We start from the raw sequence: 56,399 nt of genomic DNA, 5'->3' as shown, positions 1-56,399 counted from the left end.
GCGGTCCTGCATAACCGTTGGGCCGCAGCGAAGCTGAAGCCTTGGCATAGGGCGCGTGCACCGGATTCGAGGTCCACACGGGATTGCTCTCGAAAGCCCTGAGCGCCTGACAGCAATAGGCGCTTGCGCCTTCCAGCCAGGCATTCATGCGGTCGGCCTGATACATGAAGGCGAGATAGGCCTTGGCCGCCTGCGGGTATTTGCAGTGATTGAAGATCGAAAGGGTCGAGGTCTGGTGCAGTTCGACCGACTTGCCCACCGGGCCAATCGGCAGATTGGTGGTGCGGATGTCCTCGGCGATTTCCTTTAAGGCCTCGTCCTTGGTCGCCGCATAGTAAAGCGAAACACCGTTCGCCGTCAGCGACACCTCGCCGGCAAGGAAGGCGCGGTTGTTGTTGATGTCGAGCCAGCTTTCCGTGCCCGGAATGAACGTTTCATAGAGCGCCTTCGCATAGTCGATGGCCGCTTTCGTCTCGGGGCTGTTGATCGCCACCGCACCGTTCTCGTCCACCGTCATGCCGCCATGGCTCCACAGCAGCCAGTGCGCGTAGTTGTTGCCGTCACCAACCGCCTTGCCGTGCGGGAAGCCCGCCGGCGTGCCATTGGCCTTCATCGCCTTGCACAGTTCAAGGAAGCCGGCCGTGTCCTGCGGGAATTCGCTGAACCCGGCCGCCTTCATGTGGCTGTCGCGATAGCAGACTGCATTGCCGATGGCGCAGAGCGGAATGGCAATGAACTTGTCACCCTGCCGGGCATAGCCCTCCAGGCCCTCATACCAGCCGCCATGCTCCTCGCCGAGTGCGTTGGCCAGGTCCGTCACGTCCACCAGCTTGTCGGGATACTGGAATGGATCGTCGAACCAGCTCATCACCATGTCCGGGCCAGATCCGACATTGGCCGCCACTGCCGCTTTCGGGCGCACATCCTCCCAGCTTTCCTGGTCGATCCGCACCTCCACGCCCGTCGCTTCTGTGAAAGCGGCGGTGTTGGCGTTCCAGGCCTCCTCTTCGCCTGTCACGAAAGGCACCCAGCGCAAAAGGCGCAGCGTGGCGCCTTCTTCAGGGGTGAACATCGATGCCGTTGCCTGCGCCAGCGCATGCCGTGTTCCCAGCGTTCCCGCCAGCAGACCACCGGCGGCAAGACCCGCCGTGCCTGAAAGAAATCTCCTGCGATTGATCGTCATTGCACGTCTCCTCCTCAAATCTGCGGGCATCCTCCCGATGCCGCAAAGCGATTGACTGCCGCATTAACGCCGGGCACCGGGGCGCCCTGTCCTGGCGCCGCCCTCCCCGGCGACACCAATCCGATCATGCCGAGAGCCTCTGCCCTCCCTCCGCATCGAAAAGATGGATTGCCGCCGGATCGATGGAGACCTTCAGTTCATCCCCCGGTCCGGCCTTGATGCGCTCGCGGAAAACGCAGGTCATCTCATTGCCGTCGAGCTCGGCGACGACATGGGTTTCAGACCCCGTCGGCTCCACCACCTTCACACGCAGGGCCACATCGCCGCGCAGGTGGATCGCTTCGGGACGGATACCGCAGATCAGTTTCTGGCCGGGTCTTGCCGCTCCGGCATTGGCCACCGCAATGCGTTGACCCTCTCCTGTGACGAACATGCCGGGTTCACCGTCAGCCAGCGCGCCCGGTGTCATGTTCATGGCCGGCGATCCGATGAAGCCCGCCACGAAAAGATTGGCGGGCCGGTCATAGAGCTCCAGCGGTTCGCCGACCTGCTCGACAATGCCGTCATGCATGACGACAATCTTGTCGGCCATGGTCATCGCCTCGATCTGGTCATGGGTCACATAGACTGTCGTGGTCTTGAGCCGCTGGTGCAGGTTCTTGATTTCAGAGCGCATGGAAACGCGCAGCTTGGCATCCAGATTCGAGAGCGGCTCGTCAAAGAGAAACACCTGCGGATTGCGCACGATCGCCCGCCCCATGGCAACACGCTGGCGCTGACCGCCGGAAAGCTGGCGCGGATAGCGGTCGAGCAGATGTGTCAGCCCGAGAATTTCCGCCGCTGGCCGAACCTTCGCCTCGATATCCGACTTGGACGCGCCCTTGAGCATGAGCGAGAACCCCATGTTCTCGGCCACGGTAATGTGCGGATAAAGCGCATAGTTCTGGAACACCATGGCGATGTCCCGTTCCTTGGGCGGAAGCGCATTCACCACCCGGTCGCCGATCACGATGTCTCCCGATGTGATGTGCTCGAGGCCTGCCAACATGCGCAGCAGGGTCGACTTCCCACAGCCGGACGGCCCGACCAGAACGACGAACTGTCCCTCCTCGATATCCACCGAGACGCCATGGAGAACCTCCACTTGCCCGAACGCCTTGCGGACATCGCGAAACTTCACTGTGGCCATTAAGGCTCCTCCCTCCTTAATGTATTCATTAATGCATAGTGTCTGCAATCCGAATGGAGCGCAACCTGCAAAACAAGGAACATCAGGAAGTTTCTCAAATCCGACATCGCTTCGATAACGTATGCATCGCGAAACGGCAGAACAATCGGATGACGGCGCGGTGCTTCACGCATCGCGCCGTCTCAATGGCATCAGGTCATGAATGGAAAAGAAAATGCCTGCCGCGCCCGGGTGCGGGCACCCGGCAGCGAATTGCTTCAGGCGAGACCGGTGATCATGGATACGATCTCGTTCTTGTCTGTTTTCGCGGTTTCACGCACACCGATCTGGTTGCCGCGCCGCAAGACGCAGATCCTGTCCGAGAGGCGGAAAACCTGGTCAAGGCTGTGGCTGATGATGAGGATCGCCAGGTTGCGGGCCTTGAGTGACTGGACGATTTCCTCGACCTTGGCCGTTTCGGCGACACCGAGCGCAGCGGTAGGCTCGTCGAGAAGGATCAGCTTGGTGGCCCAGTGCGTCGCCCGCGCAATGGCGACACCCTGCCGCTGCCCGCCCGAAAGATCGCGGATCATCGCACTGGCCGAAGGAATCCGGACATCCAGTTCGTCGACAAGCGCCTGTGTTTCCTGCATCATCGCGCGGCGGTCGAGCATGCCGAAAGGCTTTCGCACTTTCTCGCGGCCGAGAAAGAGGTTCATATAGACGGGCTGAAGGTCGGCCAGCGCCAGATCCTGATAGACCACCTCAATGCCGCTGGAGCGCGCCATGCTGGCGTCGGAGAAGCTGACCGCCTCGCCATCGAGCCGGATGGTGCCCGAGGTCGGAGCATGCACGCCGGAGATGATCTTGATCAGCGTCGACTTGCCGGCGCCATTGTCGCCGACCAGCGCAACGATCTCGCCGGCCTTCAGGTCGAGCGAGAAATCCTGAATGGCGACAACCCCGCCAAACGCCTTGTGAATGTTCTTCAGTTCGAGAACGGGACCATTCCCGGCTTCTGATTTCGCTGACATAGCTTACCTCAATTCCGGCCAGTCTTGCGCCACCCCGAACGGATTCTCGATGGTGACCACTTTGGGATCGCCGCTGGAAACACCGGAAACACCCACCGTGAAGGCGCGAGTGACGAAGGCCTGCCCCCGGAAACCGAAGACGACACTGTCACCCGCCTTGGGCTTAACCGCGCCCGTCGTGTCGATCATGCCGTAATAGTCGATCGCCGAGGGTGGCGGGATTTCCACGCTGGCCATCGCCCGCGCCGAAGCCGTCGGCGTGTCGGACACGATTGCCTGAACATCGTAATCCGGAAAGACCGGATCGATATAAAGGCCGCCGCCGAAACAGTAGGCGCGCTGCTGGTGAAGATGCGAAACCTCCGAGAGGTAGAGCACAGCGGGACGCTCCGGCAGGTCCTCGATTGCATGAAGGGGCGTCGTGCCGTGCAGGCCGTTGCCCGGCTCACACTGCGTTGCGCCCGCCTCGGCCAGCGTGTCGAGCACGATTGATGAGGTGGTGCCCGGCGCATTCACTTCCACATCCCCGCGGCCGGCCTTCGCCAGCGCTTCGGCAGCGCGCGCGAGCGTCGAGAGGTTGTGCGTGGGCAGAACCTTCTTCTTTTCCTGATCGTAAAGCAGCGCCGGGAATGTGGTGAGACCCGCGAACCGCGCGCCGTCGAGCGCATCGATCATCGCCGCCACATCGGCAATGTCCTCCGCAGGGAAGCCGCCCTCATGCCCGCGATAGAACGTGTCTTTCTCAGTGTGGATCCGCGCGAGGAGGGACTGGGTGCGCCCGGCAAGCCTTGCCGCATGGGCGGCCTCCTGCGCCTTCTCCCTGCTGAAAACGGTCCAGAAATCGGGCGCCAGACGCGATGCGGCCATCGGCGCTTCATGGCGCGGCACCTGCACCAGATGGCCGAGATGCCCGGTCTTTAAGCCGGCCCGGTCGCAGGCCACCGCACAGGCCATGTCGACGGCCACGGAACGGTCGATACCGCCGCGCATGACCGCCTGGCAGAATCCGCTGTTCCGCCCCACCTGCTTGGTCATGGCGAACACTTTCAGGCCATGTCTCTCGGCTGCAGCGCGGAAATGCCTGGCATTTTCCTCCACCGCATCCAGGTCGAGCAGATAGGCATTGGCTGGCACCCTGCCCTCCTGATGCAGACGGATTGCCGCTTCGATGAATGCGGGATTGCGGCGTCTAAGAACATCGAGAAACATCAGACTTCTCCAGAATTCGGATCAGGCGCGTGTGGTGTCGCGCAGGGAAATGGCAACGGCGAGAAGGATGATGAGCCCGCGCACGATCATCTGATCGGAGACCGAGAGCCCCATCAGGATCAGCCCGTTGTTCAACATGCCCATGAGAAGCGAACCGACGAGCGCGCCGATCACGGAGCCCTTGCCGCCGTTCAGCGCCGTGCCGCCGACGATCACGGCCGCGATCACGGTCATCAGGTCGCTTTCGCCAAGTGTGTATTTTGCCGCCTGCAGCCGCCCGGCATAAAGCAGCCCGGCAAGCCCGGCACAGCCGCCGCTTATCATCAGCACCGCAAGACGGATGCGCGGAACCTTGATGCCGGAAACCTGCGCGGCGCGCGCATTGTCACCGGTCGCGATCACATGCGCGCCGAACCGGCTCTCGCGGTAGACCAGATGGCCGACGATCACGGCGGCGAGCGTCCACAGCACAAGCGAGGGGATGCCGAAAAGCGAGCCCGAACCGAAGAAGCCGGTGAACGTGTCGCTCAGAACCGGAATGGAACGCAAATCCGTCATGGAGCGCGCCACACCGGCAAACAGCCCCATCGTGGCCAGTGTCACAAGAAAGGATGGCAGGCGCAGATAAGCGACCATCATCCCGTTGATCCAGCCAATGGCCAGCCCCGCGCCAAGCCCGGCAAGAATGCCGAACAGCATGGAATGCTCCTGCATCACCACGGCGGCCGCGAGGGCTGCAACGGCAACGATGGAGCCGAAGGAAAGATCGATCTCGCCCGCCGAGAGAACGAAGACGAGGCCGATGGCCATGATCGTCGCCGGCGCGGTCTGGAGCACGATGTTCGAAAGGTTCCTGGTGGTCAGGAAGCCGTCATCCGCGAGCGTGATGGCGAAGAAGAGAAAGATCGCGATGAAGCCCAGATAGATGACGCTGCCCTGCAGATCGAACTTTCTGGCTATCGCGGATGTGCGCTTGAACATGTGACGTCTCTGAAAGAACTGAACGGGTTGGCAGGCCGTAGATTCGGGATCCGGCCACGGCCTGCCGGAGTTGTTACTGGGCCGCGGCCCTGACGCTTTCCGGCGGCTGCCGGTTCATCGACTGCATCCAGCCATCGACAACATTGTCGGAGCCGACACTCAGCGCATCGACGACGAGGAAAGGCTCCACCGGCCTGTCAAGCAGGCCCGCTGCCGCCGCCCGCGCCGCCGTAACGCCGATCTGATAGGCCTCGTCGGCGATGATCGCGGCGATGTTGCCACCCTTGAGCATGTCGAGCGCGGCAGGCTCGTTCAGATCGATCGTCACCACCTTGGTCCGGTCGTTGGACTGCTGACGGAGAACGGAGAGCACGCCCAGAGCCGGCTCGGCCCATGGTGTGTAGATGCCGTCGAGATCGGGATTGCGCGAGAGCATGGCGCTTGCAATGTCCTCGGCATTGGCCGGGTCGGTCATGCCGGATTCGATCACGATCTCGATTTCCGGATACGCGTTCTCGATGGTCCACTTGAACGCACCGTCGCGCTGGTTGGTGACGGGAAAATCGGCATCGTGGAACATATAGCCCACCTTGCCCTTGCCGCCGATGGCCTCGGCCAGCGCCACAGCCGCCTTGTTGCCGATCTGAAAGAGATCGGCCGAAACCACGGTCGTGTAATCCTCGCCATGGGTGAAGCCCTGCACCGCATTGTCGATGAAGACGAGCTCGACGCCCGCATCCCTGGCAACGCCATAGACGGACTTGGCCGTCGGCGGATCGATGGGCAGCGATACGATGATGGAGGGATTGCGTGCCATCACCGTTTCCACATCGGCCTTCTGGCGCGCGGTGTCGAAACCCGCATCGGTTTCCGCGACCACTTCGATGCCAAGGCGGGCGAATTCGTCCTTCGCACCCTGCGCCACGGCGTTCGACCAGTCGTAGAGTTCGTGCCAGACGAGCGCGGCGGTGTGGCCGCCGGACTTTATGGTCTCGATATCCGCATCGCTGAGGGTGAGCGAAGCCGCCGGCGTTGGCGCCTCGCCGTTCGGCCCGACCGTCGCAGGCTGTTCGGCAAAGGCCATCGCGGTTGTCACTGCCAGAAGCGGAACCGCTGCAATAAGAGCTTTGAGTTTCATGTCATTTCCTCCCGTTTCCCCGTTTGGCGGCCGCGCCCGGCGGCCGCCGCGCAGGCATTATTTCCCGGCCTGCATCACGCTTTTCGGCGCATCCACATGCAGCGACTGTTGCCAGGCTTCGCCCACATTGTCGGCGGTGGCGGTCACAGCCGGCGCAACGATGAAAGGCGGCGTCTCTTCACCGATCAGAGCCAGTGCGCCGGTCGCCGCCATGGCGCGGCCAAGCTCGTAGGCTTCATCGGCGACGATGGCGGCCACATTGCCACCACGCACCATGTCAAGCGCCACCGGCTCGCTCAGATCGAGCGTCACCACCTTGGTGGTCTTGTTGCCATTGGCGCGCAGGGCTGCCAGAACACCTTCGGCAGGACCCGCCCAGGTAACGAAGATGCCGCCGATATCCGGGTTCTTCAGAAGCATCGCATTGGCGATCTCTTCCGCCCGCGCGGGATCGCTGATGCCCTGTTCGGCAACGATCTTCATCTCCGGATAATCGTTTTCGATGGTGGTCTTGAAGGCGTTGTCACGCTGGTTGGTCACGTAATAATCGGCATCGTGATAGACCCAGCCCACCGTGCCCTTGCCGCCCATGGCCTTTGCCAGCGCATCGGCGGCCTGCTTACCCATCTGGAACAGATCGTCGGTGACAATCGCCGCATAGTCGGCGCCGTGCTTGTAGTCTTTCGGCAGGTTGGAGAGGAAAACAAGCTTCACACCCTGCGCCTTCGCTTCCTCGAAGGCCGCAGCCGATGTCACCGGGTCGAGCGGCAGCGAAAGAATGATGTCCGGCTTCTTGGCCATGGCCGTTTCGATGTCGCTGCGCTGCTTGGCGGCGTCGAAACCGGCGCTGGTGGTTGCCACAACTTCAATGCCAAGTCGCGCGAACTCGTCGCTTGCGCCGGCCGTCACCGCGTTCACGAAATCCGACTGGTCGTGCCACAAAAGGGCTGCGCGGTGGCCGCCTGCCTTCAGCCCTTCGACCTTGTCGTCGGGAACCGAAATTTCGGCTGTGGGCGTAGCGGTCTCGCCCTGCGGACCAACGGTCTGCGCATAAGCGCCACCCGTGATGAAAAGCGCGGAAAGCGATGCCGCGCGCAACAGATTGACTATCGACATGATTTTCTCCTCTTCCCCTTCTCTTTGCCCCTTGCGGGCGCTTATGCGTTTTCGATGCCGCAATAGCCGGCGATAAAGCTCGCGAAGCCGACAATGCCCGCGAAATATTCCTCCACGCTCACGCGCTCTTCGAATGTGTGGCAGTTGGAGATATCGCCCGGCGCGCAATAGACGGTCGGGCAACCGACCCGGTCGATCAGGAAAGGCGCTTCCGACCAGTAGGGAGCCCCGCTCAACGCGCCCCGGCCCGGCAGCGCTTCATGCATTGCTGCCGCCAGGGCCTGAATGTCCGGGCGTTCGGGATCGACTTCGGCAGGCGATCCGCCATGGCGATGATCGCGCCCCGCCGGATAGTCCATCGATACGGTCGTGCCCGTGCCGGCGACGGCTTCATTGACCACGCCCTCGAGCTCGGCGACCGCATCGTCCAGCGCCTCGCCGGGCAAAAGCTTGCGAATAAGCGAAATCCGGCACTCACCGGGCACGGCTATGTAGCCGCCGCCATCGATGCCGGTCACAAGGGCAAAGGCCCGCCCCACAAGCGGGTGGCTGGCCCTTCCGGCAATCGCGTCCGAATGGCGCCAGATCGCATCGAGAACACCATGCATGGCCCTGAGTGCGTCGACGCCCTCTTCGGGAACACCGAAATAGGCCGACTTTCCGGTCACCGTGACATCCGCAATGAAAAAACCCATCTGGGCCGGAAAAACGGAGAGCTTCGTCGGCTCGACATAAACCGCGAAATCCGGCTTTGCGATCTCGCCGCGTTCGAAGCGCTGCGCCAGGTCCTTGATGCCGGCACTTACACCCGTTCCGGGTTCCCCGCTCTCCTCGTCACCGACGAACGCAAAGGAGACGTCACCCTTGAGTGCCAGTCCCGCTCGATCCAGCAGATCGAGCGCGCAAAGCGAGGCTGAGATGCCGGCCTTGAGATCGCCTGAGCCCCGCCCCCAGATTTCACCGTCTATGACAGCGCCGGAAAACGGGTCTTCGCGTTCGGTGCCCTTCCAGTGCTCGGCCCAGCCGCGCACATGGACCGTATCGGTATGCCCGATGAAGAGGAGCCGCGGACCACCGCCCGCCCCTTTGCGCTCGCCCCAGACATTGGGACGGCCCGGCAGGAATTCGGCACTCTGCGGCGAGAGCCCGAGTTTCCGCATCTGCGTTTCAAGGAAGGAAACGAAGTTGGCCTCGTTGCCTGTCACGCTCTCCCGCGCTATCGCGCCCTTGAGAAGGTCCAGCGCGGAATCGGCATCGAAAGCGCTCTTCAGCCTGTCCTGCACGCTCCTGTCGCCCGTCATTGCACCGCCTCCACCAGCTTGACCACCTTCGCCGGAGGCAGGCTGATCTCGGCTCCCGGCACACCGCCTGCGAAAAGCGTTGAATGAAGATGTGTGAGCCCCACGGCCGCGCCACCGACAATCGCAACGCGCGACCCCAGCTCGGAAACATCGAGCTCCACCGGAGACGGAAAGCAGAGCGGCAGCAGGTCGCGCACACGCTCGACCAGTTCTCTGCGGCTGCCTATGGACCCTCCGAGCACGACCTTGCCGGGATTGGTGATGGCGCAGATCGCGGCGACGGCGCGCGCCACATAGCGCGCCGTTTCGTCAAGAACCTGGCGCGCGTGGACGTCACCCGTCCCAAGCGCATCGAAAATTCCAGGAACGTCGAGTTCACGGCCGGACAGCTCCCGATATCGCCGGCGGATGCCCACGGTTCCCGTCACCCGCTCCAGCGCACCCACCTTCAGCGATTCCGCTTCAAACGGATCGGTACCAAACGGCAGAAAGCCAAGCTCACCTGCCGCGTTGCCGAAGCCGCGCACCAGGTCACCGCCGACCATCAGCCCCGCGCCGATACCGGTACCGATGGCGATGTAGGCCAGATCGTCCACACCGGCGACACTGCCAATCCAGTGCTCCCCGATGGCAGCAAGGTTGACGTCATTCTCCAGAACGATCTCGACCCCGAGTTCGGCGGCGAGCGCCGCACGCACATCGAGCGTCTCGAAACCCGTCACATTGGGTGACATCACAATGCGCCCGCGCTCCTGATCCGGCACGCCAGGCACACCGACAACGGCCATGCGGAGTCTTTCATAGGGGATATTGTTGTGCGCCGCAGCCTCGCGGCAAAGACGGGCAATCTGGCTGATCACATGAACACCGCCCCGCGCATCCGTCGGTTCGGTCACTTCCGCCAGGACCTGACAGGAAAGATCGGCAATCGCCGCGCGCACCTTGGTACCACCAAGATCGACGGTGGCGATGCAGGCTGCGTCCGGGACGATCTCGTAGGTGACGGCGCTTCGCCCCACATGCCCCTGGGTGCGCCCGGTCTCCCGGATCCAACCGTCCTCCTCGAGCTGACGGGCGATCTCGGAGATCGTCTGCTTGGAAAGACCTGTCTGCTTGGCAATGCTTGCGCGGGAGATCGGACCGCAATGAACGATCGCCTCCATGACCATGCAGAGAGAGAATTGACGGGAGATGCGCGGAGCTTCGTTCACAGCCATTTCTTTTAGTTCGTTCTGTTACCGAACTTATTACACCGTTTGGCATCTCAGTCAATCGCTCTCACGTCGGATTGGTGCTCGGCGTGTGGAGTTACGTCACCCGGCCAACAGCGGGCGCACTCGGAGTGCATTCGCAAAAATTATTATATTTCAATAAATTAATGCGAATCTACCAGCGCTCGATGGCGCCTGGAATATCTTCAAGAAGCCGCTCCTTGTTGAGGAGGCCGGCATCCTCCAGCTTCTCGAAATCAGGAAGATCTCGAAGCGTCTCGAACCCGAAATGGGCAAGAAAGGCCGATGTCGTCACATAGGTATAGGGCGCGCCCGGCTGCGGGCTGCGCGGACCGGAGGTGATGAACCCGGAACGGCGCAGCTTGCCGATCACATCGCGCGAGATCTCGCGGGCAAAAAACCTCGACAGCTCGGCGCGCGTGATCGGCTGAAAATAGCCAATGGTCATCAGCACCAGCGCCTCGGCATCGCTCAGACTTTCCCCGGCGTCGACAATGCCGAATGCCGTTCGTATCGCCTCGGCAAGTGACGGACGGGTCCTGTGCTGCCAGCCACCCGCCACACGCACCAGTTCATAAGGCCGGTCTGCAAGTTCTGCGCGAATGTCATCGACGATCAGATCGAGATTGCAGTCGCGTCCCACAACCCGAACCAGTGTCTCGCGGCTGACCGGCTCTGACGCCGCGAAGATCACCGCTTCCACACGCGCCATCCATTCGCGCCAGCGCAGGGCCGGCGGCAGATGCTCCAGTTCCCGATCGAACAGGGGATTGTCCGCGTCCACGTCATTCTTATGCCGGCTGGCTTGCGGGCTCATCTCTCAGATTCCGTATCGGCAGCGACTGTTTCTTGTCGGGCGTCCGATGCCAGACAAAGGAAACATCCTGCGCACATCGCGCTGCCACATGGTGGACCGTTACGCCCTCTGGCTCGTTGTGGCGCAGATCGAATCATGTCTCCACCTTGATGAACCCCGCCCGCTCTTTCAACGAAAGAGCTTCCGCAACACTGCCCCATCGACAGGTTTTCGGTGTGCAGCGCAAATGCGGCAGCGATGGCAGAAAGCGCATGAAGCAGAACCGTCCATTTTCGGATCATCAAATGTTGCCACGCGATGACCAAATTGATTTTGCAGTTCGGCGTGAATGATCCTACACGCCACCGGACCGCATCGCGCCGGCTTCGGTCGGCGGCACAGAATGCACCCCCAAAAGGCGCCCTTGAGGCTCCCGAACTGGCCGGGCTGAACGAAAACCGGAGTCATTTCCGTTCAGGCAAACACGTTTCCTCCAGATAGCAGATTTTGAAATCATGAATCGAACTCGCGAACACTGGACCTCGAGAATGGGGTTCATTCTGGCTGCCGCCGGCTCGGCTGTCGGCCTGGGCAATGTCTGGCGCTTTCCCTATGTCACGGGGGAGAACGGCGGCGGGGCGTTTCTCCTGATCTATCTCGGCATCGTCTTTTCGATTGGCGTCTCGGTTCTTGTCGCGGAGCTGATCATCGGCCGCTCAACGCAGCTCGATCCCGCAGGCGCGTTCAGAAAACTCGCCGGCGGCGCCTGGCCGATTGTCGGGTATATGAGCATTCTCACCGCGTTCGTGATCCTGTCGTTCTACTGCGTGATCGCCGGATGGACCGTCGCCTACATGATCAAGTCGATCACCGGCTCGGTGCTGACGGCAAATCCGGAAGACATCGGCGGCGTGTTCGATGCCTTCATCACCGATCCGCTCGAGCCGGTCTTATACACCGCACTTTTCATCGGGCTCACCGTCTTTGTCGCGCTTGGCGGTGTCGCCAGCGGCATCGAGCGTGCGGCGCGCATCCTCATGCCGGCGCTGTTCGTCATTCTCCTGGTTCTGGTCGCGCGCTCGGTCACCCTGGACGGTGCCGTCGAAGGCATCGCGTTCTTTCTGGAGCCCGATTTCTCGAAAGTGACGTGGGAGACCCTGCTGGCTGCCCTTGGGCAGGCCTTCTTCTCCCTCTCGCTCGGCATGGGCGCGATGATCACCTATGGCTCCTACATGCAGCGCCATGACGACATTGCCGGTTCGGCCCTCGCCGTTACGGTTCTGGACGCACTCGTCGCCGTGCTGTCGGGGCTGGTAATCCTGCCGGCGGTCTTTGCCTTCGGTGCCGCCCCGACCGCCGGGCCGGGCCTCACCTTCATCACCCTGCCCTCGATCTTCGCGCAGATGCCGTTCGGCTTTCTTTTCGCCGCCCTTTTCTTCTTTCTGCTGGCCATCGCCGCGCTGACAAGCGCGGTCGCCCTTTTGGAGGTGGTCATCGCCTATTTCATGGACGAAGGCAGCGCGAACCGGAAGAAAGTGGCCGTCACAGCCGGCATTGCCACCTTTGCACTTGCCGTGCCCGCCTCTCTCAGCCTCGGCGTGATGTCCGGTTTCACCATCGGTGGCAAAGTGCTCTTCGATGCGCTGGACTATCTCACCAACAACATCACGCTGCCGCTCGGCGGGCTGCTGGTCGCCCTGTTCCTGGGGTGGGTTCTGAAGCACAGGGGCGAAGAAGAGTTTGTCGACGGCTCCACTCTGGCCCCCGCTCTGGTCGGAGCGTGGCGGTTCATTATCCGTTATGTCGCGCCCGTGGCGATCCTGCTGATCCTCATCAATGGCCTCGGCTTCATCTGAAGCCGGGGGACGAAGGGCTCCGCCACTCTGCGCGCCGGCATTTTTCGGGTGCGCATTGATATATGTCAATTTTGGATAGATTATTTGAAATCATTCATATAGCATATAAAGGATGGAGACGCGGGACCTTCAGACTTTTCTGGCTGTTGCCGAAACAGGAAGCATCACCAAAGCGGCGGTGCTGCTGGAACGTTCTCAGCCCTCCGTCACCCGCACCATCCAGGAACTTGAGGCAAAACTCGGCTTTTCGCTTCTCCAGCGCGCCGGCAGGCGGGTCATGCTGTCCGATGAGGGCATCGCCTTCGAAGAAGAAGCCCGCCGTGTCCTGAATTCGCTGACGGGACTGGCAGCCCGCGCGCGTGCCATTGCCACCGGCCGGGGCCGCACGCTTCAGGTGGCGGCGACATCCGCCATCGCAACCGGCGTCATCCCCGCCGCGCTTTCCCGGTTCGCCGTCGAAAAACTGCCGCCTGAAATCCAGATCGCACAATATCTGCCCAACCGGGTTGCCCAGGAAGTGGGCTCCGGCGGTGCAGAGCTTGGCTTTTCCAGCATGCCGCTGGATGTGCCCGGTCTGGAGGTCGTGCGCCTTTATTGCGCCAACGACGTTGCCGCCCTGCCCGAAGGCGACCCGCTAGCCGACCATGACGTGGTGCCGCTTTCGGCCTTTGCTGGTCGCAGGTTCGTGACCATGCTCGATCCGGGCCGCTTCCAGCGACAGGTTTCGCAGACGATGGAAGCCCGCGGCGTCACACCGGGTCCGCTGATCCGCACCAATGTGTCCTATTCCGCACTCCGTCTTGTGCAGAAAACCGGCGTCGTTTCCATCATCGACCCGGTCAGCGCATACGGTGTCCAACTGCCCGGCGTGGTGATACGGCCGATCGATGTTGCCGTCCCGTTTTACTGGGGCGCCGTCACCGCGTCATCACGCCCCCTTCGCCCTCTCGTCACCCAGATGATCGAAGCCGTCGAAGCCGAAGCGCTCCGTCTCATTCCCGACCTGCAGATACTCGACCCCGCACGCAGTGCGCAGACCATAGACCGGCATGCTTCAGACAGTCCGGTCCCCCACCGAGGATCAGAATGACCAGTCAGCCCCACACCACGCCCGGAGCCGCGAACAGTCTGGATGCCCTGGCAAAGCGCATCCGCTTCGATCTCGATTGCCTCAACCTTCCATCGCCCAACTGGGTGCCCGAGAAGCAGAGCGGCAGGGGCGAAAAGATTCACGATGTGGTGGTCATCGGCGGCGGCATGTGCGGCCTCGTTGCAAGCTTCGCGCTTCGCACCAGCGGCATCCGCAACATGCGCATTTTCGACCGAAACCCTGAAGGGCTCGAAGGTCCGTGGCTGACCTATGCCCGCATGGAAACCCTTCGCTCGCCCAAGACACTGCCCGGCCCGGCCTATGGCATGGGGGCGCTGACCTTCCGCGCGTGGTACGAGGCGCAGCATGGCGCCGCGGCCTGGGAACGGCTCGACAAGATCCCCCGCCCCATGTGGATGGAGTATCTCATCTGGTACCGCAACGTTCTCGATCTCCCCGTCGAGAACGAGGTGGAGGTGACCAGTGTCACGCCGGAGGGTGAATTCCTGCGGCTGGAGCTGCGCGGCGCGGGCGCAAAGGAAAGCTCCGTCCTCACCCGCAAATTCGTCATGGCAACGGGCCGCGACGGCACCGGCCACCCCAACATTCCCGATTTCGTTTCCGGTCTGCCGAAACATCTCTGGGCCCACTCCTCCGAAGACATCGATTTCCCTTCGCTCAAGGGCAAGCGCGTCGTCGTAATCGGCGTCGGTGCCTCGGCGGTCGACAATTCGGCCGAAGCGCTGGAAGCCGGCGCAAGGGAAGTGCGCCACCTCATCCGCCGCCGCGAAATGCCCACAATCAACAAGATGATGGGCATCGGCTCCTTTGGCTTCACATCGGGCTATGCGGCACTGCCGGACGAATGGCGCTGGCGCTTCATGCAGTACTCCTTCGCCACGCAGACGCCTTCGCCGCGCGGTTCGACCATGCGCGTCAGCCGGCATGAGAATGCCTTCTTCCATTTCGGGCAGGGCATAGCCCGCGTCTGGAACGACGGCGACGAGGTGGTCATCGAAACCACCGCCGGCAAGACCGTTCGCACCGACTACCTCATCCTCGGCACCGGTTTCACCGTCGATCCCCTGGCCCGCGCCGAGCTCGGAGACGCCGCTGGCGAGATCCTGCTTTGGCGCGACCGCTACACGCCGCCGGCCGGCGAGGAAAGCCGCGAACTGGCCAACTTCCCCTACCTGAACGCCGACTTCTCTTTCCGCGAGCGCACGCCCGGTGCCGCCCCGTGGCTCTCCAGCATCTACTGTTTCAACTACGGTGCTTCCGCGAGCCTCGGTAAGGTTTCCGGCGACATTCCCGGCATCAGCGACGGTGCCCGCTGGCTCGCCTATTCCATCGCCGCAACGCTTTACGGCGAAGACGTCGAGACCCACTGGCGGGCGATGCTCGACTACGAAAAGCCCGAACTGCTCGGCGACGAATGGACCGAAACCGAGCTTGAAGACTGCGCAGCCAGGGGCGAGCGCGAACCGACCTATCAGACTGGAGGCTGAACACCGTCATGAGCGAACTTTCGCCCAACGACATCGTCATCACACAGGCCGGGATCGGCGCAAGCGGCTCCGTCCGCGAAGCGCTCGAAGGCCGCGCCGACATCATGGCCATGACGCAGGCAACCCATGATGCCGCCCTGAAACCCGGTGACCCAGGCGGCCTCTCCCATGGAGAACGCGCAGCGCTGGCCGCGCGCGTCGCCCGGCTCAATGAAGATGATGCCCTTGCTGCACACTACATGGCATTGCTCGAAGAAGCTGGTGCTGACGAAGCGGTCGCGGCCATGGCCGATCCGGCCCATGACGGCGAAGGGGATGCCCGCCGGGCCGCCCTTCTCGCCTACACCGATCTCGTTTCCACGCATCCGCGCGACACGACACCGGAAGACATCGAAGCACTGAAGAGCGCCGGCATTTCCGACGCCGACATCGTCCGGCTTTCCGAACTGAACGCATTCCTGGCCTATCAGATCCGCGTGATCGCCGGCCTCAAGCTGATGAGGGCGACAGCATGAGCACGATCATCCACGAGTTCACCACGAAGATCCCCGGCTGGCGCCCGCGTGTTCAGCCCATCAAGCTGGACGAGGCCACGCCCGAACAGCTCGACGCGCTGAAGGTCACGCCTTCCAACACGAAGGTGTCCGACTATGTTCTGGTGCTGGCCAATGACGTCGAGACGCTGAAAGTCCGCACCCCGCTTTTCAACGCAATCATGTATAATCGCGGCGGCATGGGCCGGGCAGAGCGCGAACTGAGCGCCGTTGGCGCCTCGGTGGTCAATCGCTGCGTCTATTGCGCCGCCGTCCACGCGAGCCGGTACAACCAGCTCACCAAGGACGAGCAGGCGATGCAGGCCATCTTCGCCGATGGCGAGAAGGCCGACCTTGACGAACGCCAGAAGGCGATCTTTCTGTTTGCGGCAAAGCTGTCCAGGGCGCCCAGCGAGGCGACCGAAGAAGACATGCAGGCGCTGCGCGACGCCGGGCTCAAGGACGACGAGATTCTCGATCTCATTCTGTCCGCGTCGCTGTTCGGCTGGGCAAACCGGCTGATGCACACGCTGGGCGATCCGGTGGTCGAGTAAAATTTTTTGGGGCTGATGTTTTGAGTAAAGTGGAAAGCAAACTGCGTGTGGGCATTGCCGGGGCCGGAGCCATCGCCTTCGGTGCCGCGGCCTTTCTCGAACAGTCGGGCCACAGCCCGGTTCTCTGGTCGCCCTCGGGCGAACGCACAAAGAGACTGGCAGCGGGCGAACCCCTGATCGCCACCGGTGCCGTCGAGGGAACGTTCCATCCTGGCGTTGCGCCGTCGGCCGAGGCGCTGGTGGCCGATGCAGACGTGATCCTGATCGCGCTGCCCGGCTACGGGCACAAACACGTCTTCGATGCAATCGCACCCCATATCCGCGCCGATCAGGCGGTGATCATTTCCTCGCACGCCTCCTTCGGCGCGCTCTACCTGTCAAAGCTTCTGGCCGCGCGCGGGGTCACTGTCCCCATCGTCGCATGGGGCACCACCGCCACCACAGGCCGCCAGCCAAGCCTCGTGGAAGCCAGCGTCAACACGGTGCGCAGCAAGATCGATCTCTGCACGGTTCCTGAAAGCCGGGCGAGCGAAGGTCTGGAGCTTTGCCAGCGCCTCTTCGGCGACCGTTTCGTGGAGCGCGACGGGCTGCTTGCCATTGCACTGAGCAATCTCAACCCGCAAAACCATATGGGCATCGCCCTTTGCAACATGACCCGCATGGAGCATGGCGAAACCTGGAGCCAGGGTTTCAACGTCACGCCCAATGTGGGGCGGCTTCTCGAAGCGCTCGACCGTGAGCGGCTGGCCATCGCCGAGGCGCTTGGCCTTTCCGTGCGCACCATCTTCGAGCATTTCCACCTGTCTTTCCATGTGCCGCAGGACACCGTCTCGGCCATGAACCAGAAAATGCATGAGGAAGGCCGCGGCGGTACGGGTCCGGCAACGGCAGACAGCCGCTACGTGACCGAAGACGCGCCCTACGGCCTGCTGATGACGGTGAAGCTGGGCGAAATGACGGGATGTGACGCCAGTCTGCACCGATCCGGCGTGGAGATTTTCTCGGCCATGTACGGACGCGATTTCTTTGCCGAGAACGAACTTCTGGGCGCGCTTGCACTGGACAGTATGGCGCTCGATGACCTTAAGACCCTGTGCCGAGAGGGCTATCGCTCACAAACGGTACCCGCATAAAAAGCAGGGCAACAACAGGAGCCGGAAAGAGCTCCGACAGAACTGCGCAGAACGCGACGAACAGACAACAACCGAAAGAGGGTTAGAACGATGACCAAATTCATCACCAACCGCAGGCAATTCATCAAGAGCAGCGCCGCCGGCGCCGCCCTTGTCGCTGCCCCCGCCTATCTCCGCTCCACCGCAGCGCGCGCCTCGGGCGTCGTCAATGTGTGGACCTACGCCAACTTCATCCCCGATGATTTCAAGGCCGAGTTCGAGAAGGACACGGGCATCGAGATCCAGATCCGCCTCGTGGACGACCAGGGCAAGCAGTTCAACCTGCTCGCCGCCGAAGCACCGAACCCGACGGCCGACATCGTCACCGTCGCCGGCCACCGTTTCCTTCAGTTCATCTCTTCGGATCTGCTGGCTCCGCTCGACACGGATCGCCTCAAGAACTGGGGCAACATCAATCCGATCTATTCGGAAAGCGACTGGGCCACAATCGACGGCAACAAATGGGGCGCGCCGATCCTGTCGGGTGCCGAAATCCTCGCCTACAACACCGAAGTCGTCAGCGAAGACGAAGTGAAGAGCTGGGACGTTCTCTTCTCGGACAAGTACAGCGGCCAGACGGCCTACACCATCCAGGACATGATGTCCGTCGTCATGCTCTACAAAGGCTATGACGGCAACATGGTTGCCTATATGGACGATCCGGAGAAGGCTGCGGAGATCGTTGCGGAAGCACGCGACTTCCTGATCGAGAAGAAGCCGCTCGTGCGCAAATATTACGACGCAGGCGCGGAAGTGCAGCAGATGTTCATCAATCAGGACATCGTCCTTGCTCACGCCTGGAACGGCCCGATCGCCAAGCTCATCACCGATGGCTTCCCGGTCGACATGACCATTCCGAAGGAAGGCACCTATGGCTTCGTTTACACGCTGAACGTCGCCAACAATGCTCCCAATTCCGACAATGCCTATGCGCTTCTCGATGCGCTGCTGGCCAACCCCGAAGTGGGCGCTGAGATGACCAAGTCGTCAGGCTTCATCTCCACCTACAAGGGCGCCGATCAGTATCTCTCGGACATCGAGAAAAAGGCATCGTCCTTCACCGAGGAGGAACTGGCAGGTCTGCAGTTCTTCCGCGCCGAGGCCAACGACATGAAATACAAGCTCGTTGACCCGGCCGTGGAGCAGATCAAAGCCGCCTGATGGCCAAAACGCCGGGCGGGCAGCCCCCGCCCGGCAGGTCTTAAACCTTCGTCGTGCCGCCGGGTTCATCAAACCCCGGACAGCACGCAATGAAAAACACGAGCAACCGTCTCAATGGCCCACGCAGATACCGACAGGGCAGACCTTCGAAAGTCGACCGCGCCGGATGGCAGGATGACCTTTTGGGGAGCACTGCTGCAGAACGGCGCTTATCAGGCCGTCGCCAACACGCTGTTCAAGTCGCAGCGCCGCCAGTTCTGGATTCTGGCGAGCCTGCCCCTCTTCTGGATATTCTTTGCCAATCTCGGCCCCATCGTCGAGATGTTCTGGATCGGATTTCTGGACTCCTATCCGCCGAAAGTGGGTCATGAGCCGCAGTTCACGCTCGCGAACTGGGCAGCGTTCTTTCAGGACCGGGTGTTCATCATCCCGTTCTTCCGCACGCTTGCCTTCTCGTTCATCTTCACCGCGATCACGCTGCTCATCACCTATCCGGTGGCCTATTTTCTGGCCAAGCATGTAAGCCGCAAGAACCAGCTTCTGTTCCTGCTGCTCCTGCTCATCCCGTTCTGGGTGGGCGAGATCGTGCGCACCTACGCGATCATGATCCTGCTCGGCAACAACGGCGCGGTCAATCTGGCGCTCAAGTCGCTCGGTCTCATCGATCGCCCCATACCGTTCATGTATACGGGCTTCTCGCTCGGCGTCGGCATCATCTACCTGACCGCGCTTTACATGCTTCTGCCGCTCTACTCGGCACTGGAAAAGCTGCCAGACAATTATCTCGAAGCCGCAGCCGATCTCGGTGCCGGTGCGTGGACGCGCTTCCGCCGCATCACGCTGCCGCTTTCCAGGGAAGGCATCGCGTCAGGCTGCACCCTCGTCTTCCTGATTTCGACCGGCTATTACGCGACACCGGTGCTGCTCGGCGGGCCACGCTCGACCGTCTTTGCGGAAACCATTGCCGGTTTCTTCCACGTCGCGGGCGATCAATGGCCCATGGGCGCGGCCTTCTCCTCGATCATGCTGATCGCAACGCTCGGCGTGACCGGCCTCTTCCTCAAGCTGATGGGCCGTGACGGAAAGGGGATGATGCGATGACCCGCAACACACGCATTCTGATGTCGGTCATCTACTGGGCCTTCATCGTCTATCTCTTCGTGCCGCTGGCGCTCATGGTGACAATGGGCTTCAAGGATTCGAAGTTCATCGGTTTCCCGATCCGCTCCTGGACACTCGACTGGTACGCCGCCGTCATACAGGACACGCAGGTCCTGTCGGTCTTCGGCTATTCGATGACCATCGCCATTGCGACCACGATCCTGTCCTTGATCATCGGCACCTGGGTGGCCGTGTTCCTTGGCCCCAACCAGTTCCGGGGCAAGGCGATCATCTTTGCGCTCGCCTGCCTGCCGGCGGTCATCCCCGGCATCATCTCGGCCATCGCGCTGCGCATCTTCGCCCGCCTGATCGACATCGAGCCGGGCATGTTCGCCATCATTCTCGGCCACACGGTGCACAATGTGCCCTTTGTCGCTCTGGTGGTGATGGCACGCCTTTCGACCCAGCCGAAAAGCCATATCGAGGCCGCGCGCGATCTCGGAGCCGACAGCATTGTCGCCTTCTTCCGCGTCACGCTGCCCTATCTGAAGCCCGCGCTGATCGGAGCCGGCATCTTCTGCATGCTCCTGTCCTTTGACGATTTCGTGCGCGCCTTCTTCCTCGGCGGCTACCAGCCGACGCTTCCGGTGCTGATCTTCGCCAAACTGCGTTCGGGCATGTCGCCCGAGATCAACGCCATTTCCACCATCGTTCTCATCATGACCGCGATCCTCGGCCTGTGGGCCGAGCGTTCCATGCGGCGCCTGAACAAAGGTTCCTGACCATGACCGGCGAAAAGGACACCATCGTCCATATCGACAACGTCACCAAGCGCTTCGGCAATGTCGTCGCGGTGGATCAACTGGACATGAAAATCATGGCCGGCGAATTCGTGACCTTCCTCGGCCCCTCCGGCTGCGGCAAGTCGACGACCCTGCGCATGCTGGGGGGCTTCGAAAACCCCTCCGAGGGCCGGATCGTGCTCGATGGCGTCGATGTGACAAGCCAGCCCCCCAACCGGCGCGACGTCAACATGGTGTTTCAGGACTATGCGCTCTTCCCGCACATGACCGTGGGCCAGAACGTCTCCTTCGGGCTCGAACTCAAGGGCAAATCGCGCCCAGAGATCGAACGCCGCATGGCGGAGCTGCTCGACTTCCTGCAGCTTTCCGGCTTCCGCGACCGCACGCCGGACCAGCTCTCCGGCGGCCAGCGCCAGCGCGTCGCGCTTGCCCGCGCGCTTGCTCCCGACCCGAAACTCCTGCTCTTGGACGAGCCACTCGGCGCGCTCGATGCCAAGCTGCGCGGTCAGGTGCAGATCGAACTGAAAGACATCCAGAAGCGCACCGGCAAGACCTTCTTCTTCGTCACCCACGACCAGGAAGAAGCGCTCACCATGTCCGATCGCATCGTGGTCATGAATGCCGGCCGCGTCGAGCAGTCCGGCACGCCTGAAGACCTCTACTTCCGTCCCGAGAGCCGTTTCGTGGCCGAGTTCATCGGCGAGACGAACCTGATCAACGGCACCGTGCGCGGCGTGGAGGAGAACGCTGTCGTTCTCGACTGGAATGGCCTTTCCATCCGCGGTTCGGGCCATGGTCACCGGCCCGCCGCGGGCGATAACGTTACCGCCTCGCTGAGGCTGGAAAACGTGACCTGCCACAACAAGAAGCCGGCAAATCAGAATGCCGTCGAAGGCAAGGTGGTCAGCAAGCTCTTCAAAGGCAGCCGCACCTCGCTGGACATCCGCGTCGGCGAGCGCGAAGACAGCATCATCCGCGCCTATATGGACGCCGGCAATGCTGCCGAAATCGCCAATGATCAGCTATGGATCAGCTGGGAGCCGGAGCGGCTCACGGTGCTGCGCGACTGAGTGCGGGCGTGGGGCGTCGTGATGGCACGGTGCCCTTCACCCGGCCTCGGGCTGGCCGATCCAGGTCTCGAATTCATCGAGCTGGGCGAAGGTCGCAGGACGCAGCCTTCCCCATTTGGATGCATCGGAGACCAGAAACCTCCGCTGCGACCGCGCCATCGCCGCGCGTTTGACGGCAACCTCGTGAAAGTGAAAGCAGGTCACGCCTTCGCTTTCATGGATACCGGCGGCGGAGAAAAAGCCCTTGGTGATGTTGATCTCCTGCAGCATCCTGAGTGCGGTGTCTGAGCTAAAACTTCCGCTTTCGGGATGATAGATGCCGGCAAGCAGTATGAGATTCACCCCTTCCAGCCGCGATATGATTTCGGCGATGTTCATCGCCTGCGTCACCACCGTGACATTCGCGTTCTGCGGAAGATTGGCAGCCAAATACTGCAGCGTCGATCCGCAGTCCACGAAGATCGTATCCTCCGGTTCAACCAGAGCTGCCGCGCGGCGCGCCACCTGCGTCTTGGCCTGCGTGTTCGTCCCCTGAGCATGAGACAGCGAATAGCGTTCGCCATTCTCATTGGCAGACATAATGTAACCGCCCAGGCACAGAATGCCATTATCGCCATCCCCCAGATCGCGCCGGATCGTTATCTCGGATGTGTTCAGCGCCTGCGCCGCCTCGGCGATGTGCAGTATGGTCCCTGACGCGCAGAGCTTCTTGAGCGCCTCAATCCGCGCCGCTCGTCCGGATGGTCTCGCCACATGATTCTCCTGGCCATTGAGTTTGAGCGATACTCCATCGCCTGGGCGGGTATCCGCAAGTGTGATCATTCGCTTGCAGAGGGTTGCAGGTTATGATCGGATATGATCATATTGAACCGAATTGATCAATATTGCCGCAAGATATTGAGTTAATTCGTTCAATATGTGTTCCCGATGCGCAAATTTCCTGCGCATTACCGGAACCAAGGAGGAGGATCCGTCAATGAAAGCTCTGCTCACCGCAGCTTCTTTAGCCCTGTCCCTTTTGGGCACGTCCGCGCTCGCGGAACAGATCGTGGATACATCCAAGCTCAACAATGAGCTGATCGCCACGAAAGACGACAAGAAATACACAATTGCCACAGTCGTGAAGGTCGACGGCATCGCCTGGTTCGACCGCATGCGCGACGGTGTCGAGCAGTTCAAGGCCGACACCGGACACGATGTCTGGATGGTCGGCCCGAGCCAGGCTGATGCCGCCGCTCAGGTGCAGATCATCGAAAACCTCATCGCCCAGGGCGTCGATGCCATCGCCGTCGTTCCTTTTTCGGTGGAAGCCGTCGAGCCGGTGCTCAAGAAGGCGCGTGACCGCGGTATCGTCGTCATTTCGCACGAGGCCTCGAACCTCGAAAACACCGATTACGATCTCGAGGCCTTCGACAACCTCGCCTACGGTGCCAACCTTATGAAGGAGCTCGGCAAGTACACGGGCGGCAAGGGCAAATATGTCGCCACCGTCGGCTCGCTGACCTCCAAGAGCCAGATGGAATGGGTGGACGGCGCCGTCGCCTATCAGAAAGAGCACTTCCCGGACATGGAAATGGTCGGCGACCGTCTCGAAACCTATGACGACGCAGCCACCGACTACACCAAGCTCAAAGAGGCGATGACCACCTATCCGGACATCACCGGCATTCTCGGCGCTCCGATGCCGACCTCGGCCGGCGCCGGTCGCCTGATCGCCGAAGGCGGCCTGAAGGACAAGGTCTTCTTTGCCGGCACTGGCCTCCCCTCCGTCGCGGGCGAATATCTCGCCAATGGCGACATCCAGTACATCCAGTTCTGGGATCCGGCCGTTGCCGGCTACGCCATGAACATGCTCGCCATCGCCGCGCTTGAGGGCAAGGGCGACCAGATCAAGGCAGAGCTCAATCTCGGCCTCAACGGCTACGAGTCGCTGATCACGCCGAATGAAGATCGTCCGAACCTGCTCTACGGAGCCGGCTGGGTCGGCGTCACCGCCGACAACATGGACAAATACGACTTCTGATCCTGAAAAGCGCCGGCGCACTTTCGCGTGCGCCGGCGCTGGATCACTGGCCATTCATCCCTGCCTGAACAGGCCTTCCCATTCAGCCTGCCGGAAAAATCATGTCCGAGTATCTGATCGAGCTGAAGAACATCAGCAAGCGCTTCGGTGGCGTTCACGCACTTGACGGCGTCTCCATGGGCATTCGTCCCGGTGAGATTCACTGCCTCGCCGGCGAGAACGGTTCTGGAAAATCCACCATCATCAAGGTCATGTCGGGCATCTACACGCCCGACGAGGGTGAAATCCTGTTTGACGGCAAACCCGTCAGCCGACTGGACCCGATCACCGCCGTACACAAGGGTGTGCAGGTGATCTATCAGGATTTTTCCCTCTTCGGGAATCTGACCGTGGCCGAGAACCTCGCCCTCAACACCTATCTGCTTGAAGGGCGCGGGCGCATGGACTGGCCACGCGCCCGCAGGATGGCGCGCGAGGTTCTGACCCGTCTCGACGTCGAGATCGATGTCGACGCCGAGGTGGAAACCCTTCCCACCTCCGGCAAGCAGATCGTCGCCATTGCCCGCGCCATTCTCGCCAGGGCCCGGCTCATCGTCATGGACGAGCCGACCACCGCGCTTACCGGGCACGAGGTCGACGCGCTCTTCGCCATTGTTCGCGATCTGCAGGCGCAGGGCATCGCCGTTCTGTTCGTCAGCCACAAAATGCGCGAGATGCTGGAAATTTCCGAACGCCTGACCGTGTTCCGAAACGGAAAGAAGGTCGCCGAAGGCGCTATGAGCGACTTCGACGAACCCGCAATCACCCATGCCATGACCGGGCTCGAGCTCGACGACGAGCCCTACGCACCCGACATTGCGCCAGACACGCCACCGGCCCTGGAGGTCGAGAGTCTGAGCGTGCCGGGAAGCGTCGACAATGTCAGCCTTTCGCTGCGTCCGGGCGAGATCGTCGGTGTTTCGGGGCTGATCGGCTCCGGCCGAACCGAGCTCGCGCAGGCGCTCTTCGGAATGGAGAACGCCACAGCCAGATCTTTCCGCATCGCCGGACAGGACGCCTTCCCGCATTCGGTGCAGGACGCCATCGCGCATGGCATCGCCTATGTGCCGGAAGACCGGTTGAGCGAAGGTCTCTTTCTCACTCAGTCCATCGAACGCAACATGGTGGTGAGCATCCTCGACCGCCTGCGGCGCGGCCTCTTTCTGGACCGCGAAGCCATGCGCCAAAAGACCGAGGATATGTTCGCCTCCATGCAGATTGCCGCTCCGTCGCCGGAAACTGCGGTCGGCAATCTTTCCGGCGGCAATGCGCAGCGCGTCATGCTCGGGCGCTGGCTCCTGACGGGAGCAAAAGTGCTCATTCTCAATGGCCCGACCGTGGGCGTCGATGTCGGTTCCAAAGCCAAGATCCACCACATCATCCGCGACCTTGCCCGCAAGGAGGGCGTCGCCGTGCTGATGATCTCGGACGACGTGCCGGAACTGACCGGAAACTGCAACCGCATCCATGTCATGCATGACGGCCGTTTCGTGGCCGAATTCGCCGGTGCCAACATGACCGAAGATGCGATCAACGACAGCCTCAAGGCATTGAAGTAAGGCGGTGAGATGAAAAGGTTCCAATCCACGGAGACCGTGATTGCCCTCGTCCTGCTGGCGGTGATGGTTCTGATCGGCCTCGTCAATCCGGCCTTCTGGGGGGTCGCCAATCTCTTCAGCCTGGCCAAGGCCAACGTCGTGATCGGCATCATGGCGCTCGGCGTGCTGCTGATCATGATTTCGGGCGGCATCGATGTGTCGTTCCCCGCCATTTCCGCGGCCGCGCTCTACATCACGGTGCGCACCATGGTCGCGCTCGATTATGACGGCGTGCTTCTGCCCTTCATTGCCGCCTCCGTGATCGGCGTTCTGCTCGGCGCATTCAACGCCTTCATCATCGACCGGTTCAAGATGATCCCGCTGATCGTCACCCTCGGCACCGCCTCGATCATACGTGGCCTCGTGCTGGGTCTTCTGGGCACGTCCATCGTCAACATCAACAAGATGCCCGATGCGCTGATCGCATTCGGCAAACAGGATCTGGCGTCCGTGACGGCGCAGAACGGCGCGACGGTCGGTCTGACCGCGATGATCCTCGTCTATCTGGCCATTGCGCTCGTGATCCACATCATCCTTCGCCACACCATGACCGGCCGTTCCGTCTATGCCTATGGTGGCGACCCGGAATCGGCCCGCCGTGCCGGCGTGAACACCCGCCGCACGATCTTCTTCGTCTACTGCACCGCAGGGCTCCTGGCGGGCTTTGCCGGCCTCCTCCACAGTTCCATGATCTGGCAGGCGAACCCGCGCGACTTCATCGGCCTGGAGCTCGATGTCATCGCAGCCGTGGTGCTCGGCGGCGCTTCGATCTTCGGCGGGCGCGGATCGGTGCTGGGCACCATGATCGGCGTGTTCACGCTGGTCATGGTGAAGAATTCGCTGATCCTGATGAAGGTGGACACCACCTGGCAGCGCGTTGTCGTCGGCCTGATCATCATTGCAGCGACGGCGATCACCGCGTGGCGCGACCGCAAGAAACTGGCCTGAGGGGGAGCACAAGATGAGCGCTAAAGCCGAAGAAAAATCCCTCGTTCGCCGCCTGCTTGGCAGCGATGCCTCCATCGCACAGCTCGCCGTGATCACAGTGGTGATCTTTGTCCTGATGGCGGCAATGAACCCCGACAAGTTCCTGCGCTACTACAATTTCGAGTCCATCACCTACATCATGCCGGAGCTCGGCATCCTGTGCATCGCAATGATGGTCGCCATGCTCACAGGCGGCATCGACCTTTCCATCGTGGCGATTGCCAATCTGGCGGCCATCACGGCGGGTGTCTATTTCCGCCATCCCATGGTTGCCGAGGCGCTCGATGCGGGTGGTCTTGGCCTTGTCCTGCACACCGCCACGGGGGTGACGATCGCACTTCTTGTCGGCCTGGCGGCAGGCCTGGTTAACGGACTTCTGATATCGCGCCTGCGCATCATTCCCATTCTGGCGACACTCGGCACAGGTCAGGTGTTCGCCGGTCTGGCGCTCGTCTTGACCGGCGGGCCAGCCATCGTCGGCTACCCCGAAACCTGGAACTGGATCGGCACGGGGAAACTGCTCGGTGTTGCGGCCCCGTTCTGGGTGTTGATCCTCGTCGCCCTGGTGGTCGCCGTCCTGCTTCGACGCACGCACCTCGGCGTGAACCTGATGCTGATCGGCACCAATGCCCGCGCCGCCGTCTTCGCCGGCATCCGCAGTTCACGCATGATCCTCTACAGCTATGCCCTGACGGGCGTCATGGCCGCCATTGCCGGCATCCTCCTGTCCGGGCGCACCAATTCGGCCAAGGCCGATTTCGGCGCGTCCTATCTGTTGCAGGCAGTTCTGATCGCCGTTCTCGGCGGCACCAATCCGGCAGGCGGCAAGGGGCGCGTCCTGGGCGTCCTTCTGGCACTCGTCGCACTCATGTTCCTGTCTTCCGGCATGCAGATGATGCGGGCATCCAACTTCATGATCGATGCGGTCTGGGGCGCTTTCCTGGTGCTGGTGATCGCCATCAACTATCTGAGGTCCGGCAAATGAGCGCTACCGAAAACGACACCATTGTCCATCTTTCACCGGATCTGATTCCGGACCGCGGCGAACGCGTTCTGGCAACCCATGGCGCCTTCGCCGTCACGGCCTTCCGGTTTCCCTCATCCGTTGAGGGTTTGCGCATCGAAAACGCACGCGGACAGGTGACGGTTCTGCCCTATCTCGGTCAGATGATCTGGGATGCCGTGTTCGATGGGCGGCGTCTCACCATGGGCAATGTCTTTCCCTACCCGCGCCGCGGTTCTTCCATCCTCGAAACCTATGGCGCTTTCGCCTACCACGCCGGCGTGCTCCGCAACGGAACTCCCGGCCCGACGGATGATCATCCCCTGCACGGTGAAATGCCGGTTGCAGCCATGGACAGCGCCCAAATTCGTTTTGGAGAAGACGATCGGGGTGTCTTTGCCGAAGTCGGTGGTCATGTGGAACATGTCATGGGGTTCGGGCCGCATTACGTCGCCCGGCCCTGTGTGCGCCTGCATGCGGAAAGCGGCCTGATCCATGTGGAGATGGCGGTCAAGAATCTGTCGGCGCACCCGATGGAACTCATGTACATGCTGCATGCCAATTTCGACTTCGTCGCCGGCGCAGAAATCCACCAGCCAACCGGTTTTTCTCCGGAATCCACCGTGGTCCGCAAGGCGATCCCCGGGCACGTGACGCCATCGCCGGCCTTCAAGGCTCTCTTGGAAGATCTCGCCGTCAATCCCGCGCGCATGCGCAGGCTGGATGAGCCCGAGCTCTACAGCCCGGAACAGGTTTTCTATCTACGTCATCTCGGCCGCGATCAGACAGGCCGCACACGGCTCGTCATGGAATTGCCCGAGGGCGACGGCTTTTCTGTCAGCTACGACCCGGCAGATTTTCCTCACTGCGTCCGCTGGATCCTGAACGATGGCGATGCGCAGGTCGCGGCCTTCGCCCTGCCCTCCACCTGCGAGCCCGAGGGCTACACCGCAGAGAAGGCCAAGGGGCATGTCCGCATGCTTTCGCCCGGCGAGACCGCGCGCTTCCCCGTTACCCTCGGCTATCTGAGCGCGCAGGAAGCACCTGCCGCGATCTCGGATGTCAACGATATGAGCAAGGACTGACCCATGGCTTCACCCGAAAAGGCCGGACGCATCGCCGTTGTCGGCTCCAACATGGTTGATCTGATCACCTATATAGACCGGATGCCCGAGCCGGGCGAAACGCTGGAAGCGCCCAGCTTCGAGAGCGGCTGCGGAGGCAAGGGTGCCAACCAGGCGGTTGCGGCCGCGAAACTCGGCTCCGCCGTTAGCATGATCACCAAAGTGGGCGATGACCTTTTCGGCGACAACACAATCCGCAACTTCTCCGACCACGGCATCGACACCCGCCATGTCGCCAAAGTGGCTGGAAAGTCGTCCGGCGTTGCGCCCATCTTCGTGGAAGAGTCCGGAGAAAACTCGATCCTGATCGTCAAGGGTGCGAATGCGGATCTCCTGCCCGCCGATGTCGATGCCGCAGAGGACACCCTGCGTGAAGCGGACCTGATCCTCATGCAGCTCGAGATTCCGCTCTCGACGATCTACCACACCGTGCGCCGTGCCGCCGAATGGGGTGTGCCGACCATCCTCAATCCGGCCCCGGCCACGAAAGAGCTGAGCGTCGCCGATCTCAAAAGCCTCGGATTCCTCGTGCCCAATGAGAGCGAGCTTTCTCTTCTTTCAGGCATGCCGACCGGCACCGAAGATGAAATCCTTGCCGCTGCCCGCAGCCTCATCGAAAAAGGCATCGGCACGATCATCGTCACGCTCGGTGCGCGTGGCGCGCGTCTCGTTACCGCCGACCGTTTCGCTTCCATCGAGCCCGTTCGCGTCACACCCGTGGACACGACCGGTGCGGGCGATGCCTTCATCGGCTCCTTCGCGCATTTCCTCGCAGCGACGGGAGACACGGAAAGCGCCCTCAATCGCGCGGCGCGCTACGCGGCCTATTCTGTTGGCCGCCGCGGCACACAGAAATCCTACGCTTCCGCCGATGAGTTCGAGAAGTTCTCCAAGGAAACAGTCGGCTAAACCCGCCGATATTCCACGCCCCGCGCCCGTGCGAGCGACAGCTTCAGCCGCTCGTCGGAAAGACGCTCAAGGCAGATGCGCCGACCATTGGCCGTAAACAGCCATCGTCCATTCCCAAGCGGTGTCATTGTTGCTGCGCTTCTGCGCGGCCCCGCACCCCAGTTGAGCGTCCGCCCCTCGATCTGAAGAAACGCACCATCGCAAGTCCAGTCGCCGTCGAGACCGGGCATCGCCGCGTCGTCCTTCGCGGGCAACAGCCTGACTGGACGGTGAAAGAGCTCTCCGGTCAGTGCACCATCCTCATACCGCAGGCGCATGCGCGATTGAGCCGCATTGGAGACGAACCAGCCGTCTTCGCCTTCAAACAGCGTCTCCTCCGCGTCGCGAACCACGATCGATCCTGGCCGCACCTCCGCCCAGAGGTCCCCTTCGGCAGCCGCGTACAGCCCCGCCGGTGCCCATCCTTGCGCAGGTTTCAAAAGCGCCCCGTCCGTTACACCGCAAAGCGCTGCACAGACATGTGCTGCGAGCCCGGTCGCGTCGCCGTCGTCGCGGTTGGTGAGAACCACAAGCGAGATGCCCTGATCCGGATCGCACAGGAATCCAGCACGGTAACCGGCCTGTGCGCCGCCATGACCCGGCACCGCCATATTGCCGATGCGCGTCAGGCTTATTCCAAGCCCGTAGCCGGTTGCCTCTCCCGAGCCGAGCGGCAGCGGTCGTGCAATCCGGTCGAAAATCGCGCGCGGCATCAGATCGGCGAGCCAGCATGCGAGATCCATGGCCGACCCGGAAAGTGAGCCGGCAGCCGATAAATGCATGCCCTGAAATCCTTCGGACCATCCATCGGCCTCAGGCACGTGCCCGGGCACCAGACCCGGCACCGGGTCGGTCCAGTGTTCAGAAGCCCGCATGCCGATGCCAAGCAGCTTCGCATGGGCCGCAACCATCTCGGAGAAAACAAAGCCCCGTCGCGCCATCGCCATTTCCAGCAGGCGATAGCCGCCATTCGAATAAGCGACCTCGGCCCCCGGCGCAGCGTTAAGCCAGTCGAAACCGGCCATCCACAGATATAGCGCATCCGCCTCGGTGCGCTCATGCGCGCCGACGCCCAGGAGGGTCAGGCACTCGCGCGGATCCGGCAACCCGCCCTGCATGGCCAGCGCCTGTCCGACCGTCACCGCCGCAGGCGCGGCTGAAAGCTCGGGCAGCGCCTCGCCCAGAGGCATATCGAGGCTAAACGCTTCGGACTCCAGAAGACAGGTTGCGAACACATGCTTGGTTACGGACGCCCAGCGAAAGACGCTGTCGGGCCCCAGCGGTCCGAGCCCAGCCCCGCAATGACCCGCTGCCGCGATCAGGCGCGGCATGCCCCGTTCCATGCCGAGAACCACACCTCCTGGCCCGTTGCCCGTCCAGCTCTTGAGCTTTTCATGCGCTGCGGCTTCCGCAGCCGGCCAATCGCGTCTCGACATTCCCCGTCCCCATCCGCAGGTGCCGTTCATCACAGCTTCGATGCCGTGCGGTGCCTCCTTCGAGAAGCCATGTCAATGAGGATTGTCTTCGTGCGCGCCACCGCTCAGGCGACTTCGGAGTTTTCGGTGCCCACGATTTCACCGACCGGTTGAGGACGCCCGATAAGAAAGCCCTGGATGAGATCGACACCGAGCTTTTCAAGAAGTGCCTTCTGCTCTTCCGTCTCGACGCCTTCAACGAGAACGGTACGGCCAAGACTGCGCAGAAGCTGGATCATGCCCTCGAGCATGCGGACATCCTGCGCACGCTGGCGCTCAGACAGGAAGCTTCGGTCGATCTTGACAATATCGAGCTCGAAGCGGCGCAGGCAGTCGATCCCGGCGTAACCGGTTCCGAAGTCGTCGAGCCAGATCTGCACGCCGAGGCTCCGAAGCTGCTCCACGGTCTGGGCGGCCTGCGACTGTCCCAGAATGTCGCCCCGTTCGGAGAGTTCGAGCGCAAACTGTCTTGGCGCCAGCCCGTGGCGGGCCAGCATCTCGGCAACGCGCAGCGCAAACCCGGGAGCCTTGAGCTGAACGGCGGATATGTTGACGGCAATAACTCCGGTGAGCTTGTAGCGCGCCACGTCTGCACAGGCCTGCTCGAAAACCCATGCGCCCAGCTCGACGATCGCCCCGTTCTGCTCTGCCACCGGTATGAACACATCGGGTTTCACCAGCCGCCCATTGCTCCCCTTGAGCCGCATCAGCGCCTCGTAGCCGAGGACCTCGCCGGTTCCCAGTTGCACGATCGGCTGGTAGACCACTGAAATGCACTGCTTTTCAATGGCGTGCGCCAACAGGCCGGCAAGGCTTTCATTCGAATGGTCGGCATCGATGATCTGCGGATCGTAGACCGTCACCCTGGAACGACCGGTAAACTTCGAGATATAGAGTGCCCGGTCCGCTTCCTGCAGAACCTCCTGCAGCTCGGTAGCGCCGCCGTCCAGTGTCTGCGATGCACCGGCGCTGATCGTCACGATGTCGATGCCGTCACCCCTGTCGGGATGGTGAATCTCCAGTTCCTCGACCACACGACAGAACTCCTGCGCCAGGTCACGCAGTTCGTCCGACCCGGAGACGCGACGCAAGACCAGAAACTCCTCGCCGCCATAACGGCCGACGATGGATTCGTTCGCCTCCGCTGCCGCCTCCAGCGTCTGGGCAACCCGTATCAGGCAATCGTCACCGGCCTGATGGCCCAGCCGGTCGTTGAACCGCTTGAAGTGATCCACGTCGATCAGCACGACGCCGAGCTCATCGCCGTTCTGAACACAGGCTTCATGGAGCTCGGCGAAGGCGCTTGTGATCGCGCGGCGATTGCGCAGTCCCGTCAGGGGATCGGTGTGGGCAATCCTGTGAAGCTCATCGCCCTTCTTGACGGCCGCATGAGCCTGAGATTTTGCCTGCAGCGCTTCAAGAAACGTCCAGTAGCGCTCCACCCCGAGCCGCCACGAGAGGTAGAGTGAAAAGACGAGGCAGTTGACGAAGAGCGCGGCAATAACGATTCGCGCAGTCAGACCGATCTGCAGCGCATGCAGTGTCGCGGCCACGAAGACGACGGCGATGATCGTCGACGAAATCGCAGACAGCATGAAGCGGAAATTGAAGAACAGATTTGCGCCAAGCACAAAAACGATACCAAAGACGACAAAGTGCGAAAGCGCCTGCTGATGCGCGGTTTCAAGCGCCAGAAGCAGCCACCCGACGGCGCCGACAACAATGGCTGCGGCAGCCACCAGATGCATCGCGGCAAGGGATGCGCCGCGGCGCACACCAAACTCGATCACCGCAAGAAAGGAAATACCGATCGCGCATCGGGCAAATACCAGTTGATCCGCGATGTCGGGAAACAGGAACCAGTCGAAGACCCCATAGGCCATATAACTGAGCACGGCAGCCCACATGCCCCAGCGAACGACCAGGCGTTGCTGGGCAGCGTCATGCTGAAAAAGCAGCCGGAGCAGTTTCGGGTCTGCCAGACCCGTACGAGGGCTCGAAAGCGCTTCAACAACCTTTCGTGCGATATCCGCGGATAGTTGCATCGTGACCTTCCATTGCAACGAACCCTCAGTACATGGGAATCGGTTAGGATGTCTTAACTTCTCCATTCCCGCTTTCGACCCCTGCCGGAAACGGCGTTTTATATTAACAGTGCGTAAATGAAGGCAGGATCATCCGTCATTTTACCCGGCTTATCGAGGTTCTGAACCCGGATAACTTTTAGTCGAATTTGATTAAATTCTTTCGCATCCCGGTCCATACGGGTATAGTGAAAGCGTTCAAATCAGCGGGGACGGAACAGTGGCACAAGCCTCTCACCTGAAGCTTGACGAGCAGAGTTTGATCACATCTCAGCTCTTCAAGAAGCACACGACGACGTCGGATGTTGCCGATTCCACGGAGTTGAAGGAGAAGGTTGCCCAGCTTGCGCTGGTTCTCGATCTGGCGCGCCAGGGTTTCGAATCGGGCACACCGGCAGCCGACATCGTCGACCGTCTGGCCGCCCGCCTGCACGATCTCCGCAACCAGGCTTCGCCTGTCGTATGGCAACAGCTTATTCCCCTGGCCCAGGAGCATCCTGTTTCAGAGTTTCTGAAGCAGGACCCCTTCACACGTTGGTCCTTCGACAAGCCGCGCGGCTATTCCGGCGATGCCAGCCTGCTCGACATCTATTACAAACACCCAAGCGCCGATGAGATCGTGGCCTCCTCCACGGAGCTCGGCCGTGAAATCTACGCTTACACAAGCGAAGCAGCGAGTTCGGTCGCCGGGCGCGAGCGGCGCGATATACTTGCGCGCACCGTGGATGCCACCGCAGAGCGCGTGGAGAATGCGGAGGTCCTCGCGATTGCATGCGGACACCTGCGTGAAGCGGAACTCTCGACGGCCCTGGCCGGGAAGAAACTGAAGCGCTGGATCGGGCTGGACCAGGACCCGATCAGCGTGGGAACGGTCAACCGGGACCTGGCCGGCACTGGTGTGGAGGCCATTGACGGTTCCGTAAAAGGCATCCTGCGCCGCTCCTACAGTCTCGGTACGTTCGACCTGGTCTATGCGTCGGGGCTCTACGACTATCTGCCGCGTGCAGTCGCAATCCGCCTCACGCAACGCGCCATGGAACTGGTCAAGCCGGGTGGAGAGTTCCTGTTCGCCAATTTCAGCGACGAGATCACCACCGATGGCTATATGGAAACCTTCATGGACTGGCCGCTGATCCTGCGCTCGGACAAGGACATGCAGGACATAATCGACCGCGCGATTGACAGGAACCATGCCGACACCGAGGTGTTCTACGGCAGCAATCGCAACATCGTCTACGGCGTCATCCGCAAACACGCGGCCTGAGCGGCAGCCTTATCCTCTCGCGGTGAGGTCTGCCCATTCGGCGGCGAGACATGGTGCCACCTAAGCCGGTATCGCTGATCAGCTTGCGCAATGGCAAATACACGTTCGAGGAAATCTGGGAACCTGAAACGGAGCGTTCCGGGTTCTGAAAGGCGGGGCTTCGGTCCCGCTTTTTTTTGCCTGCGACAGAGCGAAGCCGCAGGCGTTTCATATGTGATGGCCCGAGCGGCATGACGGCACGCTGCAACCGATCCTTGGCGGCAATGCCAAACCGGGCAGGCAAAATTAAAATATCAAGTTGCGCATCTGATACATCAGTTGTAGGCTTTCTTCTCAGGCCCGGCTTATGCAAGCCGGAGCCAATCTTCGTAACCGGCAAGCAGATCGTCCGGGCGCGGAAAATATTCTTTGCGGAGAAGGAGGAGTCTCACGCATGCTCTCAGTCAGTCGTCGCGTTCTCATGGCAGCCGCGTTTGCTGTCGCTTTGGCACCGGCAGCCACCCTGCCAACCCAGGCCCAGGACCTGCCGGAGATCGAGTTCCTCTATTCTCCCTTTGCCGACTATGCGCCTTTCTTCGTCGCCGAGGACCTCGGCTATTTCGAGGATTTTGGCGTTGACGTGACGCTTTCGCCCAAGGGCAACACGGCCGAAACCATCCAGATGCTTGCCTCCGGCAACATTGAAGCAGGTGCCGCCACATGGGCTTCCAGCCTTTTCAACGCGCTCGACCGCGGCGCAACCGTCTCCATCATTGCCACCATGGCACGCATGCCCGACACGGTTCCCTCCCCCTCACCCTTCATGGTGTCGCAAAAAGCGTGGGATGAAGGCATCCGCACCGTCGCCGACCTCAAGGGCAAGCGCATCGGCATTCCCGGCCCCGGCGGCTTCGGCATGTATTCGGTGGCAAAGGCTCTCGAGAAGGGTGGCCTGACAATAGAAGACGTCGAGGCGGTCTACCTGCCGCCGCCCGCAACGGCTGCCGCCTTCGCAAATGGCGGCCTTGAAGCCGGCTGGAGCATCGAGCCTTTCGCTCACCAGCTTGAAAAACAGGGGCTGGGCCGCCGCCTGGTCGAAGATCACACCTTTGGCACAGAGCTTGGTTTGATCGCCTTCAATCAGGATTTCGTTGAAGAGAACGAAGACGCGGTTGTGCGCTTCGTGGCAGCCTATCTCAAGGCTGCCCGCCAGCTCGACAATGGCGGCTGGCAGGACGACAGGATTCTCGAGATCGTCTCGAACTACACCGGCACCGAGCCAGACGCCCTGCGTGGCATCCCCTATACGGTTCGCTCCGAAGACGGTGCCATCGACATGGAGTCCGTGCGTGAACAGGAAGAGTTCTTCCGCCAGCGCGGTGCACTTGAATATGAAGGGCTTTCCGATATCGACGGCGTCTATCGCCGCGATCTGCTGCAGCGCGCCAACGACCTACTCGCAAGTAAGAAATGATGCAGGCCGCGCAGGAAAAACTGCCTCCCGCTCCGGCGAAGTCCGCCGGAGCGGCCATTGAGGTCAGCCATCTTACCAAGGCATTCTACGACAGCCAGGACGACCGCGTGACCGTAGCCGTCGCCGATGTCAGCTTCGAGGTCGAGCGCGGCGAATTCGTGTGCATCGTCGGCCCCAGCGGCTGCGGCAAAACCACGGTTCTGCGCATTCTCGCCGGCCTTGAGGACGAGCTGAGCGGTTCCGTGAAGCTGCACACCTCCACACCGCCGGCAATGGTTTTCCAGGAAGCGTCCGTTCTGCCCTGGCTGACCGTGTCGCAGAACATCGCGTTCCCGCTGAGCCTCAAGGGCGTATCCCGGGCACAGCAGGATGCGCGCGTGCGCGAACTGCTGACCCTGACGGGCCTTACAGAATTCGCGAGCGCCCTCCCCCACCAGCTTTCCGGCGGCATGAAACAACGCGTCTCCGTGGCGCGCGCCCTTGTCGACGACCGCGACATTCTGCTGATGGACGAGCCGTTCGGCGCATTGGACGAGCAGACCCGCCTTGTCCTGCAGCAGGAGCTGCTGCGTATCTGGGAGAGAACCGGCAAGACCGTGGTCTTCATCACGCACAGTGTCGATGAAGCGCTGACACTGGCGGACCGCGTTCTCGTCATGTCGCCGCGCCCCGGCCGGCTGGTCGCCGACATGCGGGTTCCCTTCGAACGTCCGCGCGACGTGGTCGAGATGCGCCGCGACAAGCGTTTCTGGGATATGACTTACGAGGTCTGGCGCCTGCTGGCCTCTCCTGCGGAGGCATGAGATGAGCACTGCGACCACGATACTGACAGAAGACGAACTCCGCCGGCTCAAAACGCCGGCGCGGCGTGAGAAGCTGTTCCGCTTTGCATCCTATTTCAGCCCGCTTCTGCTCCTTTTAATCTGGGAACTGTCGAGCCAGTTCAACCTGATCGACCGCCGCTTCTTCCCGGCTCCCAGCGCCATCGCCGAAACGGCATGGCGCATGATCGTGAGCCTGGAGCTTTTCGAGCATATGGGCGCAACCCTGCGCCGCGTGGGCATCGGCTATATGATGGGCGCCATTCCGGGCATCACGCTCGGCCTCATTCTCGGCCTGTCCCAGCCTGCCCGCCGCATCTTCGGCCCGATCTTCTCTGCGCTCTATCCCGTGCCGAAGATCGCCATCCTCCCACTGATCCTGCTGATCTTCGGCGTCGGCGATGCATCCAAGTTCGTTGTCATCGCCATCGGCGTGTTCTTCCTGATGTTCTACAACACCATGGGCGGCGTCCTGCAGACCCCGCAGATCTATATGGATGTTGCCAGAAACGCGGGCGCGAACCGGTTCCAGACCTTCAGGCGCATTGCTTTCCCGGCTGCGCTGCCAAGCATCTTCACCGGGCTGAAGCTCGCCGCCGGCTCGTCCTACATCATCATCGCAGCCGCCGAATTTCTCGGCGCGCGCAGCGGCGTCGGTTTCTTCATATGGGCGTCCTGGCAGACCTTCGCGGTCTCGCGCATGTTCGTCGGCATCGTCGTGATCTCGGTCATGGGCTATCTCACCATCCTCGCCCTTGAGGCGCTGGAGCGGCATTTCGTAGCCTGGGCGAAGAATTGATCGGCTGAGGACAAGAGGCTCATGACCGTCGACACCGGCCCGGCCCCCAACACCCACACGCCCGTCTCGGAGCGTATCTACCTTGCGCTCCGGCAAAAGATCGTGCGCTGCGAGCTCGCACCGGGAACCACGCTCGATGCCAATTCCATCGCGCGCGACTATGACGTCTCGAAAACGCCGGTGCGTGACGCCATGCAGAAGCTGGCCGCCGACGGACTGGTGACGATCCTGCCGCGCAGCGGCTATCGCGTCGCCACCATCACGTTTCAGGCCGTGCATGAGATTCTCGACCTGCGCGCGGCCATCGGCCCCCACGCGGCCCGGCAGGCAGCGCGCTACGCCACCACCGCCGACATCGCCGAGCTGCGCGAGATCGTCGCCGAATACGCCACGCCGCTCGACATCGGGGCCATGCAGCAGGTGGCGCGGCGCTTCCACGTCGCCATCGCCCGGTGCAGCCGCAACAAGCGCGTCGTCACCCTGTCAGAATCCCTGTTCGACGAGCTGGAACGCCTTCTGCGCTTTGCAATCGACTTCTCGGTGAAGATCGGCGAGCACTCCGACGAGCACACAGCGCTTGTCGACGCCATCGAGGCGGGCGATGGCGAGCGGGCGGCCGCCATCGAAGCAGCCCACATCAAACACAGCCGGGAGTTCCTGATCGAACGCCTGATGACGCTCGGCTATCTGTCCGCCGGCGAAGTCCAGATCGGCAATGCTGCGCGGAGCGTGGACGAATGATCGCATTTCCCGACGCAGTTGCGCGGCTTTCGGCAGCGCTTGGTGACAGTCCGGCAGCGAACCTCGCAGCCGCAGCATTGATCGAGGCCGACGTGCTCAACCTCCCGCGCTTTGGCATTGCCATGCTGGATGAGTGGACGGCCGAAGCCGCGCCCGCTCCTGCTGCCGAAAACCCGCAGACCGTAAGCTGGCTCGACTGCTCTGCCTCCTTCGCACCGCTTGCCGTGGCAGGCGCAACGCTGGACCTCATTTCTGCCGCACGGGAGAAAGGCATCGCCGCCGTCTTCCTGCGTGGTGTCAGGGGTTTCGGCCGGCTCGCTCCCTTTGTTCGCCACCTTGCCGATGCCGGCCTTGTCGGGATCGCCGGCGCCGAAGGCCCGCCTTTCGTCGCTGCCCATGGCGGCACGCGCGCCGTCATCGGCACCAATCCGTTCGCCCTCGCCATGGGCACCGGCGCAGACCGCGTGGTGATCGACGTGGCCAGCAGCACGGCCACCATGGCCGACATCCGCAACGCCCGCAGCACCGGCGCTCCCCTGCCCGAGGGAATTGCCCTGAATGGGGAAGGACAGCCAACCACAATCGCCTCCGAGGTTACAGCACTTCTGCCACGCGGCGGACAGGTTGGCTCTCTGCTCGGCCTCGTCGTCGAACTTCTCGCCGGTGTCGCCGGCGGTGGCCGCGACGACCCGAAAGGCCGGGGCGTGTTCCTGCTCGCCTTCGACCCTGAAGCGGCCGGAGACAGCATCGACTGGCAGGCGCGGCTTGCAGCCCTCAAAAGCGACTGGACCGGAAGTGGCGGTCACTGGCCGCGCGGCGGCGCGCGCTCGCCCGAAGCCGCGCTGGGCTATGATTTTGCAAAACGCCTCGATGCACAGCTCGCACGCATGACAGGTGAGGCAAACCGATAATGCCACACCTTTCCCGACACGGCCGGAGTGTCTCCGGCTCAGCCCCTCTGCGTGCCAATGCCCGGAAATGGCTGATCACCCCTCTTGCAGAAATGGTGCTCTAGATGACGACAAATCCTGCTTCCGCGCCCGTTGTTTCCGTCACCCCCGCTGACGGCCTGATCGACGAGCCACGCTGCATTGTCGTCACGGGTCTCGCGCCCGACGAACTCGTCGCAATCTCCGCGCGCACGGTGCGGGCGGGCGGCGTTCTCTGGTACAGCCAGGCGACCTTCATGGCCGATGCCGATGGCGTGGTCGATCTGACGCGCGATGCGCCCGTTGGCGGCGACTATGCGGAAATCTCGGCAATGGGCCTCATCTGGAGCCAGAAGCCGGTCGACAGCAACAGTCAGGAGCTTTTCCCCGACGACGTCATGCAGCCGCTGAAGACGGCGCTGACGGCGGAAACCGCCGCTGGCGTCAAGGCGGAGGGCGCGCTTCTCCAGCGCCTCGCGACTGAAGGCGTGGAGCGGCAGGAGATCCGCGAAGACGGTCTGGTCGGCACGCTCTTCACCCCCGCAGGCCCCGGCCCGCATCCCGTCGTGGTGGTGCTCAATGGTTCCGGCGGCGGCATCAACGAGCCGCGCGGCGCGCTTTACGCCTCCCATGGCTATCAGGCTTTCGCGCTTGGCTATTTCAAGGCTCCGGGCCTGTCGCCCTTCATCACCGAAACCCCGCTCGAATATCTGGAGACCGGCCTCAACTGGGCGCACCGCACGCTAAAGCCGCGCGACGGTTTCGTGGCGGTCGCCGGGCAGTCGCGCGGCGGCGAGCTTTCGCTGCTTCTCGGCGCGACCTTCCCCGATCTCATCTCCGCCGTGATCGCCTATGTGCCGGGCGCAATGGTGCATGGCGCACAGGGTGCGGGCGATCCCGCGCGTGGCGGCTGGCAGGGCGTGACCTGGACCCGGGGTGGTGAGCCGCTCACCCATCTCTGGCAGGACAACAAGGCAGTGCACTGGCACCCATGGGGCGGCGATGCGCCACCGAACCGGCATCATTCGGTCTTCTTCGAGGGCCTGAAAGACACCGATCTGGCCGCACGCGCGCGCATTCCGATCGAGAACACGAAGGCCGCCGTTCTGCTCGTTTCGGGCCGCGACGACCGTGCATGGCCATCGAGCCTCTATTCGAAAATGGTGGTGTCCACCCTCAGCCGGCACGACCACCCTCACCGCGTCCGTCATCTCGATTTCGATGACGCCGGCCATGCGATCAACCTGCCCTTCGTGCCCTCGACCCAGTTGAGCCGCGAGCACCCGGTTTCGAAAGTGCCCTACACGAATGGCGGCACGCCATCGGGCAACGCACGGGCGGATGAAGGCTCCTGGCGCGGTGTCCTCGCATTCCTCGACGAGCTCACACGCCCGGCCGGCTGAAGCGCCGGCCCATCCACTTTCTTTTGCGCACGCAGACAACAAAATCCTTCGAAAGGAAGATGAACATGCCCACGAGAGAACACCTGGAAGGTCAATGGCGCGAATGGCGCTATGCCCACGTCGCCAAGATGTTCCGCCCGTATGGCTGGACTTCGCTGGTTGCGCAGTACTGGCTTGAGAAAGACGACAAGGGCGTCACCTTCGACCTTCTGCCGGGCACGTGGTCGGTGGAAGACGGACGCATCATGTTCACCCCGCCCGCCGAAGGCCCGAACCTGTCGGTGAACGGCGAATACCCCACAGGTCCGGTTGAGATCATTCCGGGCCGCAATCAGACCTATGGTCACGGTGAGAGCCTACCGGTGTACTTTGGCCGCAACGAGGTGGAAACGCTTCTGCGCACGACGCATGACGGCCAGCCGCTTTTCGGCGTGCGCGTGCGCGACCCCCACGAGGCCACGCGCCCGGAAGATGCTGGCGTTACCGCCTTCGACTACGATCCCGAATGGCGCATTCCGGGCTTCTACACCCCCACCGAGCGCACGGACTACGAAGCCGAAACGGTAGAGGAAGGCGTGCGCGAGTCCACGCCACGCATGGGCACCTTCACCTTCGAGTTCAAAGGCAGGAGCTACGAAATCGTGCTCATCGGCAAGGACACGCCGCATGGCATCCAGCCGGTCGCGCATGTCCGTGACAAGACCAATGGCACCATAACTTATGGCGCGGGGCGCGTCATCGAGCTGCAGTTCACCGACGAGGCCAACACGCGCATCGACTGGATCGATTTCAACTACGCGGTCGCGCTACCCTGCGCCTTCACCAACTTCGTGACCTGCCCGCTGGTTCCGCCGGAAAACCACCTCGATTTCGAGATTCTGGCCGGCGAGAAACGTCCTGTGCAGAACGTGGTCCGGACAATGACCTATCAGGCAAAGGCATAGGCATCCTGCAATCATCTGACGTCCGCAAACACCCGTAAAAGGAAGAGAGACCGGTTCAGCGTTTCGGCGAAACGGAGAGCCGGTCCCTCGTGTGTCAGAGCATTCCGGCAAGGGTTCAGAAACGCACACCACAACAACAGCGCGGACGCGTGCAGCCCGGCCTCGCTGCAACCCCTGACTTAACCGAATCTCAAGGGTCAGCGACTATCTGCCACCAAAGGGCGAACAATCGGGGGCGTGTAAATGAGTGTGGTCGACAGATGGAGGCCAGAGACGGCGGCCGGCGGTTTCACGCGGGACGACGAGGACATCGCCTTCTATACACGCATCAATGCGCTCATACGTCCCCATATGGCTATTGTCGACCTGGGTGCGGGTCGAGGCGCCCGCTATGACGATGGCAGCGCGGCCTTCCGCAAGACCTTCTTCAATTTTCAGGGCCGCGTGAAACGTGTCATAGGGCTCGATGTCGATCCCGCTGTTCTCCAGCACCCGCATCTCGATGAAGCGCTGACTTTCGAGCCGGGCGGACGCCTGCCTCTGGAGGATGGCAGTGTCGACATGATCATCTGTGAATGGGTGATCGAGCATGTCGAGCACCCTGCGGAGTTCGCAAGGGAGGTTCGCCGCGTCCTGAAACCCGGCGGCTGGTTCTGCGCTCTCACGCCCAACAGCTGGGGTTATGTCGGGATCAGCAACCGCATCGTGCCGGAGCGCTTCAAGGACTGGCTGATGCGGCGGGTCTGGCCCGAACGTCCGCATCAGGATGTGTTTCCCACCTTCTACAGGCTGAACACGCTGGGACGTCTGAGGCGCGCATTTGAGCGGGAGCACTGGGGTCATCACAGCTATATCGCCAACAGCACGCCGAGATATCACGGCGGCGTTTCAGCCGGTTTTGCCGTGGTTTCGCTCTTTCAGTGGCTGATGCCACCGCCGATGCGCACCAATCTCTTCGTGTTCCTGCAAAAGCGATCCTGACCCTGGCGCACCGGACCGAAAAGTGAAATCCGGTTTTCGGTCCGATGCCCCATGAATAACCTGGACCGCGAAATCTACCGCTTCAAATACGCATTGGTGAACCAGGTGGAGACGTCCGGCATCTCCTCGAGGCGCTTGCCGTCGGCATCGCGCATGACGCCCGCCTCGAACATGAACTTCGTGATGTTGCCGAACATGTCCGCATCGATGAGACCGACCGGCTCGCCCTCGTCCTGCAGGTAGCCGCCGCCCACAATGGCCTGCATGGAAGCGCGGACCAGCTCCGGATTGGAGAGCATGCCGCCGGTCTCGGCGATCAGCATTTCGGCTGCCTCTTCCGGGTTTTCGGCAGCAAAGGCATAGCCGCGCTGAGCCGCTTCAACGAAAGCGCGGGCGGTTTCGGGGTTGGCTTTCAGCCAGGTTCCGTTGCCGCCGAGATAGGTGGTGTGCTGATCCGGCACGCCATAGTCGGCATAGCGAAATGCGCGCTGCGGGCGGTCGAGAAGCACGGAGTTCACGCCCTCCCAGGTGCTCACCTCGAGTGTGAAATCCACCGTGCCATTGGCAAGCGCCTCATAGGCGGAGGTGCCGAGCGTGACAGTCTCGAACTCGCCCTTGCCGCCATCGTTCTGGATAATGGTGGAGATCAGGGCCTGTTCCCAGGCGCTGCCGAAACCGGCATAGGTCATGCCGTCGAGATCGGCCGGGCGCTGAATGTCCTCACGCTCGCCATTGAAGACGAGACGGCCCGTCTCATGCTGCATCACCGCCATGACCACGGTGAGGTCGGCGCCGGTGGCGCGCTGGCTGTAGAAACCGATGGAGCTCAAAATACCGAATTCGGCGACGCCCGCGGCGACCAGCGTGCCAGAGGACGTGTCGGTATAGGGCAGGATTTCGACATCGAGGCCGGCATCCTTGAACCAGCCCTTCGCCTGGGCGACGTAGAGCCCCACATGGTTGGTGTTGGGCGTCCAGTCCAGCGCGACGCTCAGGCGCTCCTGCGCCGTTGCGGGCAGCGCCATCGCGCCGAGCATCAGGGCTGCGGCTATCAGGCTTTTCATGGTCTTTCTCCTGTCTGACTGAGTAAGGTGTTCAAAAGGTCTTCTTCCAGCGCGCGGGCCTCGTCCGGCAGGGGCGCGCCAAGGCGCGGGCGTGGGGCGCGGACGACGACCTCGGAAATCACGCGGGCGGGACGGCGCGACAGCACATAGATGCGATCCGAAAGGGCGACTGCCTCACGCACGTCATGGGTGACGAGCAGCGTGGTCCAGCGCGCGGCGCGCCAGCGGTCTTCCAGCCAGCGCTGCATCTGCGCGCGGGTGAGCGCATCGAGCGCGCCGAAGGGTTCATCGAGAAGCTGGATCGGGCGGGCCTGAATGACCGTGCGCAGAAGGGCTGCGCGCTGACGCATGCCGCCCGACAGTTCTGCCGGGTAGCGTTGCTCAAAGCCTTCCAACCCGAACTCGGCGAACAGCGGCAGCGCGCGGGCGCGCGCCTCGGCGCGCGGCACGCCCTGCACTTCCAGCCCCAGAATGACGTTGTCGATGATGCGCCGCCAGGGCATCAGCGCGTCGCGCTGCGGCATGAAGGCGAAGGTCTGGCCGTCACGCCTGAGCGCTGCGCCATCGCGCAGGATCTCGCCGCGATCCGGCGTGAGCGCACCGGTGAGCAGGCGAAACAGGGTGGATTTTCCCGCTCCCGAAGGGCCGAGAATGGAGACGAACTCCCCCTGCCCCACATGCAGCGTCACATCGTCGAGCACGGCGGTTTCGCCAAGCGTCACGCCCACATTGCGCATTTCAAGAGCGCTCATCGTGTCTGCCCCGCTTGACGCCAGCGCAGCAGCGCCCGTTGCAGAAGCGCCGAGACGCCGAAGAGCACCAGTGTCAGCGTGGAGCTGACCACCACCGCCGCCAGCATGAGATCCGGGCGGAAACTGTTCTTGGCGTTGAGGATGACAATGCCGAGCCCGGCGCGCGCGCCGACATATTCGGAAAAGATCGCGGCGACCACGGCATAGGTGATCGAAATCCGCAGGCCGGCGAAGAAATAGGGCATGGCCGAGGGGAAGCGCGCCGCCCGGAACACCTTCCACCGCGACGCGCCCATGGAGCGCATCAGCGTTTCGATCTCGGGATCGGTGGATTCGTAGCCATCGACCAGCGCCACCAGCATGGGAAAGAAGGTGACGAGCGCCACGAGCAGAATTTTCGGCGTGAGACCGAAACCGAACCACAGGACGGCAAGCGGCGCGATGGCCACCAGCGGCAGGGTCTGGCTGACGACAAAGATCGGGAACAGCGCCCGCCGCAGCTTCGGCAGGAAATCGAGCGCCACCGAGAGGGCAAAGGCGATGCTGACGGAGAAGGCAAAGCCGGTCAGCGTCGCGCTCAGCGTCGGCAGCGTGTTCTCCCACAGGAGCGCACGGTTGACGCCCATCTGTTCGATGACGCGCGAGGGCGCGGGCAGAACCAGCGGCGAAATGCCCGACAGCCGCACATAGATTTCCCAAAGGAGGATCGCACCGGCAACGCTTGCCAGAGCAGGCAAGCCGCGCACCAGCCGTCCGCCCGCAGGACGGGGCCGACCATGAGACATGGGGTCAGGCCGTGGAGGGGCTGTTGGCGGAAACGGTCAAATCGACCGTCACATGGCCTTCGGGCGGACCGAACCGGCAGAAGGCCTGTTCGAGCGTTGCGAAAACCGGGCCTGCATCGCCGGTGAGACGGCTGCAGAAATTCTTGGAGCGATCGAAGACGCCGCTCGACTTCAGGAAGTCGATGCAGCCCATGATCTCCGCCATGTGGTCGCCTGCGCCCATCACGTATAGCGAGAACTGGGCGCGTGCGGTTTCCGATGTGGTCTTTGCATTGGCCACCGCTGCAAGCGCCGCCTTTTGCCGTTCGGCGAGCGGCTCCGACGGGTTGGCGAGTGCAGAGGTGCTGCAGATCGGATCGTCCGGCTCGCCGGGGCAGCCGCGCGAGAGCGTGGCGCGCAGCACCACATGGTGGCGGGTGGACGCGGCGGCGACATAGAAATCGCGCAGCGCGGGAAACAGCACTTCGGGCGGGCCGACGACGAGCGTGGAGATATCGTCGGTCTCGATCCTTAAACGGTCCCGCCTGGGATCGAACGCGGAAAGCGACGACATGATGACGTCGACGAAATCGTCGGTCATCGGATAAAGGGAAAGCTGCGCACCTGCGAACATGATTGTCCTCCTTGCTCCGCTGGCATTACCCAGATCAGCTACTAGGGCCCGAGGGCTTGCGCCCTCATCTCAGCCGCGGCGATACGCGGCACCCCTGTGGATGCCCGGTACGAACCAAATCCCGTGTCGCAAAGCAAGCGGTTTGTTCAGGAAACGGTGCCCGGATGAAAAATTATCCGGCTATCCACAGACCTCACAATCCGAATATCCGGAACGACCCGCGGCCGGAGAGTTCGCGCACGGCACCAAAATGCTCAAGCCGCTCGAAAAGCCGCTTGGCTGCCCAGCGGGAAAGATTGCAGCCGGGGGCTGAAGCCGGCACGGCATCGTCATCCAGCAGTTTCTGAACGACCGTGCCCGCCCCCTTTGTGCGCAGTTTCGGCAAAACGGAGGCAAGTGTATCGGCGCGGCGAGATATTTCACCAGCCGAGCGGAGCGCGCCTTCAGTCCCCTGAACCAGCGCGAGGCACACCGCCCGGGCAAAGGCAGGATCAGCCGGGCCGGTCCGCCCGCTCTCCCCGCTCACGCGGAAGGCGGTTCCATAGCGTTCCGCCATGAGAAGCGGTACCGGGCGAGGCCAGTTCAGCATCGTTGCGATCAACCCATCTGCCAGGGCCCATGCCAGCGGCTCGGCGTCCGCATGTTCTGCCAGTATCCGCCCGACGAGCTGCGCCGCCGCGAAAGGCGGCGCGCTTCCAGACTGGAGCGCATCCTCGGCATGGTCGACGGCTGCCGCCAGCCTGTCATCCACCGCCAGGCCGAGAAGGCCGGCGAGTTCGGCTATGGAAGACGTGGATGGCATGAAGCGGCGCGCTGCCATTCGTCTATAGGCGAGAAATATCTTGCCCGCAGGGCCCGGATCGTCACCGGCCGCGGTCAGCAGAACGGCATCGCGCAGCGCCTTCTCGTCCTCCCCCCGTCCCATGAGCCTTGACGCGGCAACGGCGCATTTCAGCGCCTGGCGCGCGCGCCAGCAGCCCGACCAGGCGGGTTCACTCCGCACAAGATCATCGAGCGCCCTAAGCGCAACACCGGCGGCAAACCCGGCATCGCGCTCGCTCGAGGCAGCCCCGCGCGACACTGCCCACTTCGGTAGGGCTGCGTCTGAAGATGGAAAAGAATCGGGCGAATCCATGCCCGCAGTCTAGGCGGTATGTGCAGTTTCTGCCAGAATTTCCGCGATAAACCGCACAGCTTGTCTTTAGCATTTAATGTCCGATAAGATTGTATTATCGGACATTATAGCGAGCGGGCTGAAATGAGCTCTGACAGCGAGCAAAACCGCAGAATGCCGGGCATGATCCAGCCTGCTGCGCCAGAGAGGCCATCCAACCGTGTGGCCGCTTCCGGGAATGATGGCGCCTCAGCGTTAAAATCCGGCAAACCCGCCGGGGATCATTCAGATCTGCCCGACATTATCGACGTGGTGCTTGCCATGGACGAGGAGCCCCCCTCCCCCACGGGGCCCTCCCCCGCGTCACCCTCCGATGTCGACCCGCTGGTCGAGACTGCACGCAGCTATGCGCGCGCGGCCCGCTCCGAGGCAACGCAGCGCGCCTATGCCGCTGACTGGCGCCACTTCGCTTCCTGGTGCCGGCGCTCCGGATTTCAGCCGCTTCCCGCCGACCCACAGGTGGTCGGTCTCTATCTGACCGCCTGTGCCTCCGCGAACCCGCGCCCCACCGTCTCCACGCTTGAACGCCGGCTCTCCGGTCTCTCGCAGGGCTATTCCCAGCGTGGCGACCGGTTAGACCGGAAGGATCCCCACATTGCGGAGGTGTTTGCCGGCATTCGGCGAAAGCACGGTCGCCCGCCGGCGCAGAAGGAAGCGCTTCTGGCCGAGGACATTCTCGCCATGCTGGAGACCCTTCCGCACGACCTTCGGGGCCTCAGGGACCGGGCGATCCTGCTCGTCGGTTTTGCCGGCGGTCTGCGCCGTTCCGAGATCGTCGGGCTTGATGCCGGGGTGGACCAGACCGAGGACGGCAATGGCTGGGCGGAGCTTTTCGACAAGGGCATTCTGATCACCCTGCGCGGCAAAGCCGGCTGGCGGGAAGTGGAAATAGGCCGTGGCTCGGCCGACCGCTCCTGCCCCGTCGAGGCGCTCAGGACGTGGATGCGCCTTGCCCGCATTGCCCACGGTCCCCTGTTCCGCAGAATTCGCGGCCAGAAGACCGTTGAAGACAGTCGTCTGAACGACAGGCACATTGCCCGTCTCGTCAAGCGCACGGCGTTCGATGCGGGGCTGCGCCCGGATCTGCCGGAAAAGGAGCGCGAAAGGCTGTTTTCGGGCCATTCACTGCGGGCTGGCCTCGCGTCTTCAGCCGAAGTGGACGAGCGTTTCGTGCAGAAGCAGCTCGGTCACACAAGCGCCGAAATGACCCGCCGCTATCAGCGTCGGCGCGACCGGTTTCGCGTCAATCTCACCAGGGCGAGCGGTCTCTGATCGATCAGTGGCGTGAATCGGTTGCCGGCAATCGATTCACGAAATGCGTTGGACGCAAGCGCCCGTTCCGGGCAACCGTCACGGCATGGCTATCAACCCGCATCAATGCTCCCTGAGACGCGTCGACCCCGCCCGCAACATGGCGCGTTATTACACGCTTTCCGTCGAGCCGACCCTTTTCGGCGATGCCGCACTTGTTCGCCAATGGGGGCGGATCGGCACGCGCGGGCAGTTCAAGATCAACCTTTTCGACAACACCCGGTCGGCCGAAGCCGCACTCCTGCGGCTCAGGAAAATCAAGGAACGCCGTGGTTACAGGTGACTAGAGCCAGGAGGCGGCATCCCTCGGCAGCCTGTGTTCGGGATCCGTCACCAGAAGGCCGGGCGTCCCCTCCCCGTTCCACTGCCAGAGCGCCACACAACTGCCTCCCGGCGACATGAAAGACGGGTAGATGACCCCGTGAAAGCCTTGATCCATAAGCCTTTCGCGCAGGCGGTGGGTCTCGGGAACCCGACCAGCGTCCATCTCGGCCCGCCATTCGCATTCATGGATAGCAGACGAAACGCCATGACGCTGCATCACGGCCTCGTTGGTCAAGTCGGCCAGCCGCGCGGCAGAGAGTGTGAGCTGCGCAATGAGCGCAGGATGCTGCACAAAGCCCTGATTGTATTCGGCCCAGGCTGTCGACAGTTCACGGGCGGCATAGACCGCCTGCGCGCCCACCGGGTTCCAGCGTCCACCAAATCGCGCCGCCCCTGCGCCTGAAAGCGGTGCATGGGCCCAGCGCGGAACGTAAGCCCGCCAGAGGATTTCCGTCCGCAAGGCCTCAGGCATAAACGCCGGCACGCACCGCTTCGAGATAGGCGAGAACCTTGTCGGCCTTGCCCTCCCCCACCAGATCATAGGCGGTCTTGCCCGCCCAGCCCGGGATCGGCTGGTGTTTGAACCAGATCACCGCCCGGTGCTCATTGCCGGCCATTTCCGTGGCCATGGCGAGAATGCGCACAACGGGGCTCAGCGCCTGGTCCACCTTGCGCTGGCCGGATTTCGCCGTCAGCGTGTTGCGGGCCACGCCGATGAGACGGGCCAGCTCCACCAGCGTCACGCCAAGCAGTTCCGACACCCGGCGCGCGGAGAGAAACGGTGCTCTTTCGTCGGCAAAATGCGCTGCCGCGAAGTCAAGTTCCGTCGCTGTCATCACCTGTGCCTCCTTGTTTCGACACCATACTGATCACACATTGAGCAATTTACAATAAATATGTGCGCAAAATGTGTTTTCAAGAAGAGCGGCAAAACGCTATTTTTCCGCCAAAACCGCCTTTTGCCGGGCTGAAATCAGCGCATTCAGCATCGGTTTTACCGAAAACGTTCCGGAGTTCGCACGTTCTGTCAGCCTGCGGAGATAGCCACCGGGCGAGCGAATGACTTCCGCGCGCTCCAGCATCGCCGCAATTGTGATCGCGGCGTTGATGTCGCCCATCTCGGCCCGCGCCTCGGCCCAGGCATCGGGCGAAACGCCGAGCATGGAGCGAACGGTTTCGGCCGCTTTCATCAGGTCCCGCCAGTCTGACAGCCCGTCCGGGGCGTAATCCCGCATCTGCGGGCAGGCAGACGCCACCGTTTCGAACCCGACAGGTGGTTTTTGGCCACTTCCCTCCGCTTCCGGCTTTCGGCGCCCTCCCCTTTGGCCGGATGCGGTGTCGTGATCGCTTTCAACCGCCGATTTGGTTTCAAGGTTGGGCGGCACGGCCCCCGCTTCAACTTTTTCCTGGTAGGTTTCAAATTGGGATTCTGGGTTTGAATTATGAATATGGCGCTCATTTTGAGTGGCATTGGCGCTCATATTTATGGTTTCATTAACCACGTGCTCTGCATCACGAGCCTCCAGATCGGCTTCGCTCAGGCCTTCCAGATAGGCTTTTTCCACGTCGTTGCGCAAAGCCAGGAGGGCATCACGGCGGGCTTTCAGCGTCTCCCAGTCGGTGTTGCGGCCAAGCCGGCCGGAGAGTGCGGCCAGGCGCTCCGCATAGGGCGCGAAGGAACGTCCCCTGCCCTCGTCATCAGCCGCCTCGATAATCGCCGCAATGTCACGCAGATGGATCGTTACTTCGCTCCTGAGGGCCCTGATCGCACGCGCCAGGCGCCGTGCTTCGGCAGCATGGGTTTCGATCTCGGCAGCGCGCATGACGAGCGGCGCGAGATCGAAGCCGAAGGCCTCCTCGATCTGCCCCTCTTCGCTGCGCCGCGCATAGCGCTTCCCATTGGCGCTGTCGCGCCGCAGGATGAGCCCGGCCTTCACGAGCGCCGCCAGATGCCGCCGCAATGTCGCCGGCGCCATGCCGCGCGCACGGATGGAGAGCTCCGCGTTTGATGGGAACACCACCAGATCACCGGCTGGATCGAGCTGGCGTTCGGTGCTGAAGCTTGCCAGCGCCTCCAGCACAACGATGGTTCTGTCCGAAAGCCCGAGCACCAGCCGCGCCTCGGTCACAGCCCGCAGCAATTGCCACTTGTCTACAGCACTTTCCGAAGAGGCATGCGTGTCCCCTGATCCTGCATCCAGCGCCTTTCGCGCCCGCCGCACCTGTTCGTTGACCAGGAATTGGGCACGCGCCAACCCTTTCCCGCCGAATGGCGAGATTGCAAATCTGTCCGTCATTGTCTCACCTTGCTTCAGGCAAGAAAAAGACGCTCACCGGAACGCACCGATGCTTGACTTTGCACGACGGAAGTGATTCTTTCAGATTGCTACATCGAAAGGGGCTTCCGGAATGGCAACGTTCTGGGGGCCTTTTTTCTTGCGGTTTTTCCTCTAGCTCAGTCCTCTTTGCTCCTCGTGATCCGGTTTTTGGCCGGGATGGTCTCGCCGCCCTGGGGCGGCTGATCGGTTATGTCTCTTTTGCCCGCTCCTTGTCGAAGCGCTCCGCCAGCTCCGGCAGGTGCTCGGCCAGATAATCTGCAAAGCCCGGAAGGGCCTTTTCATCGAAGTCGAACCGGGGCTTTGCCCCAAGCGTCACACGCGCAAGCGTCCGCCCCTTCCCGTCCTCGATGGCACGGGTCCTGTCCGCCTTCTTGCCGCGCGCTGCTGCACGCTTGGCCAGCCGCTCATAGAGCCTGCGAAAGCGTTCATCGGAATCGGCAGCCCGGAACGCGACGGAGGTAATCTCGTCCTGGGCGATGACCACCGCCGCTTCGCGCTTCAAAAACTCTGCAAGCGCCATCCAGCGCGGACGGCCAGCCTTGGGGGCAGGACCGATGGCTGCAGCGATATGCCCGGGGACGGCCTCGGCCACCTGCAGGAGCCGCGTCATCTCCGCCTTGTGAAGCGACAGCGCGCGCTGAACCACGCCGCGATCGAACCCATGGCGCATCAGCGCATCGGCGAAGAAGGCGCGCTCGATGAAGGAGAGATTGCGCCGCTCCGTGTTTTCCTTGCCTTGCGCCAGCACCAGCTCATCGTCATTGAGCGTACGCACGATGGCCTGAACGGGACGCTTGAGGCGTGCGGCTGCACGCACACGGCGATGGCCATAGGCGACCTGAAAGCGTCCGGTTTCAGTCGGGTGAGGGCGCAGCAGAACCGGCACCTGCTGGCCGTTTTCGCGCACGCTTTCGACAAGAGCATTGAAATCCTCGTCGCCATCGTCCTCACGGCTCAAGCGGTCGCGCACGAGCGAGGGGTCGATCAGTTCCGGATCGACCTCAACGATGCGCTCACCCTTCGCCAGGCTCTCGCGGATGGCACGGGCATCCTCCACTTCGCGGGTCATGGATGAGAGCGTAAGCCCCATCGCCTTCACCGCGCCGGACGAACTGCGCGGCACCGGGTCTGCCTTGACCGGTGTGGGAGCCGATTTCGTTTCCGGTGCGCGCGGCATGGATTTCGGTTCGGGTGCAGGCGAGGGTGCGTTGCCCTCGCCCGAGCCGCCAAACAGCGCCTTCAAATGATCCTTGCGCTTGCTCATGCGGCATCTCCCGCCGCGTTGCGGCCCCAGGCCGCCTCGACCAGCGCCTCGACCTCGGCGTTGACAGATGTCAACGCCTCCATCGCGCGGTCATAGGTGGAGCGTGTGAAATTGTCCCGGCCGACCTCGTAAAGCGTCTGCTTGGTGAGACCTGCATCTGAAATGGCCGTTGACTTGACCATGGGCGCAGTCAGCACGCGCTCGCCGAACTGCGACCGCAGGAAGCCGACAATCTGTGTCTGCGGGCCGTCATTGGGCTCATAGCGCGTGACCAGATAGCGGAGGAAATCGAAATTGAGCGATCCGCCCGCCTCGCGCACCACCGAGAGCAGGTCCGCCGTCATGTATAGGAACTGGCTCATGGAGGCGACATCAAGCATCTGCGGATGCACGGTGACGATCACCGATGTGGATGCGCAAAGCGCCGAAAGGGTCAGGAACCCGAGCTGCGGCGGACAGTCGATCACCACCACATCGTAGTCATCGGCAACCGAGGCGAGGGCGGCCTGAATGCGCGCGAAGAAGAAATCATCGGCGCCGCCGCCCGCCTGCCGTTCTGCCAGCATGCGCGGGGTCGTGTGCTCGAATTCATGAAGCTCGAGATTGCCGGGCACGATATCGAGACCGTCGAAATAGGTCTTGCGAATGATCTGGGATAGCGGGCGACGCTCCTCGTCATAGCGGATCGCACCGTAGAGCGTGTCATTGCCCGAGAGATCGATCTCCGGCTGATAGCCGAAGAGGGCGGACAGTGACGCCTGCGGATCGAGATCGACCGCCAGCACGCGATAGCCAGAGAGGGCCAGGTGCTGCGCCATGTGGGCGCTTGTCGTCGTCTTGCCCGAACCGCCCTTGAAGTTGGTCACGGAAATGACCTGAAGGTGCTCGCGTTCCGGATCGCGCCATTTCACATAGGAGCGCGCCTTGGCGAGATTGCCCTTGGAGCGGGCCTGAGCCGCCAGGTGATGGCGCAGTGCATTGATGTCGGCCAGCGAATAATAGCGCCTGCCGCCCGCGCCGGTTTCGGGCTGCGGCCCTTCGCCGGCGATTGAGAGCTGACGCAGATAGCCATCGGAAACACCGATCAGCTTTGCTGCCTCTCCGCTCGAAAATGTGCGAAGCGTTTTCTGTGCCGCGGGGGGAAAGAGCCGGTCGCGCATGACGCGCAGCTGCTCGGAGAGCCGGGCCGCATCCGCGGCGATGGCCTCATCGGCCGCGAGCGCACTCTGCTCGTGTGCGCCGCCCATCGCTGCCCCCGACACTTTATCCAACTCCCGCTCTCCTTCATGGTCGCTGGCGATATCCATGCCGCGCTGCTCCTCGTCGTTCATACCGTTCTGCCGCCGTTGACAGCTGTCAACGCGAGGCATTTCACTGGCGACCGCAGCACGCATGCTCACCCTGACCCCCGACGCCGGATGCCCGTCCCGGGAATTCATCGCGCAACGTAACCCGATTCGCAGCCGCTGGGCGAGTGGCCTACGGCTGAGGGTCAAGATACGCTCAAAAAGCAAACGCGCTGCGACTGCGCACGAAACCGGAAACAACCGCAATTAACAGAACCGCATCCCGGTTACGCCGATTTCAGACAATCGCCTTCAATGCCGTAACTAATGCCATGAGGAGGCGTAGCGGCGTCAAGAAGTTTTTGGTTAACAAAGGGTTAACGAAGCCGGCCACGCCTGCGGACAAAAACGCGCCCGCGCCGAATCCTGTCGCACTTACTGCCACTTACACAATGGACGTGCAGAACACGACGCAAGGGGAGGAGGGCCATCAGCCAACAGATTTTCTGCGCAAAGCAAATGCCGGCATCCGAAAAAAGGGGCGCCGAGGAGCGTTTTCAGGGACTGGCGCAAGAATCGGACTGCGTGGAAAACTGTGAGTCTCAATGATGACCGGGTTCGAATGATGGAGCGTCTTCCACCCCGCCTGTGTTTTCTGGGGAGGGAGAAAGAAGCACAACGGCCGGAGCAATTGCTTCAACAGGAACCCCGGCGAACAGGGGTTCACCAAGGGTTCAGAACCTGTTGATGGCGCCCGCCGCCTCGCCGGCGAGCGGGGCAAAGCGGCGGCAGAAGCTTTCCGCGTCCCATTCACTCAATGAGCCGGCGATGTGGATCGCGCCGAGCGGTGTGCCGTCCGGCGACACGAGTGCTGTGGCGATCGCGATCTCGCCCTGGAGAATTTCCTCGAGCGCCAGCGCATAGCCATTCTCGCGCGCCTCCTGAACCTTCGCCCGGATCGCGGCGGGATCCGTGATCGTTTTGGGCGTGATCTCGCGGCGCACCGAACGTTCGATGATCTCGTCCACCTCCGCATCGCTCATATGCGCCATCACCGCGCGGCCGCCCGACGTGCAGTAGATCGGCACGCTCTGCCCGACCAGCGTGGCGAAAAAGGTTTCCCGCTTGCTTTGAAGACGCGCGGCATAGACAAGCCTGAGCCCGTCGCGCAGGCTGAGGTCCACACGCTCGCGCACATTCCGGCGCAGTTCCATCAACACCGGCGAAGCGCGCACGACCAGGGGGTTCATCCGCAAATAGTCGCGCGTGTGATCGAGAATGCGAATGCCGGGCACATAGCCCCTGTCATCCGCGTCGCGGTCTATATAGCCAAGCTGGCGCAGCGTGTGGACAACGCGCTGGGCAGCGCTCTTGCCCATGCCGCCCGCGGCGGCAATCTCGTTGAGGGTCAGCGGCTTGGCGGCCTCATGAAATGTGGAAAGCACCTGCATGGCACGGGCAATGGCCTGCACGAAGAGTGGGTCGCTCTCATCGATGCTGGTGTTCGGCGGCACTCCGTATTCCGCCTTCTGAATATAACGCACGCCCCGCCTCCGGTTTTCGCCAGAATCTGTTTGACTCCAGAACCGCTGCACATCTATCGTATTATCGATACGAATGTATCGTACAGCGATACATTGTCTTCCACCCTATCACGCATTTTCCGGGCGTCGACCCGAAAATGCAGTCGTTGAAAGCGGGGCGCGTGAATGCGGCGTTGCATCTGGGCTGGCAGTCCGACCGGGGAAGAGGCGGCATGAGCAAGAAGGTCGCTCTCGCCGGTTTCCTGCACGAGACCAACACGTTTGCGCCCTCGCGCGCCACTTATGCGCAATTCGAGCAGGGGGGAGGGTATCTTCCCATCTCTCGTGGAGACGAAATCCTGAAGCGCTGTCCCGGTGTCAATCTGGGAATTTCGGGTGCTGTGGCCCACGGGCAGAAGGCGGGCTGGGAGATGGTGCCCATTCTGTGGACGGGGGCCATCCCTTCGGCGCATGTCACGCGCGATGCCTATGAGCGGATTGCCGGCGAGATTGTCGAGGGCATTGCCGAAGCCGGGCCGCTCGACGGGGTGTGTCTCGACCTGCACGGCGCCATGGTGGCCGAACATCTGGATGACGGGGAGGGGGAACTGATCGCCCGGGTGCGCGCCGTGGTGGGGCCGGACGTTCCGATCGCCGTCAGCCTCGACCTGCACGGCAACACCAGTGAGCGCATGGTGAACGAGGCCGATCTTCTCGTCGCCTTCCGCACCTATCCGCATGTGGACATGGCCGAGACGGGAAGGCGCGCCGCCGAAGGGCTCGACCGGCTGATGGCGCGCGGCAGACCGTTTGCGCACGCTTTTCGCAGGCTGCCCTATCTGACCTCCATTCCATGGCAATGCACGTTCATTGAGCCGGCAAAGAGCCTCTATGAGGAGGTGGCGGCGCTCGAGACGGGCGATGTTGCGAGCGTCTCCTACTGGATGGGCTTTCCGGCAGCCGACATTGTAGACTGCGGGCAAACGGTGATCGCCTATGCGGAGACGCAGGCAGAGGCGGACCGGGCCGCCGACCGGCTTTATCAGAGCATCATGGACGCGGAAGCGGCCTTTGCCGGCCGTGCCTTCGGCCCCGATGAAGGGGTGCGCGAGGCCATGCGTATTGCACAGACGGCAACGCGCCCGGTGGTGATCGCCGACACGCAGGACAATCCGGGAGCCGGCGGCGACTCCAACACGACGGGCATGCTGCGTGCACTTTTGCGAAACGGCGCGGAACGCGCCGCCAGACTGCTGACAAACCCCTGGCATTTGCCGGGGGTTTTTGATTCACTGGGTCATGTTGAAGACACCGGCCCCCGAACAGACAGCGCTCGAGATGG

General features: G+C 62.4%; 53 protein-coding genes and 1 riboswitch (1 of these 54 running past the window's edge). Of the genes, 28 read left to right on the top strand and 25 right to left on the bottom strand.

All coding sequences use genetic code 11. The features are described from left to right. The 10 genes from AC07E3_RS14725 to scpB form a co-directional block, all read right to left on the bottom strand. Positions 1-1,183, bottom strand: the 5' portion of a protein-coding gene (locus AC07E3_RS14725) for an ABC transporter substrate-binding protein (RefSeq protein ID WP_478362928.1). The gene continues 134 nt to the left of window position 1, outside the view; 1,183 of the gene's 1,317 nt are visible here — the first part of the coding sequence; it begins with the start codon at positions 1,181-1,183; its stop codon lies off the left edge, out of view. Between the two features lie 124 nt (positions 1,184-1,307). Beyond that, a complete protein-coding gene (locus AC07E3_RS14720) occupies positions 1,308-2,372 on the bottom strand; it encodes an ABC transporter ATP-binding protein (protein WP_336071221.1) in 1,065 nt (354 codons plus the stop codon). 257 nt (positions 2,373-2,629) lie between these two features. Continuing rightward, complete coding sequence (locus AC07E3_RS14715; RefSeq protein ID WP_336071222.1) at positions 2,630-3,385, bottom strand: ATP-binding cassette domain-containing protein; 756 nt, start codon at positions 3,383-3,385, stop codon at positions 2,630-2,632. A 3-nt stretch (positions 3,386-3,388) separates the two neighbouring features. Continuing rightward, a complete protein-coding gene (locus AC07E3_RS14710; RefSeq protein ID WP_478362925.1) occupies positions 3,389-4,594 on the bottom strand; it encodes an alanine racemase in 1,206 nt (401 codons plus the stop codon). Positions 4,595-4,615: 21 nt separating this feature from the next. Next, complete coding sequence (locus tag AC07E3_RS14705) at positions 4,616-5,575, bottom strand: ABC transporter permease (RefSeq protein WP_336071224.1); 960 nt, start codon at positions 5,573-5,575, stop codon at positions 4,616-4,618. Between the two features lie 73 nt (positions 5,576-5,648). After that, positions 5,649-6,713 (bottom strand): substrate-binding domain-containing protein, encoded by a 1,065-nt coding sequence (locus AC07E3_RS14700; protein ID WP_336071225.1) that lies wholly within the window; start codon positions 6,711-6,713, stop codon positions 5,649-5,651. 57 nt (positions 6,714-6,770) lie between these two features. Further along, positions 6,771-7,829 (bottom strand): substrate-binding domain-containing protein, encoded by a 1,059-nt coding sequence (locus tag AC07E3_RS14695; protein ID WP_478362922.1) that lies wholly within the window; start codon positions 7,827-7,829, stop codon positions 6,771-6,773. 41 nt (positions 7,830-7,870) lie between these two features. Further along, entirely contained in the window at positions 7,871-9,130 is a 1,260-nt protein-coding gene (locus AC07E3_RS14690) for a M20 family metallopeptidase (protein ID WP_478362919.1), read from the bottom strand. Next, positions 9,127-10,347, bottom strand: coding sequence for an ROK family transcriptional regulator (locus tag AC07E3_RS14685; RefSeq protein ID WP_478362917.1), 1,221 nt, complete (start codon positions 10,345-10,347; stop codon positions 9,127-9,129). Before AC07E3_RS14685 ends, AC07E3_RS14690 begins: the two co-directional genes overlap by 4 nt. A 169-nt stretch (positions 10,348-10,516) precedes the next feature. Further along, entirely contained in the window at positions 10,517-11,179 is a 663-nt protein-coding gene (gene scpB / locus AC07E3_RS14680; RefSeq protein WP_478362915.1) for an SMC-Scp complex subunit ScpB, read from the bottom strand. Positions 11,180-11,673: 494 nt separating this feature from the next. On the opposite strand from scpB, the gene AC07E3_RS14675 reads away from it, so the two are divergent. The 10 genes from AC07E3_RS14675 to AC07E3_RS14630 all read left to right on the top strand — a co-directional run bounded on the left by AC07E3_RS14675 (position 11,674) and on the right by AC07E3_RS14630 (position 22,006). Next, positions 11,674-13,014: a sodium-dependent transporter gene (locus tag AC07E3_RS14675; protein WP_065817853.1), complete on the top strand. Its 1,341-nt coding sequence runs from the start codon at positions 11,674-11,676 to the stop codon at positions 13,012-13,014. 112 nt (positions 13,015-13,126) lie between these two features. Continuing rightward, positions 13,127-14,104 carry a LysR family transcriptional regulator gene (locus tag AC07E3_RS14670; protein ID WP_336071230.1) on the top strand — a complete coding sequence of 326 codons (978 nt, stop codon included), beginning with the start codon at positions 13,127-13,129 and terminating at the stop codon, positions 14,102-14,104. Beyond that, on the top strand, positions 14,101-15,612 hold the full coding sequence (locus AC07E3_RS14665) for an NAD(P)/FAD-dependent oxidoreductase (RefSeq protein ID WP_336071231.1): 1,512 nt from the start codon (positions 14,101-14,103) through the stop codon (positions 15,610-15,612). Before AC07E3_RS14670 ends, AC07E3_RS14665 begins: the two co-directional genes overlap by 4 nt. 8 nt (positions 15,613-15,620) lie before the next feature. Further along, positions 15,621-16,127, top strand: a complete 507-nt coding sequence (locus AC07E3_RS14660) for a CMD domain-containing protein (RefSeq protein ID WP_478362912.1) — start codon at positions 15,621-15,623, stop codon at positions 16,125-16,127. Continuing rightward, the gene (locus tag AC07E3_RS14655) at positions 16,124-16,699 is read left to right on the top strand and encodes a peroxidase-related enzyme (protein ID WP_336071233.1); all 576 of its coding nucleotides are present in this window, start codon (positions 16,124-16,126) and stop codon (positions 16,697-16,699) included. The genes AC07E3_RS14660 and AC07E3_RS14655 overlap by 4 nt, the downstream gene beginning before the upstream one ends. A gap of 41 nt (positions 16,700-16,740) precedes the next feature. Further along, positions 16,741-17,832 carry an NAD/NADP octopine/nopaline dehydrogenase family protein gene (locus AC07E3_RS14650; protein ID WP_478363038.1) on the top strand — a complete coding sequence of 364 codons (1,092 nt, stop codon included), beginning with the start codon at positions 16,741-16,743 and terminating at the stop codon, positions 17,830-17,832. A 90-nt stretch (positions 17,833-17,922) separates the two neighbouring features. Next, entirely contained in the window at positions 17,923-19,032 is a 1,110-nt protein-coding gene (locus tag AC07E3_RS14645; protein ID WP_478362910.1) for an ABC transporter substrate-binding protein, read from the top strand. 174 nt (positions 19,033-19,206) lie between these two features. After that, positions 19,207-20,133 (top strand): ABC transporter permease, encoded by a 927-nt coding sequence (locus AC07E3_RS14640; RefSeq protein WP_478362908.1) that lies wholly within the window; start codon positions 19,207-19,209, stop codon positions 20,131-20,133. Next, complete coding sequence (locus AC07E3_RS14635; RefSeq protein ID WP_007010292.1) at positions 20,130-20,915, top strand: ABC transporter permease; 786 nt, start codon at positions 20,130-20,132, stop codon at positions 20,913-20,915. The genes AC07E3_RS14640 and AC07E3_RS14635 overlap by 4 nt, the downstream gene beginning before the upstream one ends. 2 nt (positions 20,916-20,917) lie before the next feature. Then, positions 20,918-22,006, top strand: coding sequence for an ABC transporter ATP-binding protein (locus AC07E3_RS14630; protein WP_478362906.1), 1,089 nt, complete (start codon positions 20,918-20,920; stop codon positions 22,004-22,006). Between the two features lie 36 nt (positions 22,007-22,042). Here the strand turns inward: AC07E3_RS14630 and AC07E3_RS14625 are convergent, their stop codons facing one another. Then, positions 22,043-22,759, bottom strand: a complete 717-nt coding sequence (locus tag AC07E3_RS14625; RefSeq protein WP_322340695.1) for a DeoR/GlpR family DNA-binding transcription regulator — start codon at positions 22,757-22,759, stop codon at positions 22,043-22,045. A 223-nt stretch (positions 22,760-22,982) separates the two neighbouring features. Here AC07E3_RS14625 and AC07E3_RS14620 point away from each other — a divergent pair, with 223 nt between their 5' ends. The 6 genes from AC07E3_RS14620 to rbsK all read left to right on the top strand — a co-directional run bounded on the left by AC07E3_RS14620 (position 22,983) and on the right by rbsK (position 29,689). Further along, complete coding sequence (locus AC07E3_RS14620) at positions 22,983-24,029, top strand: autoinducer 2 ABC transporter substrate-binding protein (protein WP_065817861.1); 1,047 nt, start codon at positions 22,983-22,985, stop codon at positions 24,027-24,029. 101 nt (positions 24,030-24,130) lie between these two features. Beyond that, positions 24,131-25,627, top strand: coding sequence for a sugar ABC transporter ATP-binding protein (locus tag AC07E3_RS14615; protein ID WP_336071237.1), 1,497 nt, complete (start codon positions 24,131-24,133; stop codon positions 25,625-25,627). A 9-nt stretch (positions 25,628-25,636) separates the two neighbouring features. Next, positions 25,637-26,614, top strand: coding sequence for an ABC transporter permease (locus AC07E3_RS14610; protein ID WP_478362904.1), 978 nt, complete (start codon positions 25,637-25,639; stop codon positions 26,612-26,614). A gap of 13 nt (positions 26,615-26,627) precedes the next feature. Further along, entirely contained in the window at positions 26,628-27,638 is a 1,011-nt protein-coding gene (locus AC07E3_RS14605) for an ABC transporter permease (protein ID WP_478362902.1), read from the top strand. Next, positions 27,635-28,741 carry an aldose 1-epimerase family protein gene (locus AC07E3_RS14600; RefSeq protein WP_478362900.1) on the top strand — a complete coding sequence of 369 codons (1,107 nt, stop codon included), beginning with the start codon at positions 27,635-27,637 and terminating at the stop codon, positions 28,739-28,741. Before AC07E3_RS14605 ends, AC07E3_RS14600 begins: the two co-directional genes overlap by 4 nt. Positions 28,742-28,744: 3 nt before the next feature. Beyond that, on the top strand, positions 28,745-29,689 hold the full coding sequence (rbsK, locus tag AC07E3_RS14595) for a ribokinase (RefSeq protein ID WP_478362898.1): 945 nt from the start codon (positions 28,745-28,747) through the stop codon (positions 29,687-29,689). On the opposite strand, the gene AC07E3_RS14590 is transcribed toward rbsK, so the two are convergent. Then, positions 29,686-31,164: a serine hydrolase domain-containing protein gene (locus AC07E3_RS14590; protein WP_478362896.1), complete on the bottom strand. Its 1,479-nt coding sequence runs from the start codon at positions 31,162-31,164 to the stop codon at positions 29,686-29,688. The genes rbsK and AC07E3_RS14590 overlap by 4 nt on opposite strands. Before the next feature lie 104 nt (positions 31,165-31,268). After that, positions 31,269-33,248 carry a putative bifunctional diguanylate cyclase/phosphodiesterase gene (locus AC07E3_RS14585; protein WP_478362893.1) on the bottom strand — a complete coding sequence of 660 codons (1,980 nt, stop codon included), beginning with the start codon at positions 33,246-33,248 and terminating at the stop codon, positions 31,269-31,271. A gap of 259 nt (positions 33,249-33,507) precedes the next feature. On the opposite strand from AC07E3_RS14585, the gene AC07E3_RS14580 reads away from it, so the two are divergent. After that, positions 33,508-34,551: a class I SAM-dependent methyltransferase gene (locus AC07E3_RS14580; protein ID WP_478362891.1), complete on the top strand. Its 1,044-nt coding sequence runs from the start codon at positions 33,508-33,510 to the stop codon at positions 34,549-34,551. On the opposite strand, the gene AC07E3_RS14575 is transcribed toward AC07E3_RS14580, so the two are convergent. Beyond that, a complete protein-coding gene (locus AC07E3_RS14575) occupies positions 34,529-34,930 on the bottom strand; it encodes a hypothetical protein (protein ID WP_478362888.1) in 402 nt (133 codons plus the stop codon). The genes AC07E3_RS14580 and AC07E3_RS14575 overlap by 23 nt on opposite strands. Positions 34,931-34,984: 54 nt before the next feature. Here AC07E3_RS14575 and AC07E3_RS14570 point away from each other — a divergent pair, with 54 nt between their 5' ends. The 8 genes from AC07E3_RS14570 to AC07E3_RS14535 all read left to right on the top strand — a co-directional run bounded on the left by AC07E3_RS14570 (position 34,985) and on the right by AC07E3_RS14535 (position 42,622). Next, complete coding sequence (locus tag AC07E3_RS14570) at positions 34,985-36,004, top strand: ABC transporter substrate-binding protein (protein ID WP_336071244.1); 1,020 nt, start codon at positions 34,985-34,987, stop codon at positions 36,002-36,004. Continuing rightward, positions 36,001-36,807, top strand: a complete 807-nt coding sequence (locus AC07E3_RS14565; RefSeq protein ID WP_478362886.1) for an ABC transporter ATP-binding protein — start codon at positions 36,001-36,003, stop codon at positions 36,805-36,807. The genes AC07E3_RS14570 and AC07E3_RS14565 overlap by 4 nt, the downstream gene beginning before the upstream one ends. A gap of 1 nt (position 36,808) precedes the next feature. Continuing rightward, positions 36,809-37,624, top strand: coding sequence for an ABC transporter permease (locus AC07E3_RS14560; protein WP_336071246.1), 816 nt, complete (start codon positions 36,809-36,811; stop codon positions 37,622-37,624). A gap of 21 nt (positions 37,625-37,645) precedes the next feature. Continuing rightward, positions 37,646-38,365, top strand: a complete 720-nt coding sequence (locus tag AC07E3_RS14555; protein ID WP_336071247.1) for a GntR family transcriptional regulator — start codon at positions 37,646-37,648, stop codon at positions 38,363-38,365. Beyond that, a complete protein-coding gene (locus AC07E3_RS14550; RefSeq protein WP_478362884.1) occupies positions 38,362-39,276 on the top strand; it encodes an Ldh family oxidoreductase in 915 nt (304 codons plus the stop codon). Before AC07E3_RS14555 ends, AC07E3_RS14550 begins: the two co-directional genes overlap by 4 nt. 104 nt (positions 39,277-39,380) lie before the next feature. Further along, a complete protein-coding gene (locus tag AC07E3_RS14545) occupies positions 39,381-40,697 on the top strand; it encodes an acyl-CoA thioesterase/BAAT N-terminal domain-containing protein (protein WP_336071249.1) in 1,317 nt (438 codons plus the stop codon). Between the two features lie 65 nt (positions 40,698-40,762). After that, a complete protein-coding gene (locus tag AC07E3_RS14540) occupies positions 40,763-41,641 on the top strand; it encodes a DUF1684 domain-containing protein (protein ID WP_336071250.1) in 879 nt (292 codons plus the stop codon). Between the two features lie 243 nt (positions 41,642-41,884). Further along, positions 41,885-42,622 carry a class I SAM-dependent methyltransferase gene (locus AC07E3_RS14535; protein WP_478362882.1) on the top strand — a complete coding sequence of 246 codons (738 nt, stop codon included), beginning with the start codon at positions 41,885-41,887 and terminating at the stop codon, positions 42,620-42,622. A gap of 74 nt (positions 42,623-42,696) precedes the next feature. Here AC07E3_RS14535 and AC07E3_RS14530 read toward each other — a convergent pair whose 3' ends face one another. The 5 genes from AC07E3_RS14530 to AC07E3_RS14510 all read right to left on the bottom strand — a co-directional run bounded on the left by AC07E3_RS14530 (position 42,697) and on the right by AC07E3_RS14510 (position 46,971). Next, complete coding sequence (locus AC07E3_RS14530; protein ID WP_478362880.1) at positions 42,697-43,686, bottom strand: ABC transporter substrate-binding protein; 990 nt, start codon at positions 43,684-43,686, stop codon at positions 42,697-42,699. Further along, positions 43,683-44,438: an ABC transporter ATP-binding protein gene (locus AC07E3_RS14525; RefSeq protein WP_478362878.1), complete on the bottom strand. Its 756-nt coding sequence runs from the start codon at positions 44,436-44,438 to the stop codon at positions 43,683-43,685. Before AC07E3_RS14525 ends, AC07E3_RS14530 begins: the two co-directional genes overlap by 4 nt. Continuing rightward, positions 44,435-45,223, bottom strand: coding sequence for an ABC transporter permease (locus tag AC07E3_RS14520; RefSeq protein ID WP_478362876.1), 789 nt, complete (start codon positions 45,221-45,223; stop codon positions 44,435-44,437). Before AC07E3_RS14520 ends, AC07E3_RS14525 begins: the two co-directional genes overlap by 4 nt. Positions 45,224-45,227: 4 nt before the next feature. Then, positions 45,228-45,836: a YkoF family thiamine/hydroxymethylpyrimidine-binding protein gene (locus AC07E3_RS14515; protein WP_478362874.1), complete on the bottom strand. Its 609-nt coding sequence runs from the start codon at positions 45,834-45,836 to the stop codon at positions 45,228-45,230. After that, a riboswitch (TPP riboswitch) is annotated at positions 45,830-45,942 on the bottom strand. Its footprint overlaps the gene before it by 7 nt. Positions 45,943-46,029: 87 nt before the next feature. Beyond that, the gene (locus AC07E3_RS14510) at positions 46,030-46,971 is read right to left on the bottom strand and encodes a DUF1403 family protein (RefSeq protein ID WP_336071255.1); all 942 of its coding nucleotides are present in this window, start codon (positions 46,969-46,971) and stop codon (positions 46,030-46,032) included. 123 nt (positions 46,972-47,094) lie between these two features. Between AC07E3_RS14510 and AC07E3_RS14505 the strand changes: the two genes are divergently transcribed. Continuing rightward, on the top strand, positions 47,095-48,282 hold the full coding sequence (locus tag AC07E3_RS14505; protein ID WP_478362872.1) for a tyrosine-type recombinase/integrase: 1,188 nt from the start codon (positions 47,095-47,097) through the stop codon (positions 48,280-48,282). 43 nt (positions 48,283-48,325) lie between these two features. After that, positions 48,326-48,604 carry a WGR domain-containing protein gene (locus tag AC07E3_RS14500; RefSeq protein WP_478362870.1) on the top strand — a complete coding sequence of 93 codons (279 nt, stop codon included), beginning with the start codon at positions 48,326-48,328 and terminating at the stop codon, positions 48,602-48,604. On the opposite strand, the gene AC07E3_RS14495 is transcribed toward AC07E3_RS14500, so the two are convergent. The 6 genes from AC07E3_RS14495 to AC07E3_RS14470 form a co-directional block, all read right to left on the bottom strand. Continuing rightward, positions 48,605-49,117 carry an RES family NAD+ phosphorylase gene (locus AC07E3_RS14495; RefSeq protein WP_478362868.1) on the bottom strand — a complete coding sequence of 171 codons (513 nt, stop codon included), beginning with the start codon at positions 49,115-49,117 and terminating at the stop codon, positions 48,605-48,607. It lies immediately after the preceding gene. Further along, on the bottom strand, positions 49,110-49,481 hold the full coding sequence (locus tag AC07E3_RS14490) for an antitoxin Xre/MbcA/ParS toxin-binding domain-containing protein (RefSeq protein WP_025031423.1): 372 nt from the start codon (positions 49,479-49,481) through the stop codon (positions 49,110-49,112). The genes AC07E3_RS14495 and AC07E3_RS14490 overlap by 8 nt, the downstream gene beginning before the upstream one ends. 99 nt (positions 49,482-49,580) lie before the next feature. Then, entirely contained in the window at positions 49,581-50,942 is a 1,362-nt protein-coding gene (repC, locus tag AC07E3_RS14485) for a plasmid replication protein RepC (RefSeq protein ID WP_478362866.1), read from the bottom strand. Positions 50,943-51,171: 229 nt separating this feature from the next. Then, a complete protein-coding gene (gene repB, locus AC07E3_RS14480; protein WP_478362863.1) occupies positions 51,172-52,248 on the bottom strand; it encodes a plasmid partitioning protein RepB in 1,077 nt (358 codons plus the stop codon). Then, positions 52,245-53,495, bottom strand: a complete 1,251-nt coding sequence (gene repA, locus AC07E3_RS14475) for a plasmid partitioning protein RepA (RefSeq protein WP_478363036.1) — start codon at positions 53,493-53,495, stop codon at positions 52,245-52,247. Before repA ends, repB begins: the two co-directional genes overlap by 4 nt. A 773-nt stretch (positions 53,496-54,268) precedes the next feature. Further along, complete coding sequence (locus tag AC07E3_RS14470) at positions 54,269-55,078, bottom strand: IclR family transcriptional regulator (RefSeq protein WP_065817881.1); 810 nt, start codon at positions 55,076-55,078, stop codon at positions 54,269-54,271. Between the two features lie 212 nt (positions 55,079-55,290). Between AC07E3_RS14470 and AC07E3_RS14465 the strand changes: the two genes are divergently transcribed. Then, the coding region (locus AC07E3_RS14465; RefSeq protein WP_478362861.1) for a M81 family metallopeptidase at positions 55,291-56,399 on the top strand (1,109 nt) is incomplete at its 3' end.

Source organism: Nitratireductor lacus, from assembly GCF_056431025.1.
The sequence above is the reverse complement of the archived record's forward strand: the minus strand, read 5'-3'. Positions and strand labels throughout refer to the sequence as shown.

What these genes read in the sequence shown, in the direction of transcription:
- AC07E3_RS14630 (WP_478362906.1), top strand. Translation starts at nt 20,918, where the DNA reads ATGACCGGCGAAAAGGACACCATCGTCCATATCGACAACGTCACCAAG.
- AC07E3_RS14515 (WP_478362874.1), bottom strand. Translation starts at nt 45,836, where the DNA reads ATGTTCGCAGGTGCGCAGCTTTCCCTTTATCCGATGACCGACGATTTC.
- AC07E3_RS14535 (WP_478362882.1), top strand. Translation starts at nt 41,885, where the DNA reads ATGAGTGTGGTCGACAGATGGAGGCCAGAGACGGCGGCCGGCGGTTTC.
- AC07E3_RS14655 (WP_336071233.1), top strand. Translation starts at nt 16,124, where the DNA reads ATGAGCACGATCATCCACGAGTTCACCACGAAGATCCCCGGCTGGCGC.
- AC07E3_RS14500 (WP_478362870.1), top strand. Translation starts at nt 48,326, where the DNA reads ATGCGTTGGACGCAAGCGCCCGTTCCGGGCAACCGTCACGGCATGGCT.
- AC07E3_RS14720 (WP_336071221.1), bottom strand. Translation starts at nt 2,372, where the DNA reads ATGGCCACAGTGAAGTTTCGCGATGTCCGCAAGGCGTTCGGGCAAGTG.
- AC07E3_RS14635 (WP_007010292.1), top strand. Translation starts at nt 20,130, where the DNA reads ATGACCCGCAACACACGCATTCTGATGTCGGTCATCTACTGGGCCTTC.
- AC07E3_RS14605 (WP_478362902.1), top strand. Translation starts at nt 26,628, where the DNA reads ATGAGCGCTAAAGCCGAAGAAAAATCCCTCGTTCGCCGCCTGCTTGGC.
- AC07E3_RS14490 (WP_025031423.1), bottom strand. Translation starts at nt 49,481, where the DNA reads ATGACAGCGACGGAACTTGACTTCGCGGCAGCGCATTTTGCCGACGAA.
- scpB (WP_478362915.1), bottom strand. Translation starts at nt 11,179, where the DNA reads ATGAGCCCGCAAGCCAGCCGGCATAAGAATGACGTGGACGCGGACAAT.
- AC07E3_RS14565 (WP_478362886.1), top strand. Translation starts at nt 36,001, where the DNA reads ATGATGCAGGCCGCGCAGGAAAAACTGCCTCCCGCTCCGGCGAAGTCC.
- AC07E3_RS14685 (WP_478362917.1), bottom strand. Translation starts at nt 10,347, where the DNA reads ATGGCTGTGAACGAAGCTCCGCGCATCTCCCGTCAATTCTCTCTCTGC.
- AC07E3_RS14705 (WP_336071224.1), bottom strand. Translation starts at nt 5,575, where the DNA reads ATGTTCAAGCGCACATCCGCGATAGCCAGAAAGTTCGATCTGCAGGGC.
- AC07E3_RS14690 (WP_478362919.1), bottom strand. Translation starts at nt 9,130, where the DNA reads ATGACGGGCGACAGGAGCGTGCAGGACAGGCTGAAGAGCGCTTTCGAT.
- AC07E3_RS14700 (WP_336071225.1), bottom strand. Translation starts at nt 6,713, where the DNA reads ATGAAACTCAAAGCTCTTATTGCAGCGGTTCCGCTTCTGGCAGTGACA.
- AC07E3_RS14715 (WP_336071222.1), bottom strand. Translation starts at nt 3,385, where the DNA reads ATGTCAGCGAAATCAGAAGCCGGGAATGGTCCCGTTCTCGAACTGAAG.
- AC07E3_RS14530 (WP_478362880.1), bottom strand. Translation starts at nt 43,686, where the DNA reads ATGAAAAGCCTGATAGCCGCAGCCCTGATGCTCGGCGCGATGGCGCTG.
- rbsK (WP_478362898.1), top strand. Translation starts at nt 28,745, where the DNA reads ATGGCTTCACCCGAAAAGGCCGGACGCATCGCCGTTGTCGGCTCCAAC.
- AC07E3_RS14610 (WP_478362904.1), top strand. Translation starts at nt 25,637, where the DNA reads ATGAAAAGGTTCCAATCCACGGAGACCGTGATTGCCCTCGTCCTGCTG.
- AC07E3_RS14590 (WP_478362896.1), bottom strand. Translation starts at nt 31,164, where the DNA reads ATGTCGAGACGCGATTGGCCGGCTGCGGAAGCCGCAGCGCATGAAAAG.
- repA (WP_478363036.1), bottom strand. Translation starts at nt 53,495, where the DNA reads ATGGGCGGCGCACACGAGCAGAGTGCGCTCGCGGCCGATGAGGCCATC.
- AC07E3_RS14540 (WP_336071250.1), top strand. Translation starts at nt 40,763, where the DNA reads ATGCCCACGAGAGAACACCTGGAAGGTCAATGGCGCGAATGGCGCTAT.
- AC07E3_RS14665 (WP_336071231.1), top strand. Translation starts at nt 14,101, where the DNA reads ATGACCAGTCAGCCCCACACCACGCCCGGAGCCGCGAACAGTCTGGAT.
- AC07E3_RS14585 (WP_478362893.1), bottom strand. Translation starts at nt 33,248, where the DNA reads ATGCAACTATCCGCGGATATCGCACGAAAGGTTGTTGAAGCGCTTTCG.
- AC07E3_RS14555 (WP_336071247.1), top strand. Translation starts at nt 37,646, where the DNA reads ATGACCGTCGACACCGGCCCGGCCCCCAACACCCACACGCCCGTCTCG.
- AC07E3_RS14525 (WP_478362878.1), bottom strand. Translation starts at nt 44,438, where the DNA reads ATGAGCGCTCTTGAAATGCGCAATGTGGGCGTGACGCTTGGCGAAACC.
- AC07E3_RS14520 (WP_478362876.1), bottom strand. Translation starts at nt 45,223, where the DNA reads ATGTCTCATGGTCGGCCCCGTCCTGCGGGCGGACGGCTGGTGCGCGGC.
- AC07E3_RS14670 (WP_336071230.1), top strand. Translation starts at nt 13,127, where the DNA reads ATGGAGACGCGGGACCTTCAGACTTTTCTGGCTGTTGCCGAAACAGGA.
- AC07E3_RS14545 (WP_336071249.1), top strand. Translation starts at nt 39,381, where the DNA reads ATGACGACAAATCCTGCTTCCGCGCCCGTTGTTTCCGTCACCCCCGCT.
- AC07E3_RS14645 (WP_478362910.1), top strand. Translation starts at nt 17,923, where the DNA reads ATGACCAAATTCATCACCAACCGCAGGCAATTCATCAAGAGCAGCGCC.
- AC07E3_RS14600 (WP_478362900.1), top strand. Translation starts at nt 27,635, where the DNA reads ATGAGCGCTACCGAAAACGACACCATTGTCCATCTTTCACCGGATCTG.
- repC (WP_478362866.1), bottom strand. Translation starts at nt 50,942, where the DNA reads ATGACGGACAGATTTGCAATCTCGCCATTCGGCGGGAAAGGGTTGGCG.
- AC07E3_RS14710 (WP_478362925.1), bottom strand. Translation starts at nt 4,594, where the DNA reads ATGTTTCTCGATGTTCTTAGACGCCGCAATCCCGCATTCATCGAAGCG.
- AC07E3_RS14560 (WP_336071246.1), top strand. Translation starts at nt 36,809, where the DNA reads ATGAGCACTGCGACCACGATACTGACAGAAGACGAACTCCGCCGGCTC.
- AC07E3_RS14505 (WP_478362872.1), top strand. Translation starts at nt 47,095, where the DNA reads ATGAGCTCTGACAGCGAGCAAAACCGCAGAATGCCGGGCATGATCCAG.
- repB (WP_478362863.1), bottom strand. Translation starts at nt 52,248, where the DNA reads ATGAGCAAGCGCAAGGATCATTTGAAGGCGCTGTTTGGCGGCTCGGGC.
- AC07E3_RS14495 (WP_478362868.1), bottom strand. Translation starts at nt 49,117, where the DNA reads ATGCCTGAGGCCTTGCGGACGGAAATCCTCTGGCGGGCTTACGTTCCG.
- AC07E3_RS14550 (WP_478362884.1), top strand. Translation starts at nt 38,362, where the DNA reads ATGATCGCATTTCCCGACGCAGTTGCGCGGCTTTCGGCAGCGCTTGGT.
- AC07E3_RS14695 (WP_478362922.1), bottom strand. Translation starts at nt 7,829, where the DNA reads ATGTCGATAGTCAATCTGTTGCGCGCGGCATCGCTTTCCGCGCTTTTC.
- AC07E3_RS14640 (WP_478362908.1), top strand. Translation starts at nt 19,207, where the DNA reads ATGACCTTTTGGGGAGCACTGCTGCAGAACGGCGCTTATCAGGCCGTC.
- AC07E3_RS14615 (WP_336071237.1), top strand. Translation starts at nt 24,131, where the DNA reads ATGTCCGAGTATCTGATCGAGCTGAAGAACATCAGCAAGCGCTTCGGT.
- AC07E3_RS14620 (WP_065817861.1), top strand. Translation starts at nt 22,983, where the DNA reads ATGAAAGCTCTGCTCACCGCAGCTTCTTTAGCCCTGTCCCTTTTGGGC.
- AC07E3_RS14660 (WP_478362912.1), top strand. Translation starts at nt 15,621, where the DNA reads ATGAGCGAACTTTCGCCCAACGACATCGTCATCACACAGGCCGGGATC.
- AC07E3_RS14570 (WP_336071244.1), top strand. Translation starts at nt 34,985, where the DNA reads ATGCTCTCAGTCAGTCGTCGCGTTCTCATGGCAGCCGCGTTTGCTGTC.
- AC07E3_RS14510 (WP_336071255.1), bottom strand. Translation starts at nt 46,971, where the DNA reads ATGGATTCGCCCGATTCTTTTCCATCTTCAGACGCAGCCCTACCGAAG.
- AC07E3_RS14675 (WP_065817853.1), top strand. Translation starts at nt 11,674, where the DNA reads ATGAATCGAACTCGCGAACACTGGACCTCGAGAATGGGGTTCATTCTG.